The following is a 56,519-nucleotide window of genomic DNA, read 5'->3' on the forward strand; positions in this document are numbered from 1 at the left end:
CGGCATCAGCGCGAGGCGGGCCCGGGAGCGGGCCCGCCGACGTCACTCGCCGGTGGCGCCGATCACGCCCCGCGTGCGGTGGATCAGCTCGATCTGCCCGCCGTCGACCTCCGGGATCACCGCCGAGTGCATCGCGACCCACTCCAGGGTGATCGCCCGCTCGGCCTCGCCCTGCATCAGCGCCGCGACGAGCGGGTCCACGACCGGGGTCTCGCCCTCGGCCATCGTCTGCTTCTCGTGGTGCAGCGAGGTGAACATCATCAGCGCGCCGCCGTCCGCGGTGCGCATCGCGACCGGCGCGTACTCCTCGCTCTCCGCGGCCTGGTCCTGGTACTCCGTGACGAAGGCCGGATTGCTGTTGGCCTCCTCGCGCTTCGCCAGCTCGTCCGAGGTGTACGGGCCACCGGCGAACGGGGCCTCGCCGCCCTGGAGGTAGTCCACGAACGAGGTGCCGAGCGCGCCCGGCTCCATCACCAGGCCGGAGCCCGGGTCATCGGGGCCCTGGTCGGCGGGGTCGACGACCGGCAGGTCGTCGAGGTAGCCGTCCTCGTCCTCGGCCAGTTCCGGGCCGCCCTCGGGAGGCAGCACGCTGAGGTACGAGACGTTCCACTCCTCGTCGATGCTGTTGCGCATGAACACCAGCAGCCAGCGGTTGTCCGGCGTCTGGCTCGGCTGGACGTCGGCGACGAAGAACTTGGGCCAGCCCGCCTGCTGCGGAATGTGGAACTGCGGGTCGGACAGCTCCAGCGGCGTGAACGCCTCCGGGCCGCCCGGGGTGACCGACCGCTGCGCGGCCAGCTGCGCGTGCCGGATCGCGCCGAGCGGACCGGTCTCCACCGTGTCGTTCAGCTCGGGGTCGAGGCCGCCCATTGCCTCGTTGCTGGTCTCGATGTACCGGTCGAGGGCGCTCTGCGCCTCTTCCTCCGAGGCCGCAGGCACCACGGCGGTCTCGCCGTGCACCGTCATGCAGCCCGACAGGGACGTGACCATCGCCAGGGCCGCGGCCAGCCCCGCCGTGGCCGTCGACAGTCGTGCTCGCACCCGCATCGTGGGCCCTCCCCGTTGTCCTGCTCGCTTCGGCCCCCGCATCGTATCCATGCCCCGGCGCGCTCCGCGCATGGGATGATGCCTCGCATGGCCGGGACCGGGGGGACCATGACGTACGGCGCGGCGCTGCGGCGGCTGCGGGGCGCGCAGAAGACCGCCAAGGGCGTGTCACTGTACTCCCGTTACGTCAACCGCCCGGTCGGCCGCCTGCTGGCCGCCGCCGCGTACCGGGCCGGGCTCGGCCCCAACCAGGTCACCGCGCTCAGCGCCCTGACCAGCGGCGCCGCCATCGCGGCCGTGGCGCTGGCCGCCCCCTCGGCGTGGCTGGCGCTCGCCGTCTGGGCCGGTCTCTTCCTCGGCTTCGCGCTGGATTCCGCGGACGGCCAACTCGCCCGGCTGCGTGGGGAGTCCAATCCGGCGGGGGAGTGGCTCGACCACGCCGTGGACTGCGCCAAGATCACCGCGCTGCACGCCGCGGTGCTGATCTCGTTCCACCGCTTCTTCGCGCTGCCGGGGGAGGGCTGGCTGCTGGTGCCGCTGGTCTTCCAGCTCGCCGCCGTGCTGATCTTCTTCGGCGGGCTGCTCACCGACAAGCTCAAACACGCCCACCCGGCGCCCGCCGCCCCCGCCGCGGCGCCCGTGTCACCGCCCTCCCGGCGGCGGGCGCTCGCGCTGCTGCCCGCCGACTACGGCGTGCTGTGCGCGCTGTTCCTGCTGCTGGGCGACGAACGGGCCTTCCGCACCGGCTACGCGGTGCTGTGCGCGGTCTACGTGCTGTTCTGCGCGGCGTTCTCCGTTAAGTGGTTCCGCGAGCTGTCGGCGCTCAAGGTGTCCAGCACGCCCCTCAGTTGAGTGCTGGATGTGTGCACCGTGTACGGGAAGTACACGATGTCCACGCCGACCGCGGCGAAGTCGCGCTCCAGCCGGTCGCCCTTGGCGGTGCCGCGCCAGTCGTCGCCCTTGAACAGCACGTCGAACCGCACCTGCTGCCAGGTCTCCACCTTGTCGGGCACCGTCTCCACGAACGCCGCGTCCACGTACCGGATGCTGCGCACGATCTCCAGCCGCTCCACCAGCGGTATCACCGGGGCCCTGCCCTTGGCGAGGAGCGCCATCTCGTCCGACACCACCCCCGCCACCAGATAGTCGCAGCGGCTCCGCGCGTGCCGGAGAATATTGAGGTGCCCCACATGGAAGAGGTCGTAGACCCCCGGTGCATAGCCCACTCGCTGCGGCATTCGCCCGAACCCCCCACCGGTTCCCATGACTTCACGTACTCTTCACGTTGGCCGTCCCCAAGACCATAGCGTCACACCGCGCGCATTTCTGCGACTACGCTGGATACTTACCCTCGTCATGGGGAGGCACTGCCGGGGGGAGAGGGGTCTGACAGTGGGCGAACGGCTGCTGCTCGTGTCCACCAACTACGCGCCCGAGCAGGCCGGTATCGGCCCGTACGCCACGCAGCTCGCCGAGCACCTCAGCTCCGGGCGCGGCGCGGAAGTCCACGTGCTCGCCGGTGTGCCGCACTACCCCGCCTGGCGCGTCGACCCGGCGTACCGGCGGACGTGGCGGAGCACGGAGCGGCTCTCCGGCGTGCGCGTCCACCGCCGCAGGCACACCGTTCCGCCGCGGCAGACCGCCGCGCGGCGCGCGCTGTACGAGGCGTCGATCCTCCTCCACGGCCTGCTCGCGCCGCCGCGCACCGGGCCCCTCGACGCCGTGCTCGCGCAGGTGCCCAGCCTCGCCGGCGGGCTGCTCGCCGCCCGTATCGCGCGCCGGCACCGCGCCCCCTACGTGCCCATCGTGCAGGACCTGATGGGCGCGGCCGCGGCGCAGAGCGGCATCGCGGGCGGCGGCCGGGCCGCCGGGGCCGCAGCGGCGGCCGAGCGGCGCATGCTGGCGGACGCCACCCTCGTCGGCGTCATCCACGACAGCTTCCGCGCCCGCTTACGGGCCCTCGGCGTGCCGGATGACCGCATCCGCCTCGTGCCCAACTGGTCGCATGTTCCGGAGCCTTCGGCCCCGCGCGGGCGAACGCGGCGGCGGCTCGGCTGGCCGCAGGACACGACCGTTCTGCTGCACTCCGGGAACATGGGCCTCAAACAGGGCCTCGACGTGCTGATCGACGCGGCCAGGCAGGCGCCCGACCTGCGCGTGGTACTCATGGGCGAGGGCAGTCAGCGCCCGCGGCTGGCCGAGCTGGCGGCCCACGTGCCGAACGTGGAACTGCTGCCGCCCGCAGCCGCCGAAGACTTCCCCGACGTGCTCGCCGCCGCCGACGTGCTCGCCGTCACGCAGCGGGCCGCGGTCCTCGACATGAGCGTGCCCTCCAAGCTGACCTCCTACTTCCGCGCCGGGCGCCCCGTCGTCGCCTCCGTCGCCGAGGGCGGCGGCACCGCCGCCGAGATCCGCAGATCCGGCGCGGGGCTGCTGGTCCCGCCCGAGGACCCGGCCGCCCTGGCCGCGGCCGTCCGGCGCCTGGCCGCCGACCCGGCCGCCGCCGACGCGGCCGGCGCCCGCGGCGCCGCGTACGCCGCGGAGCACCTGTCGCGCGCCGCGGGGCTGCGGCGCATCACCGCAACTCTGGACGAGGCGCTGGCCCTCGGCCGGCGGCCGAGGGCCGCGCGGTCCGCCGGGCCGGCCGGCGAGGGGGAGAGGCCCGCATGAGCGCACTGCGCGAGGACGCCCGCGGCGGCACCACGGCCCCGGGCGGCGCCCACCCCTACGACGAACCCGACCTGCTGCGCGACCAGTTCAGGCAGCTGCTGCGCTACCGGCTGCTGATCATCTGCGGCATCGTGCTCGGCCTCGCGGGCGGCGGCTGGCTCGGCCTGACGGCCAACGAGACGTACATCGCCACCAGCGAGGTCACCGTCAGGATGCCGACCGCCGACCCGTTCACCACCGGCTCCGTGGACCGGGTCGCGATGGGTTCGGAACGCCGCACCGCCGTCAGTGACCTCATTGCCCGGCGCGCCGCCGGGGAGCTGGGCATGGCGCCCGGGGCGGCGCCGAGCCTCGGGCGCGGCCTGTCCGTGACCAACCCGCCCAATACCGAGGTGCTGCGCTTCGCCTACTCGGCCGGCGACCCGGAGGTGGCCGCCGAGCGGGCCAACGCGTTCGTCACCGCCTACCTCGGCAACCGGCAGGCCGACGCGGAGGAGACCATCGCGTACAACGTGGCCTCCCTCGAAGCCCAGCGCGAGCCGCTGCTCGAACGGCGGGAGGAGCTGGAGGGCGAACTGGACGCCCTGGCCGAGGGCAGCGGCACCTACGACAGCGCGGTCGCCGACCTGACGTCCATCAGCGGGCAGATCTCCGAGATCAACGCACAGGTCTCCAGCCTGCGCGCCCTCGACACCAGCGGCGGCCGGGTCATCACCGAGGCCGGTGTCCCCGGCAGCCCCTCGGGCCCCGGGCTGCCGCTGCTGCTCGGCCTCGGCTACATCGTCGGCATCGGCCTCGGGCTGCTGGCCGCCTGGGTGCGGCTGGTGTTCGACCCCACCGTGCGCTCGTCAGGCGACGTCACCCGCGCGCTGCGCGCCCCGGTGCTCGGCGTCCTGCCCCGCACCGGCCGCGACCACCCCGACCAGCTGCTGGCCGAGGGGCGGCTCGGCGAGGAGTACCGGTCGGTGGCGTTCCGGCTCGCCTACGACGAGTCGTTCGCGCAGCGCCGCAGACTGCTGGTCGTCGCGCCGCGCGGCAGCATAGAGGCGCCGCTGGCCACCTCGGTCAACCTGAGCGCCGCCTTCGCCGAGATGGGCATGGACCCGCTGCTGGTCGAGGCCGACCTGCGCACCCCGACCCTCACCGACCAGCTGCGGCACGCCGACGGGGTGCGCCCCGGCTGGGCCGGGGCGGCCGGCGGCGCGGACGGCGGCTGGCCCGCGGGCGTGCGCGTCCCCATAGACGCCGGGGAGTCCGGCATCTTCGACCTGGTGCCAGGACGCCGGGTGCGCAACGTGCCGCGCGCGCTGACCTCGCAGGCCGCGACCCGGCTCCTCGGCCACGCCGACGCCAAGGGCGCCGTCGTCGTGGTGCTCGCCCCCGCGGTCCTCTCCTACGCCGACGCCATCGCGCTCGTCGACCGCGTGGACGGCGTCCTGGTCGTCTGCGACCCCAGCCAGGTGCGCCGCGACGACCTCGCCCGCGTCAGGGAACTGGTCGTCGGCGCGGGCGGGTTGCTGCTCGGCGCGGTGCTGCACTCGTGGGGCAGCGGCCAGGAGCCCGCCCGTGGCGACGTGCCGCCCGCGGGCGGCACCGTGCCGCACGACGGGCCCGCCGGGGCCGCGGGCGACCTGCACCGGGCCCGCACCACGAGTGACCGGGTGCGCGAGCGGGAACGGGACCGGCGGGCGCGGGCCCTGCCACCCGAGCAGCGCGACGTGGGCTCGGAAACCCTCGGCCTGCGCGTTCTCGATCCCAGCGACATGGAAGACGGTTCCTCCCGGCAGTGAGCAGACCCACCTCGGCCGCCGCGGCCTCCATAGCCGACCAGGGCGTGGCGGCGCTGACCAACATCGCCGTCGTGGTGTGCGCCGCGCGGCAGTCCACCGCGGAGGACTTCGCGGCCTTCGCCATCGTCTACACCGTCTTCACCCTGCTGCTCGGCCTCGGCAGCGCCTACGTCGGCCAGGCGCTCACCCTGCGCCGCGGCACCGACGCCGAACTGCACGCGCACTGCCGGGACTCCGCCGCCTTCACCCTGGCCGCCTCGGCCGCGCTCGGCGCCGCGCTGGCCGCCGCCACGTTCGCCCTGCCGGGCGGCACCGCCGCCGGGCTCGCGGCGCTGGGCGCGGTGCTGCCGGTGGTCCTCACCCAGGACGCCCTGCGCTACGCCTTCGCGGTGCTCGGCCGCCCGCACCTGGCCCTGGCGTCCGACCTGCTGCGCTGCGCCGTCGTCGTGCCGCTGCTCGCCGCGCAGCCGCACGGCACGGGCCCCGGCCGCATGGTGCTGGTGTGGGGGGCCGCCGCGCTGCCCGCGCTCGCGCTCGCAGCGCTGTCGCTGGCCCGGCTGACCCGCGGCAGCCGCGGGCCGCGGCCGTTCGCCCTGCTGGAACGGCGCCACCTCGGGCGGCGCTTCGCCGTGGAGTTCGGCGTCGGCAACGCGGCCTCGCAGACCGCCGTCGTCGGCCTCGGCCTGTTCGCCAACGCCCTGGCCGTCGGCGCACTCCGCGGCGCCACCACCCTGTTCGGCCCGATGAACGTCCTCTACAACGCGGCCACCGGCTTCGGCCCGCCGCTGCTGCGCCGCTACCCCGGCGCGCATGCCCAGGCCCGCGCCGCGGCGAGCGCCGGCGGCGCGCTCGCGGCCCTCGCGGCCGTCCTCGCCCTCGCCCTGACCCTGCTGCCGGACGGCGCCGGGCGGGCGCTGCTCGGCGACACCTGGCGGGCCGCGGCCGATCTGCTCCCGGCCACCGGCAGCCAGTACGCGGCGATGGCGCTCGGCACCTGCGGGCTGCTGATGCTGCGGGTGCTCAGCCCGCGCGCGACGCTGCCCATTCAGATCGTATTCTCCGCGCTGTCCGTATGCTGCCTGCTCGCCGGGTACGCGCTCGGCGGCATCACCGGCGCGGCCTGGGGCCTGGCCCTGGGCTCCGCGGCCAAGGCGGCCGCGGTCTGGCTGCGCATCGCGCTCGAACTGCGCACGGTGGTACGGCAGCAGCCGGGCCACGGCCAGGGCACCGGCCCCACACCCCCAGGGAGGAACGGATGACCGTGGGACCCGCGAGCGGCGAGACCGTGTACGAGCCGGTGCCCTACTGGGCGAAGATCCCGCACGGCCTGTGGCTGAAGGAGGCCACCTCCGTCGCCGTGGACTCCGCGGACCGCGTCTACGTCTTCAACCGCGGCAACATGCCCGTCCTGGTGTTCGACCGGGACGGCAACGTCGTCGACATGTGGGGCAACGAGACCCCGTTCGCCGGGACCGAGGAGTTCGAGGACCCCTACGGCAACATGATGCCGCGCTGGCGCGGCTGCCGGTTCCGGCGCGCCCACGCCATCACCGCCGACCACGAGGACCACCTGTGGCTGGTGGACGACATCGGCAACACCGTCACCAAGACCGACCGGCACGGCACCACGCTGCTGACGCTGGGCACCGGCCGGCCGAGCGCGTTCCAGAGCGGCGAGCCGTTCAACCGGCCCACCGACGTGGCGATTTCGCCGAAGACCGGCGACATCTTCATCACCGACGGCTACCGCAACTCGCGGGTCCACCGCTACGACGCGCAGGGCAACCACCTGGTCTCGTGGGGCAGTCCTGGCAGCGGGCCGGGACAGTTCAGCCTGCCGCACAACGTGGCGATGCTCGGCGACGAGGCGGTGATCGTCTGCGACCGCGAGAACCACCGCGTCCAGGTCTTCTCCGTGGACGGCGAGTTCCTCACCACCTGGCACTCCCACAAGGCCGTCGCCGTATGCGCGGGCCGCGGCGCGGACACCCACCTGTACGTAGCCGAGCAGGGCCCGCCGCCCGTCCAGCACGGTGTGCCCGGCCTCGGGCACAAGATACGGGTCTTCGACCGCGGCGGCCGGGAGGTCACCGCGATCGGCGCGGACCTGCCGGGCGAGGAGCCGGACCGCTTCAACTGGCTGCACAGCGTGGCCGTGGACTCCGAGGGCAGCGTGTACGCCGCGGAGGTCTCCTACGTGGAGGTCGGGAGCAAACTGACCCCGCCCCGCGAACTGGTCAGCCTCCGCAAATGGCGCCGCACACACGGCTGATGCGGCGGCGCCCGGCGCGTCAGCGCAGTTGGGCGCGTGGATTGCTGCGGAGTGTGGTGACCAGCAGGAGGCACAGCACCGCGATGCCGATGCGGCCGGATGCCTGGAGCAGTGAGCCGCGCAGCAGGATGAAGCTGTAGCCGGCCAGCACCGGCACCACCACCGCCAGTACGTTCCCCGGCGAGGGGTCGTCCAGCGTGCGCACCACGTACCTGCGGTCCGTGCGCGCCGCGAGATAGCCGATGCCGATGAACCCGGCCGTCATGCCGAGCGGCCCGAAGTCCAGCCACAGCTCGGCCCACAGCGGGGAGGACAGGTTGGCGCTGTTCGTACCCATCCAGCCGCCCACCAGGAAACCCGTGTCCTGCGGCTTGCCCTCCCACATGCTGCGCGGCACGAAGAACAGCGCGGCGCCCGCCACTTGCTGCCCGTAGGTGTGGCCGTTGCCGTCGGCGGCGAACGTGAGGGTGTTCGCAAACATGTTGACCTGGTCGTAGTCCTTGACGACCAGCGGTTCGAGCAGCGCGTCGGTCTCCACCGGCCGGTGCCCGTTCTCGTCGTAGCGGAACCGGTCGGTGAACGGGAAGATCAGCAGCGCGATCACCACGCCGAGCGCCAGCGCCGCCCGGTACATCACAGGACTGCGCGGGAAAACGGTGAACAGCAGCGCGAACAGCACCGTCAGGAACCAGTAACGCGGATTGGAAATCGGGTTGTTGACGATGGTGTTGATCACCACGAGACCGGCCCACGGCACCAGCACACCCGGGCGTCGGCGAGCCGAGCGCGACGTCACCAGCCAGCGGGTGAGGAACAGCAGCGCCAGCATCGCCGGTACCGTCCCGAAGCCGCGCAGCAGCGCGTTGCCCGCCTCACCCCCGGCGTCGCCCGCCTGCGCGCCCGTCGCCTCGTTCAGCGTGGTGCTGATCTCCTGGCGGCTGGTGAAGAACACGGCCGGGCCGCCGAGCCGCACGATGAGCAGCGCGCTCGCCACGTACGCCAGCGCCACCAGCAGGTAGAGCCGCTGCCGGTGCACCGTCGCCGCCGGGCGGCGCCTGCGGACCACGGGCGGCCGGTGCCGCGCCAGCAGCGCGCCCACGTCGAACGCGGCCAGGCCGCACAGCACGAGCACCGTTGCGGTCTCCGTGTCACCGCGCGCCCCCAGCACGGGCGTCGGGTCGCGGCCGAGCACGCTCTGAGCGAGCGGCGCGATGCCCATCGCCAGATAGCTGAACAGCCAGAAGGCACCCTGGATCAGCCGCCGCCGCCCGGACAGCACCATCGCGCACAGCCGGACGCCTGCATAGCAGGCCACGACGAGCTGGAGCCAGAAGGTCGTGTCCCGCAGCCCCTCCCCGGGCTGCGCGGCCACCGCGAGCGGCAGCATGCCCACGATGCCGCCGATCAGCGGCACGGACAACGGCCGGGACAGCACGGCCCTCCCGGGCACCTCAACCGTCACCCGCCCAGTCTAGAGCCCGTTCCGGCCGCCGCCCGGTCCCCTTCGCCGTCGAGCTGGTCGGCACCGCCGGGGAAGGGCGGCCTCAGATCGAGGAGGGGGCGTCCCTGGCGTCGTGGGTGGGGGACAGGGCGTGGTGCAGGGCTGCTGGGTGGCCGGTGCCGATCACGTAGCGTTTGCCGTTCTTCAGCTCGATCTCCACCGCGTCCCGGCCGCGCATCACCAGGCCGAGCGCGCCGTCGGTGGTGGGGCGCAGGCCGAGGCCGTGCAGGTCGCGGGCGCCGATCTGCCGGGGGCGGGAGCCGGCGATGTCCGAGCGGCGGATCGTCTTGCGCCACACGGGGAAGAGGGACAGCCGGACGGACCTGGCGTCGACGGTGACCCGGCTGTGGAAAGCCAGTATCAGGGCGGGCACCACGCCGAGGCAGACCGCGATCATCACCCGCGCCACCACGTCGTCCGTGCGCGGCCACAGGAACGGGACGCCGGCCACGCAGGCGGCGAGGAAGAGGGACTGGAGCACGTCGAGCGCCCGCGGGAGGCGTCTGCGTTCGTCGAACAGGGACGTCATCCGGGAAACCTCCTGTCGTGCGCGGGCCCGTGCGCCGTATCGTCCAGGGTACGAAAAGAGGAGGGGACGGCGGCGATGGACGCGACGGCGGGCCGGGGCAGGGGAGTGCTGGTGACCGGCGCCTCACGGGGCATCGGGCGGGCCGTCGCGGGCGCCTTCGCGCAAGCGGGTGACCGGGTCGCCGTGCACTGGGCGACGCGGCGCGCCGACGCGGCGGAGACGCTGGCCGGCCTGCCGGGCGGCGGGCACGTGCTGGTCCGCGGCGACCTCGCCGACCCCGACCGGGTCGAGGCCCTCGTCGAGGAGGCCGCCGACGGGCTCGGCGGGATCGACGTGCTGGTCAACAATGCCGCGGTGATGACGCCGCATCCGTTGCCGACGACCGGGTACGCCGCATGGCAGGCGGCCTGGCGCGAGACCGCCGCGGTGAACCTGTTCGGCGCGGCGAACGTCAGCTACTGCGCGGCCCGCCACATGATCGGGCGCGGTGCCGCCGGGCGCATCGTCAACGTCGGCTCGCGGGGCGCGTTCCGCGGCGAGCCGGACCATCCCGCGTACGGCGCGACCAAGGCGGCGCTGCACGCGCTCGGCCAGTCGCTCGCGGTCTCGCTGGCGCCGCACGGGATCGCCGTCACGTCCGTGGCGCCCGGGTTCGTCGCCACCGAACGCGTCGCGGACCGGCTGTCCGGGCCGGGCGGGGCGGACATCCACGCGCAGAGCCCGTTCGGCCGGGTCGCTTCCGCCGAGGAGATCGCCGCCGCCGTCCTGTACCTCGCCTCCCCGGCGGCCGGCTGGTCATCCGGCGCCGTCCTCGACGTCAACGGCGCCTCATACCTCAGGACTTGACGGCATCCCCTACGGACTGCCGACACGGAACGGCCGGTGATCATGACTCAGGTGGCGGATGCCGCGACAGCCGGGCACGCCGCGGGCGCGGCTCGCGTCACGGCGCTGTGGACCTATCCCGTCAAGGGCTGCGCGGGCATGCCGCTGACGGGGGCCCGCGTGGGCCCGGCCGGGCTCCCGCACGACCGGGTCTTCATGGTGACCGACGCCGAAGGAACGTTCCGCAGCCAGCGCGCCGATCCGCTGCTCGCCGCCATACGCCCCGTCGTGGACGCCGCGGGCGAGGTGCTGACGCTGCACGGCGGCGAGGGGCCGGTCGAGGTGCCGGTGGACCTGGACGGCGAGCCGCGGCCGGTCCGCCTGTTCGGCCGCCCGTTCCGCGGCATCGACCAGGGCACGGCGGCCGCGGCGTGGCTGACCGCCGTGCTGGGCTCGCCGAGCCGCCTCGTCCACGTGCCGCGCGACCACGGCCGGGTCACCGACGGCGAGACGCCGGGCACCTCCGGGTACGCGGACAGCAGCGCCGTCCACCTGACGACCGAGTCGTCCCTGGCCGACCTGAACGCGCGCATCGCCGCCGCGGGCCGCGCCCCGGTGCCCATGGCGCGCTTCCGGCCCAACATCGTGGTCGACGACCTCGGCGGGCCGTACGGGGAAGACACGGTCCGCCGCGTCACGGCCGGCGCGGCCCGGCTGGCCTACGCCAAGCCCGCGGTCCGCTGCGCCGTCACGCTGGTCGACCAGCGTGACGGCGCGCGCGCCGGCCCGGAGCCGCTGCGTACCCTGGCCGGCTACCGCCGCACCGGGGAGGGAGGGGTGACGTTCGGCGTGAAGTTCTCCGTGCCGGACGGCGGCGCGCTGGCCGTCGGCGACGCGCTGCTCGTCACGGCCAGGGCCGAGCCGTGACCGTGGGAGAATCGCGGCCTCACCGGGGCCGAGGGGGGTTGCCGTGAAGGTGCTGCACGTGGTGACGCTGCACACGCCGACGCACGCGTTCGGGGGGCCGACGCGGGTCGCGCTCAGCCAGGTCCGCGGGCTGCGGCGGCGTGGGCAGCGGGCCGTTCTGCTGGCGCTCGGGGACGAGTTCGGCCCCGGGCCGCTGCCGCGGGAGGTGGAGGGCGTGCCGGTCCGGCTGTTCCGGGCCCGGCACGTGCTACCGCGCTTCGAGGTCAGCGGTATCACCTCGCCGCGGATGCTGGCGCGGGCCTGGGGCCTCGTCAGGTCGGCCGACCTCGTTCACGTGCACCTGATGCGGGATCTCGTCACGCTGCCGTTCGCGCTGCTGGCCGCGCAGGCGGGCACGCCGCTGGTGCTCCAGACGCACGGCATGGTGGACCCGACGGACAAGCCGGTGGCCCGGCTGGTCGACGCGCTCGGCGTGCGGCGGGTGCTGCGGCGGGCCGACGCGGTGCTGTACCTGACGGAGCGCGAGCGGCGCGAGACGGCGGAGGTGGTCGCGCCGGAGCCGATCGGCCCGCAGTACCGGCTGGTGAACGGGGTGGCGCCACAGGCGGAACGGCGGCGCACCTCGGGCCCGCCGACCGTGCTGTACCTGGCGCGGGTGCAGGCGGGCAAGCGTCCGGAGGACTTCGTGGCCGCCATGCCTGCCGTGCTGGCGCGCCATCCCGATGCGCGGTTCGTGCTGGCCGGGCCCGACACGGGGGCGCTCGCGGCGACGCTGGCGCACGCCGAGCGGCTGGGCGTGCGGCACGCGCTTGACTCCGTCGGCCCGGTGGACGGGCGCGCGCAGGTGATGGCGCGGCTGCGCGCGGCGGACGTGTTCGTGCTGCCGTCGGTGCAGGACGCGTTCTCGGTGTCCGTGCTGGAGGCGATGTCCGTGGGCACGCCCGTCGTCGTCACGGCGACCACCGGGCTGGCCGCCGATGTCGAACGGGCGGGCGCCGGGCGGGTCGTGCCGGACGGGGCGGCCATCGGGCCCGCGGTGCTCGACCTGTTGGGACCCGCGGCGAACGAAGCGGCGTCGATCGCGGCGTTCGCCCTGGTGAGGGAGAGCTTCACGATCGACCGCGTGCTGGATGCCCTCCAGGACGTGTACGCGCGGGTCGCACCGCGCTGACCGCCGCCGCGCGGCCCGGCCGCTGCGCGCGGAACCGGCGCATACTGCTGTGATGACCGACGAGTCCGCCGACCGCCTGCGTGCCGCCGGGCGCGCGCTGGGGCTGCGGCGTTTCATGGGAACGATGCCGTTCGACGTGGAGGCCTGGCTGCGCCAGGACCTGCCGTCCGACCTGCCGGAGCCCGAACGGGAGGACGGCGGTTGCGTCTACCACTTCGCGGTGCGCGACCACTACGGCGGGGGAACGTACTTCGAGCTGCGGTGCGGCGCCCGGGGGAGCCCGTACCTGTCCGTCGGCGGCGGCGGAACCCACCCCGCGGACCCGGCCGGGTGGCGCGCGGCGGTCGGCGAACTCAACCGGATCGCGGGCGGTTCCGTGCTGCCGCCGAGGAAGCACATCTGGCTGTACGGCTCCGAGGACCCGGCCGACGAGGGCGATGACGAGTACGAGGAGGCGGTGGAGCGGGTCGCGCGGCTGACCGGCATGGTCAGGTCCCCGGCCCGCCGCCGGTGGTGGCCGCGCAGCGGGGACTGAGATGCGCCCGGCCGCCCGGTGCACGTCACCCGCTGCCGCGGCCCGGCGGCCCCTCAGCCGGGCGGCGGGCCGCCCCCGGCCTCCCGCGCCTTCAGGGCGATCTGCCAGCGGTAGAAGCTCATCGCCAGCGCGTAGTCGAGACCGGCCCGCCCGTCGAGGAAGCCGCGCCGGTACACATACGCGTAGGCGAACGACAGCAGCGGCTTGAACGGGGCCCGGTGGAAGACCTGCCCCTGCCGCGTCTTCGCGGTCCGGATCTCCTCGCGCACGTCCGGGTGCGCCTCCAGCCACGCCTCCCAGTCCGAGTAGCGGTTGTGCCGCTCGAACCAGGTCCGCACCGGATCGAGGTCCATGTGTTCGATCGGCGTGCGCAGCCGGTGCACCGGCTCGGCCAGTGGCTGGTAGTGGCCCTCCTGCTCGCCCATGCCCGGCGCGGCCAGGTCGCCGGGCTCGGGGAACCTGGCGCGGGTGCGGTCGAGCAGTGCCCGTTTCACGATGGTGTGCCCGTGCCGCAGCCGCCGCCCGGCAAACCAGTAGCCCAGCGGGATGTCGAACGCGGCCGGGCGCACCGGGCGGCCGTCGAGGAAGATGCGGCGCAGCTCCGTCAGCAGTTCGGGGCTCGGCGTCTCGTCGCCGTCGAGGAACAGCAGCCACGGGATGTCGGTGCGCACGTGGTCGAGGCACCACTGTTTCTTCTTCGGGTAGCGGCCGTTCCACGTGTACGGCACGACCTGCGCGCCCTCGGCCTCGGCGAGGGCGCGCGTGTCGTCGGTGCTGTCCGAGTCGACCACGACCACCGCGCGGAAGTGGCCGACGACCGACCGCACGGTGCCCGCGATGTTGGCGGCCTCGTTCTTCGTGGGGATGGCCACCACGATGGGCAGTACGGTCACTCTTCTCCTCCGGCTGCCCCGCCGGCCGCCTCGGCCAGCAGGTCCGCGTACTCGGGGCACAGGTGCTCGATGGCGGCCTCCGCGTCGGGCAGTTCCCCGCTGCGCAGGGCTTCGGCGGCGGCCTCGGGGTCGTGGCGGTCCAGGTAGCCGATGCGGTCGCAGGTCTCGGTGCCCAGCTCCAGGATGGCCGCCGGGTCCACGCCCCGCGGCACCCGTTCGGTCAGGTACTCCTGCTGTTCCTCGGTGAACTCGCCGCCGGACGGGGCCAGTTCCTCCGGCGGCACCATCTCGTCCGGCAGCCCGTCGCCGGGCGGCGCCGGGTCGGCATCCTCCGGCAGCCCTCCGGAGCCCACCGCGGTCCTCGACGGCTCCGCCGAAGTGCCGCCGTCCTCCTCCTCGCCGCCCCCGCCGCCCCCGCCGCCCCCGCAGGCCGCGAGCGCGAGGGCGAGCGCGAGGAGGGCCGCCGCCGCGGCCGGCGCGCGGCCCCTCACGGCGCCCCGAACGTCAGCAGCAGCTGCGGCCGGTAGGCGCTTTGCGTGGCCTCGCCCGCCCACAGCCACAGGCTGTCCGTGCCCTCGCCGGTCAGGGCCACGTCGAACGTGCCGCCCAGCGCCTCGCCGACCGCCCCGGTGCCGAGCGGCACGGTGTGGACGCCGCCGAGGGCGTCGGGGGAGCTGAGCGTGCCGAGCACCGTGGCGCGGTCCACCGCGGGGCGGGTGGCGTAGGTGGTGTCCGTCTCCGACCAGCTGCCGGTGACGGGCACCACCGCGAAGTCGTCGGCGGAGCCGGCCGCGGCGTCGCCGCTGACCCGCACCCGCAGCGCGGCGGCCTTCAGCACCTGCCCGGGCGGCGCCTGCGGGACCTCGAACGCCAGGTAGCTCTCGTAGGCCGCGCTGCCGCGTACCGCGAGCTGCTGGTGCGTGCCGTAACTGGCGTTCGGCGCGGCCGCGTTGACGTAGGTGTCGGCGGCCGGCGCCACCTGCGTGACGGTGTCGACGGGCACGGAGGCCGCCTCGTGGTGCGCCTCGACGCGCCCGGCGGACAGCTGCGCCGGGTAGACGGCCGTCTCGTCGAGCTGCCCGGCGAACCAGTCGCTCGACGGGCGGCCCGGCCAGCCCTGGAGACTGTCGCCCCCGGTGCGCCAGTACCCGGTGACGCTGCGCGCCGAGGTGGTCAGCGGGCTGCTCGCGACCTGCTCGCCGTCGACGTACAGCCGCATCCCGTTCGCCCCGACCGAGGCGGCGACGTGGTGCCACTCGCCGTCGTTCCAGGCGTCCCTGCTGGTGATCGTGCGGTGGGTGTTGGTGTAGACGCCGAACGTCAGCCGGCCGTCGTCGCGCATGTACAGGTTGTGGTCGCGGGACGAGCTGGGCTGGAGGATGCGGTTGCCCATCCCGATCAGCTTCCCGCCGCGGGTGGTCGTCGTCCTGAACCAGGTCTCCAGCGTGTACCGGGTCAGCCCCGCGTAGGTGCGGTCGCTGTAGGTGTAGCTGTCCGTGCCGTCGTACCCGATGCCGGCGGCGTCGGTGCCCGGCACGGCGGGCGGCGTCACCCCGCGCTCGGGGCCGCCGCGGTGCACCCCGTTGCCGTTGTTGCCGGAGGCGTCGGAGGCGAAATTGTGGGCCGGCTCGTCGTACGGCCAGTACAGCAGCGGGTCGTCGGCCAGCACCTCGTCGGTGTACGCCCGGCCGTCGCCGGCCGCGGTGACGGTGACGGGGGCGGACAGCGGACTGGTGTTGCCCGCGCCGTCGGTGGCGGTGACGCGGTAGCTGTGCGTCTCGCCCGCCGCCGCGTCCGGGTCGGTCCAGCTCAGCTGCGGGCGGCGCCACGGCACGGACTCGCCCGTCGTGGTGTGCACCGGCGTGCTGCCGCCGTCGCGGTAGACGCGGTAGGTCAGCAGGTGGTCGTCCAGGTCCAGGCTGGAGCGCCACGTCACCTCGATCCGCCCGCCGCCGTGGCTCGCGGCGTGCGTCTCCGGGGTGGACGGGTCGCCGGTGTCCGGCGCGGTGGCGAACCGGGTCAGGCCCCACTGCGCCACCCCGTTGACGGTCGTGAAGCCGCCGCCGACCCACATGAAGTCCCGGTCGTCCGACGGGTGTCCGGTGGCCGCGGCCATCACCCGCGGGCCGAGCTGCTCGCCGAGGCCGTCGTTGGTGTTGGGGAACCAGCCCAGCAGTTTCGGGTCGTGCACCGACTGGGCGAACAGGTGGTAGCGCTCCTGGTTGGGGAACTCACCCATGCTGGAGCAGTCGTGCGCGTGGTGCCCGCTGTACAGCACCTCCTGGTGCACGGCCACGGCCTGCGTGGCGCCCAGGCAGGTGTCGCGCCACCGCTGGTCGAAGGTGCCGAAGTCGAGCGCGATACGGCCGTCGAAGCCGCCGGTGCCCTCGTTCGCCGTGTAGAAGCCGGTAGCGTCGGTGGCCAGCGCCTGCACGGTGGAGCTGTCCTCGATGAAGCCCCGCCCGTAGGTGCGGGTGTTGGCGCCGGTTCCGGCGTCGACGACGGCCAGGGCGTGGGAGCTGTCGCCGTTCACCTCGAAGAAGTTGCCGCCGAGGATCACGTTCTCGCCGTCGGGCGTCAGCGCGATGGCCTTGCCGATCTCGTCCGCGTCCGCCCGCCAGCCCTGCACCGCGCCCGCCGTGTCGACCGCGCCGAAGCGCCCCCGCGGCTGGCCGCTGAGCTGGGTGAAGTCGCCACCCAGGTACACGCGGTCGTCGGTGGCCGCGATGGCCCGCACGATGCCGTTGGCCGCGGTGGGGAACGGCTTGCGGGCGCACGTCGGCAGGTCGAACGCGGCCAGGCTGCTGGCGCCGGAACCGTTCACCGAGCCGAAGGTGCCGCCCGCGTACAGAGTTTGCCCGTCGGGCGAGACGGCCAGCGCCCGGATCGTCGCGGTGCCCGAGCCCACGGTGAACGACAGGTCGCAGTCCACCGGCTCGCCGGTGGCGGCGTCCAGCGCCACGAAGTTGGCCGCGGGCCGCTCCTGCGTGCCGGGCGCGGCGCCCGGCGGACGCACCGTGGAGAAGGTGCCGCCGGCGAACACCACGCCGTTCGCCTCGGCGAGGGCGTGCACGATGCCGTTGGTCTGCCAGGTCGGCAGCTCCTCCGCGGTCATGGTCACCGGCGGTGTCAGTGCCTGCGCGGGCGGCGCGAGGGTGCCGCCCGTCCCGGCCAGCAGGCCGGCGGTCAGGGCGAGGACCGCTCCGACTCCCGTGGCGCGTACGCGCGTTGATCTTCTCGTCGTGGTGCTCATCGCCTCACCGTTCCCCATTCCTCGGCGCACTTATGGACTGCCGGGACCGGCGTCTGGTTGTGCGCCTGCGGCGCACGGGACGTCCGGTCACCGGTCGATGCGCACCCGTGCGCCGCTCAACTCCTCTTCCAGCGCGGCGATGTCGGCCTCCACCATGAGCCCGGCCAGCTCCCGCCACCGCACCGCCGGCTGCCAGCCCAGCAGGTCACGGGCCTTGCTCGCGTCGCCGACCAGCGCGTCGACCTCGCTGGGCCGCTCGTACTTGGGGTCGAACAGGACGTGCCGCGCCCAGTCGAGCCCGCAGGACGCGAACGCGGCGTGCAGGAAGTCCCGTACGGTCGCGGGCACGCCCGTGGCCACGACGTAGTCGTCCGGCTCGTCCCGTTGCAGCATGCGCCACATCGCCTCGACGTACTCCGGTGCGTAGCCCCAGTCGCGCACCGCGTCCAGATTGCCCAGGTAGAGGCGCTCCTGGAGGCCCGCCCTGATCCGCGCGACGGCGCGGGTGATCTTCCGCGTGACGAACGTTTCGCCGCGCCGCGGCGACTCGTGGTTGAACAGGATGCCGTTCACGGCGAACATCCCGTACGCCTCGCGGTAGTTGACGGTCGACCAGTAGCTGTAGACCTTCGCGCACCCGTACGGGCTGCGCGGGTGGAACGGCGTCCGCTCGTTCTGCGGGGGCGGGGCCGCGCCGAACATCTCCGAGGACGACGCCTGGTAGATGCGCGTGTCGATGCCGCTGGCCCGGATCGCCTCGAGCAGCCGCAGCGTGCCGAGCCCGGTGACGTCCCCGGTGTACATCGGGGAGTCGAACGAAACCCGGACGTGGGACTGCGCGCCGAGGTTGTACACCTCGTCAGGGCGCACCTCGCGGAGCAGGTTGACCAGGGCGACCCCGTCCGAGAGGTCGGCGTGGTGCAGGATCATGGTGCGTCCCGGCTGCTGCGGGTCCTGGTAAATGTGGTCGATCCGCTCGGTGTTGAACGAGGAGGAGCGGCGCACGAGACCGTGCACCGTGTACTCCTTGGCGATCAGCAGCTCGGCCAGGTACGAGCCGTCCTGCCCCGTGACGCCGGTGATCAGCGCGGTCTTGCCCATGAGCGGGTCCCCCTCGAATCGGTTGGCGCGGCGGGCGGGCCCGGTGCCCCGGGCCCGCGGTAACGGTGGAACGCTGGTGAAGCGCTGGTGAAGTGCTGGCAGAATTCCGGAACATGACGAAGCTGCTCAAGCCGGGTGCCCGCGTCTTCGTCGCCGGGCACCGCGGGCTCGCCGGGTCCGCGATCGCCCGGGCGCTGGCGGATGCGGGCCACGAGGTGCTGACGAGGACCAGGGCCGGTCTCGACCTGCGCGACGCGGAGGGCACGGCGGCGTTCCTGCGCGCGGCCCGCCCGGACGCCGTGGTGCTGGCCGCCGCCACGGTGGGCGGCATCATGGCGAACCAGCGGTTCCCCGTGACGTTCCTGGAGGACAACCTCCGCATCCAGCTCTCGGTGATCGCCGGTGCGCACGCCGCGGACGTCGACCGGCTGCTGTTCCTCGGCTCCTCGTGCATCTACCCCAAGCACGCGCCGCAGCCGATCCAGGAGGAGGCGCTGCTGACCGGCCCGCTGGAGCCGACGAACGAGGCGTACGCGCTCGCGAAGATCGCCGGGATCGGCCAGGTGCAGGCGTACCGGCGGCAGTTCGGGCGCCGGTACATCGCGGCCATGCCGACGAACCTGTACGGTCCCGGCGACAATTTCGACCCCGAGACCTCGCACGTGCTGCCCGCGCTGATCCGCCGCTTCCACGACGCCAAGGCGGCGGGCCGCGACGAGGTGGTGCTGTGGGGCAGCGGCACGCCGCGCCGCGAGTTCCTGCACAGCGCCGATCTGGCCGCCGCCTGCGTGCTGCTGCTGCGCGGCTACGACGAGGATCTGCCGGTCAACGTCGGCTGCGGCGAGGACCTGACGATCGCCGCGCTCGCGGAGACCGTCGCCGGTGCGGTCGGCTTCACCGGCCGCACCGCCTGGGACCGGACGAAGCCGGACGGCACCCCGCGCAAGCTGCTCGACATCGCGCGGCTGCGCGCACTGGGCTTCGCCCCACGGACGCCGCTGGCACGCGGCATCCGCGAGACCTACGAGTGGTGGCTGCACGCGGGCCCCACGGCCTAGTAGGCGCCGCGGCCGTCGACGACGGCCCGCAGGGTGCGGGCCAGCACGTCGAGGTCACCGGTGACCGACCAGTTGTCCGTGTAGAACAGGTCGAGGGCCAGGCCCTCGTCCCAGGAGAGGTCGGAGCGTCCGCTGACCTGCCACGGACCGGTCAGCCCGGGTTTCACGCCGAGCCTGCGCAGCTCGACCGCACCGTACCTGGCGACTTCCTCGGGCAGCGGCGGCCGGGGGCCGACGAGCGACATCTGGCCGCGGACGACGTTGAACAACTGCGGCAGCTCGTCCAGCGAGGTGCGCCGCAGCAGGCGGCCCAGGCGGGTGACGCGCGGATCGCGGCGCATTTTGAACAGCGGGCCCGCGACGTGCTCGTTGGCGGACTCCAGGTCGGGTCTGCGCAGCTCGGCGTCGGCCACCATCGTGCGGAACTTCCACAGCGTGAACGGCACGCCGCGGTGGCCGATCCTCGTCTGCCGGTAGAGCACGGGGCCCGGCGAGTCCAGGCGCACCGCGAGGGCGAGCAGCACGAGCAGCGGCGCGGAGACGGTCAGGGCCAGGCCCGCGACGGCCCGGTCGAGCACGGACTTCACGGCCGGCTGCGCGCCGCGGCGCAGCGGCGGGGCGATGTGCAGCAGGTTGAGCCCGGCGGCGGTGGAGACGGACAGGCGGCGCAGCGCGACCTCGGTGAGTCCCGAGGCGAGGGCGAAGGAGAGTCCGGCGTCCTGGACGGCCCAGGTCAGGCGCCGCAGCCGTTCTCCGGTGAGCAGGGAGCCGGGCACGACGAGCACCAGGTCGGCGTCCTTGCCGCGGGCGGCGGCCAGCACCGTGGGCCCGTCCAGGCCCTCGGGTATCAGATCGGGAACGGCGGGCGGGTACGCGGGCCCGGCCGCGTCCAGGCGGCCGAGCTGCGGAATGCCGCAGGCCGGTTCCCCCGGGCCGGCCAGCACGGTGCCGACGACGACGTAGGCGTGGTCGGTGCGCGCGGCGAGCTGGGCGGCCACCACGTCGACGGGCCCGGCCTCGCCGACGACCAGGACTCGGCGCAGGGCCTGGGCCTGGTGCCGGCGGCCGGTCAGGTGCCGGTGGATCACGACACAGGTGGTGCCGGTGACCGCCAGGGCCGGCAGCAGGCCGATGAGGGCGGAGGAAATGGCCGAGCGTTCGCCGGTCAGCGCGCGCAGACCGGCCAGCAGGCCGAGGAGGATCAGCCAGTCGTGAAGCGTGGCGATCAGTCCGCGGCTTTCCCCGAGGGTGCGGGCGAGGTAGCGCCGGTGGCCGGTTCTGATGGCCAGCCAGCACAGGGTGGCGACGGTGGCGGAGGCGAGGGGCTCGGCCTCGGAGCGGGCGGAGTAGACGGCGAGCACGGGCCCGAAAACGCCGAGCGCGTCCGCGCAGAGGGCGAAGGGCGGATACCAGGAGGCGGTGTCGCGGCGGGGAACGGACCGGCGCCCGACGGCGGTTGGTCTTCGAACGGTGCCGTGACGCGAACCTGGTGAATGACGCATGAACCCCCCAAGGCGGATGCGGCAGCACTGCGTAGATGATGTGAAGGTGCAACGCGACAAAGAAGGCGCGCCTTCATCTCCCCGTGAGTGCGCGCCCTGCCGCTGCAAAAGATTAGGGCATCCAACAACCGTTTGACTCGCGTTTGTTGTAACTTTCCGAAACGGCCCGTTTCACTGGCTTGATTTTCCCGGTCGGCGGGGGAACACAAGCGGAACGCCGGTCTCCGGGTGCGGCAGCACCTCGACCGGGTGGTCGTAGACCCGGCCGAGGAGGGCGGGGACGAAGACCTGGCCGGGGGGCCCGGCGGCGGCGATCCGGCCGCGGTGCAGGACCGCGGTGCGGTCGGCGTGCGCGGCGGCGAGTCCGAGGTCGTGCAGCACCACGACGACGGCCCGCCCGGCGGCGGCGCGGGCCCGGCAGACGCGCAGCACCAGCTCCTGGTGCCGCAGGTCGAGGGCGGCGGTCGGCTCGTCGAGCAGCAGCAGCCCGGTGCGCTGCGCCAGGACCCGCGCCAGCGCGACGCGCGCCCGTTCACCACCGGAGAGCGCGGCGAACGGGCGGTCCGCGAAGGCGGCGACCTCCGTGGCCGCCATCGCCTCGGCCACCGCCGCCTCGTCCTCGTCCTCGTGCGCCGTCCCGTGCCACGGCGCGCGGCCCATCCGCACCACGTCGGCCACGCGGAACGGGAAGGACAGCGCCGCGGCCTGCGGCAGCACCGCCCGGCGCAGGGCCAGCTCCGGCGCGCTCCAGGCGTGCGCCGGCCGGCCCGCGACGGTCACCTCGCCCGCGTCCGGAGCGATGTCGCCCGCGAGCGCGGCCAGCAGCGTGGACTTGCCCGCGCCGTTCGGGCCGACCAGCGCCAGCACCTCGCCCGCGGCCACCGTCAGGTCGACCCCGTCCAGCACGGCTCGGGCGCCGAGCCGGACGGTGAGAGCGCGGGCCTCGGCCGCCGTGCCGCCCGGCGCCTGCGGCGCGGACGCCGCCGCCGCCGCGCGGCCGCCGAACAGCCGCGCGAGCGCGCCGTTCGCGCCGTTCGCGTCCCGCGCGCTCCGGACTCGTCCCGCGCGCCTCATGCCCAGCCTCCCTGCCTGCGCCGCGTCCTGCGCAGCAGCCAGAAGAAGAACGGGCTGCCGATGAGTGCCGTCAGCACGCCGAGCGGCAGTTCGGCGGGCTCGGCGGCGGTGCGGGCGGCCAGGTCGGCGGCCAGCAGCACCAGCGCGCCGCCGAGCGCGGACGCGGGCACCAGGAACCGGTGCCCGGGCCCCGCGGCCATGCGCAGCAGGTGCGGAACGAGCAGCCCGACGAACGTGATGACGCCCGCCACGGCGACCGCGGCGGCCGTCAGCAGCGCGACGACGAGGACGAGTACGATGCGCAGCCGTTCGACGTCGACGCCCAGGTGGCGGGCGGGCCGTTCGCCCAGCGCGAGCAGGTCGAGTTGGCGCGCGTAGGCGGGCGCGATCAGCAGCCCGGCCGCCGCGCACGGCAGCACGGCGAGCACCTTGCTCCAGGTGGCTTGCGAGAGCGAGCCGAGCTGCCAGAAGGTGATCTGGGTGACCTGCGCGTTGTCGGCGAAGAAGATGAACAGGCCGATCAGGGCACCCGCGAAGGCGTTGACCGCGATGCCGGTGAGAATGAGCGTCACCACCTCGGTCCGCCCGCCCGAGCGCGACAGCGCGTACACCAGCAGCACGGTCAGCAGCCCGGAGACGAAGGCGAAGACGGTCACCGTCCAGGTGCCGAGGAACTCCAGGCCGAACGCGATGGCGCCGACCGCGCCGACGGCCGCCCCCGAGGAGATGCCGATGACCCCCGGCTCGGCAAGCGGGTTGCCGAACACGCCCTGCATCAGCGCGCCCGCGCAGCCGAGCGAGGCGCCGACGAGCAGCGCGAGCACCACCCGGGGCAGCCGCACGTTCCACAGCACGCTCTCCGCGACCCGGTCGAGCTCCCGCCCGCCGAGGTGCAGCCGGTGCTGCACGGAGCCGAGCACGTCGCCCAGCGGTATGCGGAACGCGCCGGTGGCGGCGGAGACCAGCGCGAGCACCACCAGCGCGGCGCCGAGCGCCGCGGTCAGCCACACCACCCGGCCGCGGCGCGGCGCCGCGGGCGCGGCGGGCCCGGCGGGGGCGGGCGCCGCGGCCTGCCGCTTCCCGCGCTCCGCGCGCAGCGCGGGGTGGCTCACGACGCGCCGTCCGCGTGGATCTGCGCGGCCAGCGAGGCAAGGACCTCGTCGGTGCGCGGCCCGTAGTTCAGCAGCACACCGTCGTCGATGTGGGCTACCCGCCGGTCCATCCCGGCCGGGGTCTGCGCGATGCCGGGGATCTCCAGCAGGCCGTCGATGCCGCCCACGGATTCGAGTCCCTTGGTCATCACGAGGATCACGTCGGGTGCCGCGGCGGCCAGCGCCTCGCTGGTGATCGGCGTGAAGTCCCGTTCCAGGCCGGATTCCGCGCCTGCGTCCACGCCGCCGGCCGCGTCGATCAGGGAACCGGCGCCGGACTCGGCGCCGCCCAGCAGGTACACCGAAGCGGAGCCGCGCAGGTACAGGAACGCGACGCGCGGCCGGTCGCCCGCGCGGGGCACGTCGGCGCGCGCGGCCTCGATGCGGTCGGCCGTGCGCGCAATCAGCTCCTCGCCCGCCGACGGCACCCCGAGCGCCGCGGCGACCGCCCCGATGCGCGGCGCGATGTCGTCCAGACCGAGCGCGGCGTCGAACACCACGATCGGCACGCCCGCGGCCCGGATCTGGGCCACGGCCTCGTCAGGACCCGTGGTGGATTCGGCAAGCACGATGTCGGGACGCAGCGACAGGACACCCTCGGCGGACACGTCGTGGCCACGCGTCACCACCGGGAGACCGGCGGCCTGTTCGAACGTGGCGGTCACGTCGCGGGCCACGACGCGGTCGCCGAGGCCCAGCGTCCAGACCAGCTCGGCGAGGGAGCCCGACAGCGGAACGATCCGGTCCGCGGACTCCACGGTGACCTCGGTGCCGTCCGCGGAGGGCGCGGTCACCGGCAACGCGGGCGTCGGCGCCGGTCCTTCCAGCGGCTCGACCCGGTCGGCGGCGGGCGCGGCCGACCGCTGCTCCGCGCCGCCCGCGCCGCCCGCACCGGCGGAGCCGCCGCAGCCGGCGAGCACGAGGGCAAGGACCGGCAGGAGGGCGAGAGTTCGGAGAAGACGCGTGCGTCCCGGGCCGTGATCCACTGATTCGTCCGCCTTTCGGGGGTTACGGACTTGCCGACTATAGATTAGGTTAGCCTAACCTTAGTTGCTTGCTCCGGGCCGGCCGAAAGGGGCCTTCGATGCTGCCCAGCACCCCACGGCGCCATGTGCGCGCCCTGCGCGCCCTGTTCGCGCTGCTGTCGCTCGCACTGCCGCTCGTGCTGCTGCCCGGCCACACCGCGCAGGCGGCCGAACGCACCGTGGCCGGCGGCCGCCTGGACTGGGGCATCAAGACGTCCTTCCAGACGTACGTCACAGGACCCATCGCGAACGGCGCCTACGAACTGACCGGCGGCGCGGCCACCGTCGGCGAGAACCAGTTCCGCTTCCACTCCGCCAGCGGCGGCTACGACCCGGACACCGGCGCGTTCGAGGCCGGATACGGCGGCGGCGTTCACTTCACCGGACACCGGAAGGACGACGGCAGCCACGAACTGGACCTCACCATCAGCAATCCCACCGTCCGGATCGCCGGCGACTCCGGCACGCTCCACGCCGACATGCGCAGCAAGGAACGCGGCACCGGCGTCGTCACCGAGACCGCCCAGGTGCCGCTGGCCGACCTCGACCTGACCGGCGTCGACCTGCGCGGCGGCACCTCCATCGCGGTCACCGGCATCCCGGCCACCCTCACCGCCGAGGGGGCGGCCGCGTTCGCCGGGTACTACCGGGCGGGCGACGCGCTGGACCCGGTGACCCTGACCGCCGACACCGAAGCCCCCGCCGAGCCGGAACCGGAGCCGGAGCCCTCGGACGACGGGGACGGGGACGGGGAAGCCGACGCGGCGGACGGCGCGATCGCGGCCGGTGCCGTCGACTGGGGCGTGCGCCGCACCTTCCGCGAGTACGTCACCGGCCCCATCGCCGAGGGCTCGTGGCAGGTGGCCGACGGGGCGCAGGACGGCGGCGCGCTCTTCCGCTTCCCCGCCGCCTCCGGTACCGCCGACCCCGAACGCGGCACCGTGGAAGCCGAGTTCACCGGCGCGGTGCGGTTCACCGGCAGCGGCCTCGACCTGACGCTCGGCGGCTTCACCGTCACCGTGGCCGACGGCGAGGGAACGCTCGCCGCCGACGTGACCACGGACGGCGGCGAGCCCGCCGCGGACCGGCCGCTGATCACCTTCGAGGCCGCAGGACCCGCGCCGCGCGACGGGCTGATCCTGCTGAACGAGGCGCCCGCGGAGCTGACGGAGGAGGGCGCCGCCGCGTTCGGCGGCCTGTACCCGCCCGGCACCGCCATGGACCCCGTCACCCTCGCCTTCGCCCTCGACGGCGACGCCGAACTCCCGCCGCTGCCCGACCTGGGCAGCGAGCCCGCCGCCGCGGAGAGCCCCAGGGCCGCGGACCCCGGCACGGACCCCGGCGAGGCGCCCGCCGCGGCGGAGCCCGCCGACGACGGCGGCACCCCGACCACCCTCATCGCGACCGGCACCGGCGTGTCGCTCGCCCTCGCCGCCGCCGCGTACGTCCTCCTGCGCCGCACCCGCCGCGCTCGGCACAACGGAATCCCCAAGGAGACAGACCCGTCATGACCCTCACCAGACCCCGCCCCGTCCGCCGCGGCGGGCTGCTGCTCGCCGCGGCCACCGCGACCGTGCTCGGCGTGACCTCGTTCGGCGGCCAGGCGCTGGCCGACGACACCGCACCCGCCGCGCCGATCGGCCTGACCGACGGCACGCTCGACTGGGGCGTGAAGGAGTCCTTCCGCCGCTACCTCACCGGACCGATCGCGGGCGGGAGCGCGACGACCACCGACGGTGCGCGGACCAACGAGGACGGCAGCTACCGCTTCACCGGTGGCACCGGCACCTACGACCCGGCGGTCCACGCGGTGGACACCGCGTTCGACGGGAGCGTCCACTTCGAGGGTCACCACGGCGAACTCGACCTGAAACTCTCCGAGTTCCGTGTGGTCACCGAGGGGGAGAGCGGCGCGATCTTGGCGGACGTCACGGTCGCGGGCACCACCACGGAGGACGTCGAGTTCGCCACGCTCGACCTCTCCGCGGTGGCGCCGGGTCAGGGGGAGGGCGGGGCGCTGGTCTTCGCGGACATCCCCGCCACCCTGACCTCCGGCGGCGCCGAGGCGTTCGAGTACAACGGCGCCCCGATGTACCAGGAGGGCACCGAACTGGACCCGGCCACCCTGACCGTCACCCCTGAGGAGCCTGAGGAGCCTGAGGAGCCGGGAACCCCGGAGGAGCCCGGGGCACCCGAGGAGCCCGGCACGCCCGCCCCGGCCGCCGGCGGCATCCACGACGGCCGGCTCGACTGGGGTGTGAAGGAGTCGTTCCGCGGCTATGTGACCGGCCCCATCGCGAACGGCAGCGTCGAACTCACCGGCGGCGCCGCCGAGATCGCGGACGGCTACCGCTTCCCCCACGCGCAGGGCACCGCCGACGGCGACGCCGGCACCCTGGACGCCGCGTTCGACGGCGCGGTCCGCTTCACCGGCCACGACGGCGCGCTCGACCTGTCGTTCTCCGAACTGGCCCTCGACGTGGACGGCGGCGAGGCCACGCTGGTCGCCGACGTCACCTCGAAGGACCGCGAGACCGGCGAGGTCGACGCATACGACGCCATCCCCGTCGCGGACCTCGACCTCGCCGCCGACGCCCTGTCCCCGGCGAGCCCGGTGAACGACGTCATCACCCTCGACGCCGTTCCCGCCACCCTCACCGCCGAGGGCGCCGAGGCGTTCGCCGGCTTCTACGGGCCGGGCGAGGCCCTCGACCCGGTCACCGCCACCCTCGCCCTCACCGAGGACGCCGACCTCGGCGGGTCAGGGGACGGCGGCACCGAAGGCGGCACCGGCGGACCAGGCGGCATCTCGCCCCAGTCGGGTGCCACGGGCGGAGCCCTGGCCGCGACCGGCGGCGACACCTCCGCCCCGCTGCTCGCCGGTGCGGCGGCGGCCCTGGCGGCAACCGGCGCGGCCGTCGTCCTGACCACGCGCCGCCGCGCCCGCCTCCAGGGCTGACGCCCTGAGCCCTCCGGCCGGCCGCACGGCCGGCCGGAGGGCCCGGGCTCAGCAGCCCTGCGGCTCGGTGGCCGCCGTGGTCAGCGCCGTGGTGAACGCCTGCACCGGCAGGGCCGCGGGCGGCCTGCCGTACACGGCGAGCGAGACGCGCCTGCGCTCCCCGGGCAGCCGGTCGGCGCGCACGCCCGGGTGGCGGTGGGCACGCAGCGCCAGCCCCGGCAGCACGCCGACCCCGAGGCCCGCGGCGACGAGCGCCTGCACGGCGACGTAGTCGTCGGTCTCGAACGTGATGCGCGGCGCGAACCCGGCCCGCGCGCAGATCGACGCCAGGTGCGTGCGGCACCGTTCGCACCCGGCGATCCAGTTCTCCCCGGCGTAGGTCGACAGCTCCGCGCGCGGGCCCGGCCACGTGGCGTCCGCGGGCGTCACCACGTACATCGCCTCCTGGAGCAAGGGCGTCGTCGTCGTGTTCCGCCGGTCGCCCGGCAGCGGATCGTCGTGGTCGAATATCAGCGCCGCGTCGACGTTCCCGTTGCGCAGCGCCGTCAGCGCCTCCGGCGGCTCCGCCTCGCTCAGCGCCAGCTCGACGCCCGGGTGCTCGGCCGCCAGGCGCGCCGCCGCGGTCGGCACCAGCGTCGCCAGCGCCGAGGGGAACGCCGCGAGCCGCACCCGCCCGGTGCCGAGGCCCGCGTGCGCCGCCAGCTCGGCCTGCGCCGCCTCCACCTGGCCGAGGATCTCCTCCGCCCGCGCCACCAGCAGCCGCCCCGCGTCGGTCAGGAGCACCCCGCGGCCCACGCGCCGCACCAGGACGACGCCCACCTCCGCCTCCAGCTTCGCCAGGTGGTGGCTCACCGAGGGCTGCGCGTAGTGCAACGACTCGGCGGCCGCGGTGACCGAGCCCTCGCGGGCCACCGCGACCAGGACCCGGAGCCGGGTGAGGTCCAGCATGCCCGGAAGCATAGATGAGGTCGATGGAACCAGAGAAAACCGGCATTGGATCTATACGGCCAGGTATGGGACGGTGCTGGCATGTCTGGCACGCCGCGAACGCCGACCATCACCGACGCCCTGCGCGCCCGCCGCCTCCTGGCCGGCCACCTGCCGCCCACACCCATGTGGTCCTATCCCGCGCTCAACGCCACGACCGGCGCGACCGTGCTGCTCAAGCACGAGAACGCCCAGCCCACCGGCGCGTTCAAGGTGCGCGGTGGCCTGACGCTGATGGCCGGGCTCGACGCCGCCGGGCGCGCCCGCGGCGTGGTGGGCTACTCCACCGGCAACCACGCCCAGTCCCTCGCCTACGCCGCCGCCCGCTTCGACGCGCCCTGCGTCATCGTCATGCCCACCGGCCCCAACCCGGCCAAGGCGCACGCCGTCCGGGCGCTGGGCGCCGAACTGATCGAGGCGGGCGCCGACCTCGGCGAGGCCGCCGTGCACGCCGGGCGCATCGCCGCCGAACGCGGCATGCGGCTGGTCAGCGCGGCCGACGAGCCGGAGCTGATCGCCGGGGTGGCGACCGCCTATCTGGAGGTCTTCGACCGCGAGCCCGCGCTCGACGCGGTGATCGTCCCGGTCGGCGGCGGCAGCGGCGCCGCCGCGGCCTGCCTGGCCGCCGCGGCGCTCGCGCCCGGCTGCCGCGTCGTCGCCGTCCAGTCGGCGGCCTCGCCCGCCGCCCACGACTCCTGGCGGTCCGGCGGGGCGCAGCTGCGCCGCCCCAACCGCACCCGGGTCGAAGGGCTGGCCACCGGCAGCGGGTTCGAGCTGACCCAGCGCATCCTGCGTGACCACCTTGCGGACTTCCTCCTGGTGGACGACGACGCCATCGCCGGGGCCCAGTGGACGCTGATGCGCGACGCCCACACCCTCGCCGAGGGCGCGGGCGCGGCGGCCCTGGCGGCGCTGCTCGCGTATCCCGAACGGTTCGCGGGGCAGCGGGTCGCGGTGATGTGCACCGGCGGCAACGCCAGCGAGACGGAGATCCGCGCCTGTAGCGCGGTGGCCGCCTGACCCGGGGCGGCGCGGTCCTGCCTCAGCAGTCGCAGCAGCAGCACCCGTCGCCGCCACCGCCGCCCCCGCTTCCGCCGCCCCCGCCGGCGTCGCCCCCACCGCCCCCGCTTCCGCCGCCCCCACCGGCGTCGCCCCCACCACCCCGGCTTCCGCCGCCACCCCCGCTTCCGCCGCCCCCGCCGGCGTCGCCGCCCCCGTCACCCGTGTCACTGCCGCGCTCGCCGCGGTTCGCGTCATCGCCGCCGCAGTTGCAGCACTGGCAGCCTTCGGAGCACGTGTCACAGCAGTCGCCCCGGCGGCACCAGCCGGTGCGTTCCCTGCCGGTCCACGGATCGCGGTACGGGTCGGAGCAGCAGACCTGACCGGTGCAGAACAGCCCGGTCCACACGGCGCAGCCGGCGACCGGGCCGCGCCGCCGCGTCGGCGGCGGGGCGCCGCCGGGCGGCAGGTGCGCGCAGCTCGTGTCGAAGGTGCGGTCCACGGCCCGGCGCAGCTCGTGGTCGAGCAGGAGGTGCAGCAGCCGGTCGTCGTCGAAGCGGGCCTCGGCGAGGGCGAGGCGGATGCCGAGGGCCGCGTCGTCGCACAGGCGGCGGACCTCGGGCAGCGGCGTGCCGGTGGCGGTGACCGGGTTCCACGCCCCGTTCCCTTCGTCCGCCGCCAAGTCCTCGACGGCGTCGAGGAGATGGGCGATGCGGCCGAAGAGGCGGCCCGCCTCCGCCAGCGGCCGGGCGTTGTCCGGCCGGCCCGCCAGGTGTGCGGTGTGTGCGAATGCGGCGGCCGTCGCGGTCTCCGTGGGCTCGGTCACCGCGAGGACCGGGGTGCCCGGCCCGGCCGCGGCCTCGACCTCCTGCTGACGGCCGACCGCGTCGGTGAGCACCGCGGTGTCGAAGCCGATCCGCGCGCCGCCGCGGCTGCCCGCCGCGTCCCAGCCGGTCGCGAAGCGCCGCGCGGCGGCGGCGACGCCGCGGCGGGCCAGCAGGCCGTCGCGGTCGGCGATGTGGTCGCGGATCTTCGCGGACGCAAGCACCAGCGACACGGCGGCGGCCAGGGCCGCGCCCTCGCCGCGCGCGACGCTGGCGGTGCGCATCCCGCGCAGCGGGCAGGGGCCGGCGGTGCGCCTGGCCGCCGGGGCCTTCGGGGCCTGCGCCTCGTGCAGCACGGAGATGAGCAGGCCGTCGTAGTTGGTGGCCACCCGGGCGGCCTGCCCGTGGGTGCCGCGCAGCGCCAGGCAGAGGCCGCACAGGTGCGCCACCCAGTCATCCGCGAGGCCCCCCGGCAGCCGATGACGGCACGGCCTGATTATTCCGAACACGTGAGCCCCCCCGTGAGCTGATCGCGCGAAGGTCAACATCATGACAGAGGCGGGGGAATGGCCCCGACCTGGTGTCCGGTGGCCCGGCGAGGCCGGGTCCTGTCAGATCTGTTGACGCAAAAGCCCAGCTCATACGTTGCTGGTACGAAACAGCGAGGGGTTAACGGGCCGTTCGGGCGCGCGTCAGGTGAAAAGCGCCGGGTCGCCCGCGCCCTCGCGCACCACCTCCGGCTCGTCCCCGGAGAAGTCCACGACCGTGGTGGGGACGACGCCGCAGTCCCCGGCGTCGAGTACGGCGTCCACCACGTGGTCGAGCCGTTCCTTGATCTCCCAGCCCTGGGTCAGCGCGTCCTCCTCGCCTGGAAGGAGCAGGGTGCTCGACATCAGCGGCTCGCCCAGCTCCGCCAGCAGGGCCCGCACGACGGTGTTGTCGGGGATGCGCACGCCGATGGTCCGGCGCTTGGGGTGCATCAGCCGGCGCGGCGCCTCCTTGGTGGCGGGCAGGATGAAGGTGTACTTGCCGGGCGTGGCCGCCCGGACGGCGCGGAAGACGGTGTTGTCCACCCGGGCGAACTGCCCCAGCTGCACGAAGTCCGCGCAGACCAGGGTGAAGTGATGGCGGTCGCCCAGCTTCCGGATGGCCCGGATACGGTCCAGACCCTCGCCGTTGCCCAGCCGGCAGCCGAGCGCGAAGCAGGAGTCCGTCGGGTAGACGACGAGCCCCCCGGCCCGGATGATCTCCGCCACCTGGCCGATGACGCGGGGCTGTGGGTTCTTGGGGTGCACGTCGAAATATCTCGCCATACCACGAGCCTAGGCCCTGCCCTTCCGATGCCGCCGGGCCGGTGGGCCGGCGGCATCGTGGGGTCGGTGAGGTCAGTAGGCGAAGATGCCGAAGCCGAAGCCCGGCACGGTGACCTCCTGGCCGCTGAGCGTGGCGCCGTTCGTCTCCACCGGCCTGGCCTCGCCGGGGCCAGGGGCGGCCAGGGTGTAGGAGGCGGGCTCGCGGCGCGGGTTGACAGCGATGAGGTAGCAGTCCCCACGTGTGTACACCAGGGGGTAGCCGGTGTGCAGGACGTTGACGGGGGAGCGGCTGCCCAGCTCGGGAACGGACTTGCGCAGCGCGATCAGGCGGCGCACCAGATGCAGCAGGGAGTCCGGGTCCGCGCGCTGCCCGGCGACCGTCGGGCGGCCCGGGTCGGGGTCGACGGGCAGGTAGAGCCGGTCGGCGGGCGCGGTGGAGAAGCCGGCGCCCGGGGAGTCGTCCCACTGCATCGGGGTCCTCGACCCGGCCCTGTTGTAGCGGGGGCCGAGCACGCTGCCCTCGTGGTCCGGCAGGCCGGGGAGGTAGCGCATGCCGATCTCGTCGCCGTAGTAGATGGCGGGCAGCGTCGGCCAGGTCAGCTGGAAGGCGAACGCCGCGGGCAGCTGCTCGGCGGTGCGCGGGCCGCAGCACAGGCGGGAGAAGTCGTGGTTGGCGGATGGCAGGGTGATGAACCCCTGGTCGCCGATGACGGCGTTGACCGACTCCCAGGCGGTGACGAACGTACCGGCGGTGCCGCCGCCGTCCGCGTCGAAGTAGCAGTGCCGCTGCGTCCAGTGCTCGGCGACGGTGCCGTGGTTGTTGTTCCACAGCGAGCGCAGCGGCAGGCCGTCGGAGGGGCCGCCGAACTGGAGGAAGAAGTCGGAGTGGAAGCCGGCGGGCACCGAGACGGCCGGGTCGCCCCACTCGGCCAGCAGCGCCGCGTGCGGGTGGGCGCTGTCCAGCCACGTGCGCAGCTCGGTCCACAGCCGGCCGGTCTCGATCAGTCCGGGGTCGTCCTTGACCAGGGAGTGCGCCATGTCCACGCGGAACCCGGCCAGGCCGAGGCGCAGCCAGTGGTCCATGATCTCGCGCAGCGCCGCCCGGTTGGCACGCGGCCCCTCCGAGCCGACGGGCAGCCGCCAGGGCTCGGCCGGGTCCTTGCGGGCGTAGCCGAAGTTGAGGGCGGGCTGGGACTCGAAGAAGTTCGGCAGGTAGCCGCCCGGTCTGCTGCCGGGGGAGGCCACGAAGTTGTCCGGCAGTCCGTCGGTGGACTCCGTCCAGATGTACCGCTGGTCCGCCGGGTCGTCGATCGCGGCGCGGAACCAGGGGTGCTGGTCGGAGGTGTGTCCGGCCACCAGGTCGAGCAGCACACGGATGCCGCGCCGCCCCGCGGTGTCGACGAGCTGGGCCAGGTCGTCCGCGGTCCCGTAGCGGGGCGCGACCGACAGGTAGTCGGAGATGTCGTAGCCCGCGTCGTTGAACGGGGAGGCGAAGCAGGGGTTCAGCCAGATCGTGTTCACGCCGAGCCACGCCAGGTGGTCGATCCGCTCGGTGACCCCCGCGAAGTCACCGATCCCGTCGCCGTTCGCGTCGGCGAAGCTCTGCGGGTAGATCTGATAGAGGACGGCGTCGGGGAGCCAGGCGGGAGCGGGGCGGAAGGACGGCATGGGGGCGGCGCACCTTTCGGGTCACACGGGGCACTGGAGAAGGGCGGTTCAGCCCTTGACCGCGCCGGCGGTCAGGCCGGATACCACGGCGCGGCGGAAGACCAGGACGAGCAGCGCGATGGGCAGCACCGAGACCGTCGCGGCGGCGAAGATCGTGCCGTAAGGGACGGTGAACTGGCTGCCGAAGAGCGCCAGGCCGACCGGCATCGTCCGGAACCGGTCGGCCGTGTTCAGGGTGAGCGCGATCAGGAACTCGGTCCAGCAGGCGGTGAACGTGAAGATCGCCGCGGTGAACATGCCGGGTCTGGCCTGCGGCAGGATCACCGACAGGACGGTGCGTACCGGGGAGGCACCGTCCACCCACGCGACTTCCTCCATCTCCTTCGGAATCCCGAGGAAGAAGTTCCGCAGAATCCAGACCGCGAACGGCACGTTCAGCGCCGTATATACGAGGATCAGGCCTTGGTAGCTGTTGAGCCACCCGATATCGCGCATCAGCAGGAAGAGGGGGGCGGCGAGCGCGATGGTGGGGAAGAGGGAGATCATCAGCAGCGCCACCATGATCGGTGCCTTGCCGCGCAGCGGCAGCCGCGCCAGGGCGTACCCGGCGAACGCGCTCAGGGACAGCACCAGCGTCGTGGCCACGACGGACACCAGCACGGAGTTCACCAGGTAGGTGCCGAAGTTGTTGTCGACGAACGCCTGCCGGTAGTTCTCGAAGGTGGCGTTCGGGGGCCACAGGTCGGGCGGGTTGGCGCCGATCTCCTCCGGGCCCTTGAGCGAGGACGCGGCCATCCAGTACAGCGGCGCGGCCACGAAGGCGGCGATGAGCAGCGCCGCGAGATGCGTCCAGGTCAGTCGGACTCTGCCGATTCTCATGTCCCGGCCTCCTCTTCGCCGACCTGGGACCGGAACGCGCGCAGGAACAGCAGGCAGCCGACCAGCACCAGGGCGGCGGTGCTCGCCGCCACGGCCGCGCCCGGGCCGAAGTCGAGGTTGGTGAACATCACATGCCAGCCCAGCAGGGCGAGTGACTCCGTGGCGTCGCCGGGGCCGCCGCCGGTCAGCACGAACGGCAGGTCGAAGATCCCGAAGGCCTGGAGGATGCGGAAGAGGACGGCGATGGTCAGCGCGGGCCGCAGCAGCGGCAGCCGCACCCGCCAGAAGGCGGTCCACGCGCCGGCGCCGTCCACGCGGGCGGCCTCGGTGACGTCGGTGGGCAGCATCATCAGCCCGGCCAGCACGATGATCGCGACGAACGGGGTGGTCTTCCACACGTCGGCCACCGCCATCGAGATGATCGCCGGGAAGCGGGTGCCGAGGAACTGCACGGGCTCGCCCGTCACGCTCTCCGACGCGGCCGTCAGGATGCCGTAGACGCCGTTGTACATGTACGCCCACAGCTGGGCCGAGACGACGGTGATCATCGCCCAGGGCAGCAGGAGCAGCGCCATCATCCAGCTCCGCCCGACGCCGCCGAGCCGTTCGAGCACCAGCGCGATCAGCGTGCCGAGGATCAGTTCGGCCACCACCGTGCCGATGGTGTACAGCACGGTGAACACCAGGGCGTGCCGCCAGCGTTCCGAGCCGAGCAGCAGCCCGTAGTGGCCGGTGGTGAAGCCGGAGAGGCTGAATCCGCCGGCGGACACGTCGACGTCGCTCAGGCTCATCGCGACCGAGAAGACGATGGGGAACAGCGTGACGGCCAGCACCACGAACAGCCCGGGCAGGGCGAACGCCCAGCCCAGCCGGGCGAACCGGCGTTCGAGCACGGAGCGCTGCGGCGGGCGCAGCCGGGAGCGCCCGCCGGGGCCGCCGGGCGGCTGCCCGGCGGCCTCCGCGGGCTGCCCGACCTCGGCCGGTCCACCGCGGGGCGGCGGATGGTGCCTGGAACGTCCGTACGCCAGCGTGTGGCCGTCGTCCTCACCTGGCGGCCCGGCCGCCGCCGAAGGGGTGCCCTCCGGGGGAGTGTCGCTCACGGCAACCTCGGGTTCGCTTCTCCGCCCGCGCGGCTGCGTGCGGCGGTGGGGGTGGTCGCGCGGGGCCCGGCCGCCGCGCGGGGGATGCCTGCCGGTCCGTCGCCTGCTGGCCGGAGGCCGGGGGAGTAGCTCACAGGGCGTTGCCCTCCAAAGCCCGCTCGATGTCGTCGCACGCCGCGCGCAGCGCCGCGCCCGGCGGCGTGGTGCCGGCCAGCGACCCGTTGATGTTGGTGAACATGCCGTAGCTGACCTGCGCGTACCGGGGGAAGAGGGCGGGTCTGGCGACCATCGGCACCTCGGCCGCGGCGGCGAGCACCGGATCGTCGCGCTGCAACTCCTTGTCGTTCAGCACGTCGGAGACGGTGGGCAGTACGGCGTTCTCCGCGAGCATGCGCTGCGCCTCGTCGCCGGTCATCCACTTGATGAACGTCAGCACGGCGCCGACCGACTCGCTGTGCGGGTTGACCATGAGGTTCCAGCCGCCCATGGCGGAGGGGCCCGGGTGGTCCTCGCCTTCGAAGGTGGGCAGCGGCGCGATGCCGACCTTGCCCGCCACCGCGGAGATCTCCGGGTTGTTGGACTCGCCGAAGCCGTGCGCCCAGTTGCGGTGGAAGACGGCGTCGCCCTCCACGAAGGTCTGGAGCGACTGCGGCTCCTGGAAGCTGGTGATCGCCGAGGGCGCCACCTCGTCGTCCAGCATGCCGCGCATGAAGTCCAGGACGCGCCGGTTCTCCTGGGTCTCCATCGTGCAGCTCTCGTGGTCATCGGAGACGCTCCGGCCGCCGGCCGCCGCCGTCATCTCGGTCCAGTTGACGCTCAGACCCTCGTAGTTGGCCCACTGGCCGACGTAGCCGTACTTCGCGTCTCCCGCGTCCTGGATGGTGCGGGCGGTCTTCGCCAACTCCTCCCAGGTGCGGGGGACCGGCAGGTCGTGCTTCTCCAGCAGGTCCTTGCGGTAGTAGAGGAAGCCGGCGTCGGCGTACAGCGGCGCCGCCACGTGGTCGCCGCGGTACTCGGTGAGCTCGGACCGCTGCTCGGGGTAGCGGTCCCAGAAGTCGTCCGGCAGGTGCTCGTCCAGCGGCATGGCCAGCTCTGACCTGCCGAACTGGGCGGGCCAGATGAGGTCGCCGTTGAAGACGTCGATGCTGCCGGAGCCGCCGGAGATCTCGGTGGTCAGCGTGGCGCGCATCGTGTCGGTGTTGTTCGGCGCCGCCTGGTAGGTGACGGAGATCTCGGGGTGCTTTTTCTCGAAGGCGTCGATGAGCTTCTGTGGCAGGCCCTCGGGGCCGAAGTTGATTGCGTACCAGGTAATGGCGCCGGACGCCGGCCCCACGTCCCGCGGATCGACCGTTGCGGAACCGACGCCGGAGCCGCATGCGGCAGCGGCCAGCAGAACGGGGACGGCGCAGAGCGCGGCTGCTCTGCGGATGGACATGGGCCTCAGCGTTCCGTGCCCGTCCCCCTACACAAAGCCGAAAACGCTCTTATCGGAAATATTCACCGGAAAGGGCCCCTGCTTCAGGCCGCTGCGTTCTCCAGGTCCATGAACACCGCCGTGTTCAGCGCGAACGCCCGCTTGCACTCGTCCACGATCCGCAGCCGCTCCGGCTCCGGTGCGGGCAGCGCGTCCAGCAGCGACCGGTACTCACGCTTGAACGCGGCCGGGTTGGCGATGCCCTCGAAGACGTAGAACCGCACCCCGTCGCCCTTGCGCGCGAAGCCGTAACGCCGCTCCGCGGTGGAACGGATGATCTGACCGCCGGAGAGGTCACCGAGGTAGCGGGTGTAGTGGTGCGCGACATAGCCGCCCGGCCAGTCCCGCGCGACCTCCATCACGCGCGCCGCGTACGCCTCGGTCGCGGGCAGCGGGCGCAGCGCGGCGCGCCAGTCCCCGCCGTCGTGCAGGTGGTCCAGGTCCCGTTCGAGCGCGGTGGTGCGGAAGAGCTCGGGGCGGATGAACGGGCCCGCGACCGGGTCGTCCGCCAGCCGGTCCGCGACACCCTCCAGCGCCCGGTAGACGAACCACAGCTGCTCGGTGTAGCTGCGGAACGCGCCGACGCCGAGCCGTCCGCCGAGCAGGTCGCCCATGAACGCCGAGTTCTCGGCTTCGGTGTGCTGCTGGTGCGAGGCGTCGCGGATCAGCGTCGAGAAGGGGGTGGCTTCGAGCACGGTCACGGCGGACCTCCAGGGCCGAACGAGGCGGCGGGGCGCGGCAGGCCGCCGCGCCCCGCCATCCTCGCTACTTAGGCTTACCTAAGTCAAGCACTTGCCGACGCCGTGTCGGTAACCTCGGGTCAGGGCAGCGTCAGGATCTCCGCCCCGTCGTCCGTCACCAGCAGCGTGTGCTCGAACTGCGCCGTGCGCCTGCGGTCCTTGGTGACCACCGTCCAGTTGTCCGCCCACATGTCCCACTCGTGCGTACCGAGCGTCAGCATCGGCTCGATCGTGAACGTCATCCCCGCTTCGAGCACCGTCGTCGCGTTCGGGTCGTCGTAGTGCGGGATGATCAGGCCCGAGTGGAACGAGCTGTTGATGCCGTGACCGGTGAAGTCCCGCACCACGCCATAGCCGAAGCGCTTCGCGTAGGACTCGATGACGCGTCCGATCACGTTGATCCGGCGACCGGGCCTGACCGCCCGCACCGCCCGGGTCAGCGCCTGGCCGGTCCGCTCGACCAGCAGGCGCGACTCCTCGTCCACCGCCTCCTCGCCGCCCACCAGGTACGTCGCGTTGGTGTCGCCGTGCACGCCGCCGGTGAACGCGGTCACGTCGAGGTTCACGATGTCGCCCGCGTGCAGCACCGTCGAGTCCGGGATGCCGTGGCAGATCACCTCGTTCACCGAGGTGCACAGCGATTTGGGGAAGCCCCGGTAGCCGAGCGTGGACGGGTAGGCGCCGTGGTCGCACAGGAACGTGTGCGCCACCTCGTCCAGCCGGTCGGTCGTCACCCCCGGCTCGATGTGCGCCGCCGCCTCCGCCAGCGCCTGCGCGGCGATCCGCCCGGCGATCCGCATGCGCTCGATGGTCTCCGCGTCCTGCACGTCGGGGCCGCGGTAGGGCGTGGGCGCCTTGCGGCCCACGTACTCGGGGCGGGGGATCGCGGAGGGAACGGTGCGGGCCGGCGAGAGCCGGCCGGGAACAAGGAGCGACTGGCCAGACATGCGAATGAGTTTACGGGTGGGCAGGATGAGGACATGGCTGCTCTCTTCCGACGCAAGACCGCCGGCCGGTCCGGCGAGTGGTACTACTGCCTGAAGCACCGCGCGGTCGAGGAGGGCCCCGACTGCCCCGCGCAGGACCGCTTCGGCCCGTACCCGACCCGCACCGAGGCCGAGCACGCGATGGACACCGCCCGCGACCGCAACGAGGCGTGGCGCAACGACCCGCGCTGGAACGACGAGGACCCCGGCGAGGACGGGACCGGGGACCGGGACGGGAACGGCGGCGGGAGCCGGGCGACCTGACGCAGCAGGACCGCGGCCCGGGGGGAGCCGACTGGCCGCGGCGGGGGAGTGGCAGGATGCGGACATGACCTCAACAGAAGCCGGCGGCACCAAGCCCGCCGCCAAGGACCCCTGGGCCCTGCCTGACGTCTCCGGCCTCGTCATCGGCGTCCTCGGCGGAACCGGCGACCAGGGCCGCGGTCTCGCCTACCGCCTCGCCCGCGCCGGCCACCGGGTGATCATCGGCTCGCGCGCCGCCGACCGCGCCCGCGCCGCCGCGGACGAACTCGGCCACGGCACCGAGGGCATGGACAACGCGGGCTGCGCCCGGGAGAGCGACGTGGTGATCGTCGCCGTCCCGTGGGAGGGTCACGCCGCCACCCTCACCGCGCTGCGCGAGGAGCTGGCGGGCAAGCTCGTCGTCGACTGCGTCAACCCGCTCGGCTTCGACAAGAAGGGCGCGTACGCCCTCGTTCCCGAGGAGGGCAGCGCCGCCGAGCAGGCCGCCGCGCTCCTGCCCGACGCGCGCGTCACCGCCGCGTTCCACCACCTGTCGGCCGTGCTGCTCCAGGACCCCGCGATCGAGAAGATCGACACCGACGTCATGGTGCTCGGCGAGAGCCGCGCCGACTGCGCGATCGTGCAGGCGCTGGCCGGCCGCATCCCCGGCATGCGCGGCGTCTTCGCCGGCCGGCTGCGGAACGCCCACCAGGTGGAGGCGCTGGTCGCCAACCTCATCTCGGTCAACCGCCGCTACTCCGCCCACGCGGGCGTCCGCCTCACCGACATCTGACCCCAGCAGATCCCGCCAGACCCACGGAGCCCTCCAGATGCCCCCCGCCGCCCAGGCCGCCCACCCCAGCCGGCTCGCCGTCTACGCCCTGATCGTGTGCGTGCTCACCGTCGTCGCGGCGGTCGTGTCGTTCACCCGGGGCAACTGGCTCGGCATCATCTGGGTCCTCCTGGCCGGCCTCTCGTCGAACCTGGCCTGGTACTACTTCAAGAAGTCCAGGGCCCGGCCGACCGCCTGAGGCGGCCGGCCGGGGCGGCGCGCCCGGAGATCAGTGGAAGCTGTGCTCCTCGTCCGGGTAGGCCCCGCCCACGACGTCCTCGGCGAACGCCCGCGCCGCGTCGCCCAGCGCCTCCCGCAGCCGCCCGTACTGCTTGACGAACCGCGGCGTGCGGCCGCCGGGCCACTCCGTCATCCCGGCCATGTCGGTCCACACCAGCACCTGCGCGTCGCACTCCGCGCCCGAGCCGATGCCGATCGTCGGAATGTGCAGGCTGCGCGTCACCTCCGCGGCCAGTTCGGCCGTCACCAGTTCGAGCACCACCGCGAACGCGCCCGCGTCCTGCACCGCCTTCGCATCCCGCAGGAGCTGCTGCGCCGCCTCCTCACCGCGCCCCTGCACCGGGTGCCCGCCGTAGGCGTGCACCGACTGCGGGGTCAGGCCGACGTGGGCCATCACCGGAATCCCCGACTCCACCAGCAGCCGGATCTGGTCGGCGGAACGCTCGCCGCCCTCCAGCTTCACCGCGCCGACCCCGGCCTCCTTGACCAGGTGGGTGGCGCTGCGCAGCGCCTGCACCGCGCTCTCCTGGTAGGACCCGAACGGCAGGTCCCCCACGATCAGCGCGCGGCTCGTGCCGCGCACCACGGCCCCGGCCAGCATGGTCATCTGGTCGAGGGTGACCGGGACGGTGCTGTCGTACCCCAGGTGGGCATTGCCCATGGAGTCGCCCACCAGCATCACCGGAATACCTGCCTCGTCGAAGACCGAGGCGGTCATTGCGTCGTACGCGGTCAGCATCGGCCACTTCTCGCCCCGCCGCTTGGCCGCCGCTATGTCCCTGACCGTGAGTCTGCGGCTGCTCCGGCCGCCGTAGAGCCCGGTCCCGGCAGGCTTGTGCCCTGTCATCGCGCTGGTCATCGCGCTGCTCCTGTTCGTCGTCTCGAAGCGCCGTCACGGCGTCCCCGGATCGCCTTCCATGGTCGCACCGAGGCGGCGCACGCGAAAAGGGGTGCTGATATAACGGAACCCCGCGCCCCGCCGTGGCCGTCTTGAGAGCGGACGAATCCGTCACACGATCCGGGAGTGGCCTCCTGGCCGGTGCCACGGGGCGAGTGGGGCCTATGGTTGCCGGGGCGGAGCGCGACGGTCAGCGAGGGCAGCGGATGGCACGTGTGGACACCCCGGCAACCCGTTCGGACGAGGGCGACGAGGACGGCGCCCACGCCGCCGGGGAGGGCGGTGGCGACAAGCCGCGCTGGCGGGACCGCGTCGGGCGGTGGCGCCGCGGCTGGGTCGTCGCGGGCCTGGCCCTGGCACTCGCCCTGATCATGATGCTGCACTCCAGGATTCCCAACCAGATCGGGAACCTGGGCAGTCTCCTCCAGACCTTCCTGCCCTGGCTCGGCTTCACGATCCCGGTGCTGGCCGGCTGCGCGGCGCTGCGCCGTTCGGCGACGGCCGTGATCGCCGTGCTGGTGCCGTCCCTGGTCTGGCTCAACCTCTTCGGCGGGCTGCTCGTCGACAAGACCGGCGGCGGCGGGGCGCTCATGGTCGTCAGCCACAACGTGGACGCGGACAACACCGACCCGGCCGCCACGGCCGCCGAGCTGGCCGCCTCGGGCGCCGACCTCCTCGCCCTCCAGGAGCTGCCGCAGAACGAGCGGGAGACCTACGAGGAGGGGCTGGCCGAGACCTACCCGCACCACAGCGTGCAGGGCACGGTCGGCCTGTGGAGCCGCTACCCGCTCAGCGACACCGCCCCCGTGGACATCGGCATGGGCTGGACGCGCGCGATGCGCACCACCGTCGCCAGCCCGCAGGGCGAGATCGCCGCCTACGTGGCGCACCTGCCGTCGGTCCGCGTGCAGTTCCGGGCCGGGTTCACCGCCGGGCAGCGGGACGACGCCGCCGATCTCCTCGGCCGGGCCATCGCCGACGAGCCGGTGGACCGCGCGATCCTCCTGGGCGACCTGAACGGGACGATGAACGACGGCGCGCTCGCCCCCCTGACCTCGCAGCTGCGTTCCACGCAGGGCGCGGCGGGCGCGGGCTTCGGCTTCAGCTGGCCCGCCGGGTTCCCCATGGCCAGGATCGACCAGATCCTGGTCCGCGACCTGGAGCCGGTCTCCTCCTGGACCCTTCCGGCCACCGGCAGTGACCACCTGCCCGTCGCCGCCCGCGTCGACCTCTGACCGCCCCGTTCTCCCTTTTGCCCGGGCCTGCTCTACTTTTGAAGGAAGGAGGAGGAAAGGTTCCGCGAGGAAGGCAGGCATGGCACGCACCCGCTACGCACCCGACCGAGGGCTAACCCGCCGCATGGTGCTCACCATGTTTCTCATCGGGCTGCTCTACGTGATCTTCGTGGGCGTGCTGGTCGCCGCACTGGGCAAGGCATGGCCGCTCGTCGTGGTCCTGGTCGGCGGACTGTTCGCCGCCCAGTTCTGGTTCAGTGACCGGATCGCCGCCTTCAGCATGGGCGCCCGCGAGGTCACCCCCGAGCAGGCCCCCGAGCTGCACGGCGCCGTGGACCGGCTGTGCGCGCTGGCCGACATGCCCAAGCCCAAGGTCGCCATCGCCGACACCGACGTGCCGAACGCGTTCGCCACCGGCCGCAGCCAGAAGAAGTCCCTGGTCTGCGCCACCACGGGCCTGCTGCGCCGCCTGGAGCCCGACGAGCTGGAGGGCGTCCTCGCCCACGAACTGTCGCACGTCGCCCACCGCGACGTCGCCGTGATGACCGTGGCCGCGTTCCTCGGCGTGCTGGCCGGGCTGATCACCCGCATGGCCCTGTGGACGGGCCTCTTCGGCCGCGGCGGCCGCAACAACCAGAACGTGCTCCTCCTGCTGATCCCGCTGATCAGCGCCGTGGTCTACGTGATCAGCTTCCTGCTCACCCGGCTGCTCTCCCGCTACCGCGAGCTGTCCGCGGACCGCACCGGCGCGCTGCTCACCGGCCGCCCCTCCGCCCTGGCCTCGGCCCTCACCAAGGTCTCGGGACAGATGTCCCGCATCCCCACCCGCGACCTGCGCCAGGCCGAGCCGTTCAACGCGTTCTTCTTCGCCCCCGCGCTGTCCCCCGGCGCGAGCCTGAGCCGGCTGTTCTCCTCCCACCCGACCCTGGAACAGCGCCTCGACCGGCTGGCGAAGCTGTCCACCGAGCTCGGCGGGTGACGCGGCCATGGGCTTCCTCGACATCATCCTCGGCCGCCGCAAGCCCGCCAGGCCCGACCTCGACCAGCTCTTCGCCATCCCCTCCGCCGCCGTCACCCTCCAGGCCGCCGCCGGGCTCACCCCCACCGGGCGCGGCTCCGTCTGCTTCGCCAGCGTCGAGGGCGGCGCGTTCACCCGCGTCAGGCAGGAGGTGCGGGAGCTGCTCGACGCCGATACCGCCACCGGCGGCATCCCCGTCGAGTTCAGCCAGGACTCCTACGGCTACACCTGGCTGCTGGCCCGCCACCCGCCGGAGGACATCGGCGGCCTGGTCAACGACCTGCACGCCGTCAACACCAGCCTGAAGGACGCCGGTTTCGGCCCCCAGCTGCTGTGCTCGATCACCGGCTTCACCACCGCACCCGACGACCGCGGCCAGCAGCGCCCGCTCGCCCTGGTCTACCTGTACAAGCGCGGCACCTTCTACCCGTTCTCGCCCGTGCCCGGCCAGTCCGAGCGCCGCGACAACGGCCTGGAACTCCAGATCCGCGCTCTGCTGGAGAACGATCTGCGAGTGGAGAAGGACCTCACCCGCTGGTTCCCCGTGTGGGGCGCGCCCGGCCTGTGAACGAGCCCGGCCGCCCCGCTACTCCCGCCAGCCGCTGGTGATCGGCAGCCTGCGGTCCTTCCCGAAGACCTTCTGCGAGATCTTCGTGCCCGGCGGGTACTGCCGCCGCTTGTACTCGGCGGCGTCCACCAGCCGCAGCACGCGCGTGACCAGCTCCTCGGGGAAGCCGGCCGCGATGATCTCCGCACGCCCCAGGTCCCGGTCCACGTAACTTTCGAGCACCCGGTCCAGCTGGTCGTAGTCCGGCAGGGAGTCCGTGTCGACCTGGCCGGGCCGCAGCTCCGCGCTCGGCGGCTTGGCGATCGAGTTCTCCGGGATGGGCGGCGTCTCGCCGCGCCGCGCGGCGGCCTCGTTCCGCCACCGCGCCAGCTGGTAGACGCCCGTCTTGTAGACGTCCTTGATCGGCGCGTACGCGCCCACCGAATCCCCGTACAGCGTGGAGTAGCCCACCGCCAGCTCGCTCTTGTTGCCGGGGGCAAGCACGATGTGCCCCTCCTGGTTGGACACGGCCATCAGCAGGGTGCCGCGCAGCCGCGACTGGAGGTTCTCCTCGGCGAGCCCCGTCAGCTCCACCGCCGACATGTAGGCGTCGAACATCGCCCCCACCGGAACGGTCCGCAGGTCGAGGCCGGTGCGGCGGGCCAGCTCCACCGCGTCGTCCCGCGAGTGCTCCGAGGAGTACCGCGACGGCATCGACAGGCCGTACACGTGCCCGGGCCCCAGCGCGTCGCAGGCGATGGCCGCGCAGAGCGCCGAGTCGATGCCGCCGGACAGGCCGATCAGCACCGAACGGAAGCCGTTCTTCCGCGTATAGGCCCGCACCCCGGTGACCAGTGCCTGGTACATCTCCTCCGTGTCGCCGAGGCGCTCCGCCTCGCCCCCCGGGTACCGCACCGGTCCGGGCGCCAGGGGCTCGGACGACAGCGTCAGGTGGTCGATGCGCAGCCCGTCGGCGACCGGCCCGGACGGCGGCTCCGCCGCCGCGGCCGGCAGGTCGAGGTCGAGCAGGAGGCACTCCTCGGCGAACTGCGGCCCGCGGGCCAGCACCGAGCCGTCCCGGTCCACGACGATCGAGTCGCCGTCGAAGACCAGCTCGTCCTGCCCGCCGACCATCGCCAGGTACGCCAGCGCGCACCCGGCCTCCTGCGCCCGCCTGCGCACCAGGCCGAGGCGCGTGTCGTCCTTGTGCACCTCGTAGGGGGAGGCGTTGATCGTGAGCAGCAGCCCGGCCCCCGCGGCGCGCGCGGCCGGCACCCGGCCGCCGTCCTGCCACAGGTCCTCGCAGATGGCCAGCGCCACGTCGACGCCGTGCACCCGGAGCACGGGCAGGGTCGCGCCGGGCACGAAGTACCGGAACTCGTCGAACACCCCGTAGTTCGGCAGGTGGTGCTTGGCGAACGTCAGCACCACCTCGCCGCGGTGCAGCACGGCCGCCGCGTTCTGCGGGGCGCCGGCCGGCAGCCCCGCGTTGACCCTGACCTCCTCGGCGGAGCGGTCCAGGTAGCCGAGTACGACCGGCACCTCACCCAGACCGGACTCGGCCAGCCGCACGGCGAGCCCGTCGAGCGCCTCCCGGCTCGCGGAGACGAACGAGGCGCGCAGCGCCAGGTCCTCCACCGGATAGCCGGTCAGCATCATCTCGGGGAACGCCACCAGGTGCGCGCCGCGCTCCACGGCGCGCCCGGTCCAGCGCAGCACGGCGTCCGCGTTCGCGGCCAGGGCCCCGACGGAGGAATCGATCTGGTTGAGGGCGATACGTAGCTGAGGCACGCCACCGAGTCTAATCGTCCGACTGACGCTATGGGGTGGGGGCCCGGGTGCGTTCCGGCACGATCCGGTCGAAGTCCGTGCGACCGGCGCGCGCTGAGCGGCGCGGGGCCGAAAGCCGACCTGGCATATTCGGCCAGGGTGTGCCGCCGCGGGGTTGCCCGCGGCCGGTGCGGGGCACAGCTATCCCACGTCGCAGTGCCGTCCACGCCGGAGGGGTGGCATGCCGCAGGACGTCAGCTTCCTCCTGCCCTTCCGCACCCGGACCAACCCCGAGGCCGACCGGGCCCGCGCCCGCCATCTGGGCCGGGCAGCCGACCTCGGCCTGGTGCGCGGCGAACGGGCCATGCGCCGCTACCGCGACTGGCTGCTGCCCGAACTGGCCGCCGCCGCCTACCCGGACGCCAGGGGCGCCGACCTCGACCTCGTCACCGACGCCGTCTGCCTCGGCTTCCCGCTGGACGACCAGTTCGACCGGCCCTCCCGGGCCCAGCCGGAGCTGGCCGCCCGGCTCAGCACCGAACTGGCCGCCATCCCCTACCGCGCCCCCGGCGCCCGCCTGTTGCTCGACCTGCCCGTGACCCGCGCCTGCGCGGACGTGTGGCGCCGCGCCGCCGAGGGCATGTCGCCGTCCTGGCGGGAGCGGGCCGCGGGCAACCTGACGCGCTTTTTCCGCGCCCGCCTGCACCAGGCGCACAACCGCTGCCTCGGCGTCCGCCTCGACGAGAAGTCCTACCTCGCGCTGCGCCGCCGGGCGGCGGGCACCGCACCCTGCTTCGACCTGATCGAACGCGCCGGGCACTTCGAGGTGCCGCCCGCCGCGTACTGGAGCCCCGAGGTGCGGACCATGACGCGGTGCGCGGGCGACGTGGTCCTCCTCTGCAACGACGTGCACGCCATGGAACGCGAGGCGGCCAGGGGCAACCCGCACAACCTGCCGCTCATCCGGCAGCGCGCCCTCGGCTGCTCGCGGGCTGAGGCGGTGGCACAGGTCGGTGCCATGGTCGCGGGCCGCGCCGAGCTGTTCGAGACCGTGGCCGACGGCATCCCGCGGCTGCACGGCGGCTGGCGGCTCGCCCCCTCTGGCGCCGCGGCCGTGGCACGTTACCTCGACGGGCTGCGTTCCTGGATGGCCGCCAACCAGCGGTGGGGGGCGGCCTCTTCGCGGTACGCGTCCGGCGGCGCGGACCTGCCGGGCGACGAGGCGGCGCACCGCCCCGGCGGGCCAGGACGGCTCACCGGCCCCGTAGCCGGGCCAGCACCGCCCGCACCCCACGGACGGCCGGCGCCCGTCGTCTGACCCGGCCGCCCGCGGCGACGGGGCCGGCGGCGGAACCGGCATCCGGGGCGGCGGGCCCGGCCGCCTGCCCCCACGCGGGCTGGCGCACCGGCCGTGGCGGCGGGCCGCCCGCCCGCTCCGGCTCCGCCGGGACCGGGCGGCGGGGGGTGAACGCGACGGGCAGCGCGTCCAGGTGGCGCGACCAGGTCGACGCCGACCAGGTCAGCTCCTCGGGGCCGGCGGCGGGCCGGAGGTCGGGCAGCCGGGCGAGCAGCACCTCGACGGCCGTCACGCAGATGGCCCGGCCGATCTCCTGCCCCGGGCATTCGTGGGGGCCGCTGGTGAACGCCAGGTGCGAGCGGTTGCCGTGCATCGGGGCGCCGGGCGCGGGCCGGATCTCCGGGTCCGCGTTGGCCGCGGCCAGACCGAGGAGCAAGAGGTCGCCCCGGCGGATGTGCCGGCCGCCCAGTTCCACGTCCTGAAGGGCGAAGCCGCCGGGGCACACCGCGATCGGCGGCTCGTCCCACAGCACCTGTTCCACCGCGGCGTGCGGCGTCATCCGCCCGCCGAGCAGCGGGCCGCGGAAGGCGGGGTGGACGAAGACCCGCAGGGTGTTCACGATGAGGTTGGTGGTCGCCTCGTTCGCCGCGACGAGCACCAGTCGCAGGTGGTGGCCGACCTCCTCGTCCGACAGGCCGGCCGGGTGCGCGATCAGCCAGGACGCCAGGTCGTGGCCGGGCGCCGCGTGCTTGCGCTCGACGAGCCTGAACAGCGCACGCTTGAGGTAACGGTCGCTGGTGACGGCCCGCTCGGTGCCCAGCAGCAGCTGGCGGCTCGCCTCGGCGAGCCGCGGCCCCTCCGGCTCCGGCAGGCCCAGGATCTGCGTCAGCGTCAGGACCGGCAGCTGCCGCGCGTACTGGGCGACCAGGTCCGCCCGCCCGTCCGCGGCGAACCGGTCGATCAGCCCGTGCGCGTTGTGCTGCGCAAGGCGCCGCAGCCCGCGGCGGTCGAAGCGCTGAAGGCTTTCGTGGACCGCGCCGCGCAGCCGCTGGTGGGCGGCGCCGTCCTGGTGCGCGCAGTCCGGGCCCCACAGCAGGACCGGCGCGATGGGGGCGTCCGGGCCGATGCGCCCCTCGATCCACCGGGACCAGTTGCGCCCGTCCCGGCTGAAGCGGCGCGGGCTGCGGGTCACGTGCAGGATCTCGTCGTAGCCGAGCACGAGCCAGGCCGGCACGTCGCCTTCGAGCAGCACGGGGGCCACGGCCCCGTGGCGGGAGCGCAGCCCTTCGTACAGGGCCGCGGGATCGGCGGCGGCCACCCGGCCGTACAGCCGCTGCGCCCCGCCCGGTCCTTCGCGGTGGGCGGGGCACCCGGGGGGCGGCGCGCCGTGCGGCCCGGTGCGGGAGGGGTCGGGCGAGGTCGCGGTCACATGGCCCTCCTCGGGGGCGTGTTGCGCCGGGGCGCGGTGGTGTGCAGGTGGCGCAGCAGCGTCAGGAGCACGCCGCGGGACGAGCCGGGCCGGCGGGCGTCGCAGGTGACGACCGGTACGGAACCCGGCAGGTCGAGCGTGGCGCGCAGGTCGCCGGCGGGGCACAGCGGGGCGTCGGGGAAGAGATTGGCGGCGACGACGAAGGGCACGCCGCCCCGTTCGAGCCGGTCCACGGCCGGGAAGCTGTCGTGGAGGCGGCGGGTGTCGACCAGCACCACCGCGCCGATCGCGCCGTCGAGCACGCCGTCCAGCAGGAACCACAGATGCTGCTGGCCCGGCGGGCCGAACAGGTAGAGCACCAGGCGCCCGCCGCACGTGACGCGGCCCACGTCCACGGCCACCCGCGGGCCGGTCCCCGCCGCGGCGCGGAGCGGGCGGATCTCGCTGGCGGAGCCGACCAGCGTCGTCTTGCCGACCCCGAAACCGCCGACGACCAGCACCTTCACCGACCGCTCGGCCGAGTCGGGCAGCGGGTCCCGCGGCGAGGGACGCGGGGACGGTGAGGACAGTGAGGGCAGTTCATAAACGCTGTAATCCATCGATCAGTGCCTTCAGGATCGTGGGGTCGGGGTGCGAGGCGGCGCGGCACTGCTCCTCGCGGGTCCCCCTCAGCTCGACATGCCCGCGGGCGTGCAGCTCCCCGAGCAGGGCGACGACGGTGCGCAGCGGCAGACCGAGGTGGGCCGACAGCTCCGCGACGGACAGCGGGCGGGCGCAGGCGCGCAGCAGCGCCGCCTGCTCGGGCGGCAGGTCCGCGGGGGCTGCGGACGTCGCGAAGACGAGCGTCGCCAGGTCGAACGCGGTGCGGGCGGCGACGAGGCGCAGCGGTGCGGGCGGCCCCTGGCCGCCGCGGGGGTCCGCGTCGCCCGCGGTGGCGGCGCGGGCCGTTCGTTCTTCCCGCCCGGGGCGGGCGGATCGTGGTGGCGCGTCGGGGTGCTGCATGGGCATCCTCGTCGGACTCGCGGGCGGCGGGGCGGGAACGGCGGGCGGGCACGTGGGGTAGCGGAGTCGACTCGCCCGGTGACTGGGAGAGTAGGGGGCGGCCGGGGCGGGCCGCAGCAGCTTGGGGAAACGTCCCCCGGACGGGCGGCCGGCCGGGTCCCCCGGCGGATGAATCCGGCGGCTGCACCCCCGCTGACCTGCGGTTGGGCGGGTGCGGTCGGGCGCAATTCGCTGGGTACATGTATGGCCAAAGGTTGGTTCGGCCGTGCCCTCTTCCGTGCCCCACAATGGACGCGGGCCGTCCCGGTCGCGCATGCGCAACGCCGCCGAAATCCTGTGATGGGATGCTCGGGAGCCCCGCAGGACCCCGCGGCCGGGGACAGAGCCGTCTGACCAGCGAGGATGGGTGGAAATGGAGAAGCAGCAGGAGTTCGTACTCCGCACGCTGGAGGAGCGGGACATCCGTTTTGTGCGCCTGTGGTTCACCGACGTGCTGGGCTTTCTCAAGTCCGTCGCCGTCGCCCCCGCCGAGCTTGAGCAGGCGTTCGAAGAGGGCATCGGCTTCGACGGCTCCGCCATCGAGGGATTCGCGCGCGTGCACGAGTCCGACATGATCGCGAAGCCCGCGCCCAGCACGTTCCAGATCCTGCCCTGGCGGGCCGAGTCCCCGGGCACCGCCCGGATGTTCTGCGACATCCTCATGCCCGACGGCTCCCCCTCGTACGCGGACCCGCGCTACGTCCTCAAGCGCGCCCTCGCCAAGAGCTCCGACCTCGGCTTCACCTTCTACATCCACCCGGAGATCGAGTTCTTCCTGCTGAACGACAAGCCGGTCGACGGCTCGCGCCCCACCCCGGCCGACACCTCCGGCTACTTCGACCACACCCCGCAGAACATCGGCATGGACTTCCGCAGGCAGGCCATCACCATGCTCGAATCCATGGGCATCTCGGTCGAGTTCTCGCACCACGAGGGCGCTCCCGGCCAGCAGGAGATCGATTTGCGGTACGCGGACGCCCTGTCGACCGCCGACAACATCATGACGTTCCGCCTGGTGATGAAGCAGGTCGCGCTGGAGCAGGGCGTGCAGGCCACGTTCATGCCCAAGCCGTTCTCCGAATACCCCGGCTCCGGCATGCACACCCACCTCTCGCTGTTCGAGGGCGACCGCAACGCCTTTCACGAGACCGGCGCCGAATACCAGCTGTCGAAGATCGGCCGCTCCTTCATCGCCGGCCTGCTCCGGCACGCCGGGGAGATCTCCGCCGTCACCAACCAGTGGGTCAACTCCTACAAGCGCATCTGGGGCGGCACCCAGCGCACCGCGGGCGCGGGCGGTGAGGCGCCCTCCTACATCTGCTGGGGCCACAACAACCGCTCCGCGCTGATCCGCGTGCCCATGTACAAGCCCGGCAAGACCGGCTCCACCCGCGTCGAGGTCCGCTCGCTCGACTCCGGCGCCAACCCCTACCTCTCCTACGCCGTGCTGCTCGCCGCGGGGCTGAAGGGCGTCGAGGGAGGGTACGAGCTGCCGCCGGGCGCCGAGGACGACGTGTGGGCCCTGTCCGACGGCGAACGCCGCGCCCTGGGCATCGAGCCGCTGCCGCAGAACCTGGGCGAGGCGATCCAGCTGATGCAGCGCAGCGAACTGGTCGCGGAGACGCTCGGCGAGCACGTCTTCGACTTCTTTCTGCGCAACAAGCGCCAGGAGTGGGAGGAATACCGCTCCGAGGTGACCGCGTTCGAGCTGCGCAAAAACCTGCCGGTGCTGTAGGGCTTGCCGCCCAGGAGGCCGCCTGCCGCGGCGCCGCGCCGCGCCGCGCCGCGCCGCCGGATCGTTCTCCCGCCGGGCTTCGTCCCGGCCCCGGGCCGTCACGTCCGGCCGGGGCCGGTCCGCCCCGGCCGGGGGCCCGCGCCGGACCGCGTCCGCGGGCCCGGCGGCCTCGCGGTCGCGGGAACGTGCCCGTGCCGTGCCGCCGGTGGCTACGCTCTACGCGGGGGCCGGCGCCGACCGGCCCCGCTGACCAGCGGAACTCCGCCACAGAGGGGACGAACGACGTGCCGGTGGGTGGGCGAAAGGACAGCCGTTTCGGGCAACTTCTGCGCCGGGGGTTCACCGACCCCACGGCCGCCGGGCGGCTGCTCGACGACCCCGTGCTGCGCGCGGCCGCGGCCGACGGCGTGCTGCTTGACGCCCTCGGCGCCACCGCGGACCCCGACCTCGCGCTGCGCGGCCTGGCCCGGCTCGCCGAGGCGCAGAGCCGGGGTCCTGCCCTGCTGCTGGACACCCTCGCCGCCGCCAAGCCCCTGCGCGACCGGCTGCTCGCCGTGCTCGGCGCCTCGGAAGGGCTCGCCGACCACCTCGCCCGCCACCCGGACGACTGGCAGTCTCTCGTCGCCTTCGAAACGGCCGACCTGCACCCGGGCACCCAGGAGTTCGAGGCGGCGCTCGCCCCGGCCGCCGACGCCGACGCGCTGCGCGTCCACTACCGCCGGGCCCTGCTCACCATCGCCGCCCGCGACATCACGGGCACCACCGGCTTCGCCGAAACCGCCGCCGAGCTGGCCGACCTCGCCACCGCCACCCTGCGCACCGCGCTGCGCATCGCGGCCGACGCGGCCCCCGAGGACGCCGCGCGCTGCCGGCTCGCCGTCATCGGCATGGGCAAGTGCGGGGGCCGGGAGCTGAACTACGTCTCCGACGTCGACGTCATCTTCGTCGCCGAGCCCGCCGAAGGCACCGAGGGCGCCGATGAGGGGCCCGCCCTCCAGGCCGCCACCCGGCTCGCCGCGCACATGATGCGCCTGTGCTCCGAGACCACCGCCGAGGGCACCATCTGGCCGGTCGACGCGAACCTCCGCCCCGAGGGGCGCAACGGCCCGCTGGTGCGCACCCTCAGCAGTCATCTCGCCTACTACCGCCGCTGGGCGAAGACGTGGGAGTTCCAGGCCCTGCTCAAGGCCCGCCCGGTCGCGGGCGACGCCGCCCTGGGCGACGACTACTGCGCGGCCGTGGCCCCCCTGGTCTGGCAGGCCGTCGAGCGCGAGAACTTCGTGCCCGACGTGCAGCAGATGCGCCGCCGCGTCGAGGAGTCCATCCCGGCGGGCCAGGCCGAGCGCGAGCTGAAGCTCGGCCCCGGCGGGCTGCGCGACGTCGAGTTCGCCGTGCAGCTGCTCCAGCTCGTCCACGGCCGTACCGACACCTCGCTGCGCGCCGCCACCACCCTGGACGCGCTGGGCGCGCTCGCCGCCGGCGGCTACGTCGGCCGCCAGGACGCCGGCTCCCTCGACGCCTCCTACCGCTTCCTGCGCACCGCCGAGCACCGCATCCAGCTGTACCGCCTGCGCCGCACCCACCTGATGCCCACGGACGACGCGGACCTGCGCCGCCTCGGCCGTTCCCTCGGCTTCACCGGCGAGCCGGTCCACGAGCTGACCGCGGCCTGGCGCCGCCACACCGCGGTGGTCCGCCGCCTGCACGAGAAGCTGTTCTACCGGCCGCTGCTCGACGCCGTCGCGCGGCTGGACGCGGGGCAGGTCGGCCTCGGCCAGGACGCCGCCCGCGAGCGCCTGGTGGCCCTCGGCTACGCCGACCCCGTCGCCGCCCTGCGCCACCTGGGCGCGCTCGCCTCGGGCGTCTCCCGCAAGGCCGCCATCCAACGCACCCTGCTGCCCGTGCTCCTCGACCGCTTCGCGGATTCCGCCGACCCCGACGCGGGTCTCCTCGGCTTCCGCAAGGTCTCGGACGCGCTCGGCACCAGCCCCTGGTACCTGCGGCTGCTGCGGGACGAGGGCGCCGCCGCGGAGAACCTGGCCCGGGTGCTCTCCGCCGGGCGCCTCGCCCCCGACCTGCTGCTGCGCGCCCCCGAGGCCGTGGCCCTGCTCGGCGACCCGGCCGGTCTCGCCCCGCGCCCGCTGCCCGCCCTCGGCCAGGAGATCCAGGCGGCCGTGCGCCGGGCGGACACCCCCGAGGGCGCGGTCGCCGCCGCGCGCGGGGTGCGCCGCCGCGAGCTGTTCCGCACCGCGGCGGCCGACATCGTCGGCGCCTACGCCACGGGCGCCTCGTCCGCGGACGAGGCGCCCGGGCCCGTGCTCGACCGCGTCGGCGACGCCCTCACCGACATCAACGCGGCCACCGTGGCCGGGGCGCTCACCGCGGCCTTCGCCGCCCGCGCGGAGGCCGAGCCCCTGACGCGCATCGCCGTCATCGCCATGGGCCGCTTCGGCGGCCACGAGCTGAGCTACGGTTCGGACGCCGACGTGCTCTTCGTGCACGATCCGCTGCCCGGCGTTCCCGAACAGCGGGCCGCCGAGGCCGCGTTCGCCATCGTGAACGAGATGATCCGGCTGCTGCAACTGCCGAGCGTCGACCCGCCGCTGCTCGTCGACGCCGATCTGCGTCCTGAGGGCAGGAGCGGCCCGCTGGTCCGCTCGCTCGCCAGCTTCGCCGCCTACTACCGCCGCTGGTCCCTGACCTGGGAGAGCCAGGCGCTGCTGCGCGCCCAGCCCGTCGCGGGCGACGCGGATCTGGGGGAGCGGTTCATCGGGCTGATCGACCCGCTGCGCCACCCGCCGGGCGGGCCCGCCGAGGACGCGGTCCGCGAGATCAGGCGGCTGAAGGCACGGATGGAGGCGGAACGGATGCCGCGCGGCGCCGACCCGACGACCCACACCAAGCTGGGCAGGGGCGGGCTCTCCGACATCGAGTGGACCGTTCAGCTGCTCCAGCTGCGGCATGCCCACGAGCTGCCCGCGCTGCGCACCACGCGCACCCGCCGCGCGCTGGCCGCGGCCGCGGCGGCCGGGCTGCTCGACGCGGCGGACGCGGAGGTGCTGGACGAGGCGTGGCTGCTGGCCTCCCGGGTGCGGAACGCGGTGATGCTGGTCCGCGGCAGGCCGCAGGACACCTTCCCCGCCGACACCCGCGAATCGGCGGCCGTGGCCCGTTATCTGGGGTACGAGCCGGGCGAGGTCGGCCGGATGCTGGACGACTACCGGCGCACCACCCGCCGCGCGCGGGCCGTGGTGGAGCGGCTGTTCTACGAGGGCTGAACGCGCGGTCCTTCCTGGCCCGGGGCGCCGACGCGCCGCGGCAGCCGGTAGCAGGACGCGCCGTACCACAAGCGGGCGACGGCGTAGCCGAAGGCGAGGCAGATCAGGCCGCCGACCGCGTCCAGCCAGAAGTGGTTCGCGGTTGCGACGATCACCAGCAGTGTGACGGCCGGGTAGAGCAGGCCGAGGACCTTCACCCACAGCGGCCGGGCGAGCACGAAGATCGTGACGCCGCACCACAGGGACCAGCCGATGTGCATGGACGGCATCGCCGCGTACTGATTGGACACCGATGCCATGGCGCTGCCCTCGGCCGAGAGCGAGCCCCACGTGTGGTGGACGCTGGCGGTGTCGATGAAGTCCATGCCCTCCATCAGCCGCGGCGGGGCCAGCGGGTAGAAGTAGTAGCCGAGCAGCGCGACGCCCGTGGTGGCGAACAGCACCAGGCGCGTGGCGCCGTACCGGCCGGGGTGGCTGCGGAACAGCCAGACGAGCACGGCGATCGTCACGACGAAGTGCAGGGTGGCGTAGTAGTAGTTCATCGCCACGATGAGCCAGGTCACGCCCTCTATCGCATGGTTGACCGACCGCTCGAAGGCGAGGCCGAGGGCGTCCTGCACGTCCCAGATCCAGCGGGCGTGGTCCTGCGCCTGCTCCACGCGCGTGGGCGCGGCATTACGGATCACCGAGTAGATGCCGTAACTGAGCGCGATCAGCAGCAGCTCGAACCAGAGCCGGGGGCGTTTGGGGGTCCGCAGCGCGCTCAGGCGCCCGGGGGCGGGGGCGGCGGCCGTGTCCTCACTTCCCTCGGTCGCGGGTCCGGGTCCTGCCGGGTCCACTCGCTCAACTTTCGAACTGACACTGGTTGCCCCCATGGGCCAACAGTCTGCCAGAGGTCGGCGCTCGCCCGATCATCCTCCGGTCTGGTCTTAGACCTGCCCCCTCATCCGGGCGGTGGAGGAATCCCCGCCGGGTCCCGCGCCGGCGCGTCCGCGGCCTCCGCGGCAGCTCAGCCGCCGGTCAGCCGCCGGTCAGGCGCGCTGTATGACCGGCGCGGTGGCGGTGGAGCCGCGGACGACCAGCTCCGGCATGAACACGAATTCGCTGTGCGGGGCCGGCGTCCCGCCGACCTCTTCGAGCAGCGCGCGGACCGCGGCCTGCCCCATCGCGGGCACCGGCTGGCGGATCGTGGTGAGCGGCGGATCGGTGAACGCGATCAGCGGCGAGTCGTCGAAGCCGATGACCGAGCAGTGCTCCGGCACGGAAAGACCTTGCTGCCGCGCGGCACGGATCGCGCCGAGGGCCATCATGTCGCTGGCGCAGATCACCGCCGTGCACTCCCGGGACAGCAGCGCGAGGGTGGCGGCCTGGCCGCCCTCCAGCGTGTACAGGGAGTGCTCGATCAGCCGTCTGGCCTCGGCCGCGGGCACCTGCAACTCCTCCTCCATCCCGCGCACGAAGCCCTCGATCTTGCGCTGCACCGGCACGAACCTGGCCGGGCCGAGCGCGAGGCCGATCCTGCGGTGGCCGAGCGAGCCGAGGTGGGTGACGGCGAGCCGCATCGCGGCCCGGTCGTCCGGGGAGACGAACGGCGCCCGCACCTTCGGCGAGAACCCGTTGATCAGCACGAACGGCACGCCGTGCCCGCGCAGCCGCTCGTAGCGCTCCATGTCGGCGCTGGTGTCCGCGTGCAGGCCGGAGATGAAGATGATCCCGGCGACGCCGCGCTCCACCAGCATGCCGGTCAGCTCGTCCTCGGTGGAGCCGCCCGGCGTCTGGGTGGCCAGCACCGGCGTGTAGCCCTGACGGGTGAGCGCCTGGCAGATGACTTGCGCAAAGGCGGGAAAGATCGGGTTCTCCAGCTCCGGGGTGATCAGTCCGACGAGCCCGGCGCTCCGCTTCTGCAGTCGCGCGGGCCGCTCGTATCCCAGCAGGTCGAGCGCCGTCAGGACGGATTCGCGGGTGGCGGAGGCGACTCCCGGTTTGCCGTTGAGCACACGGCTGACGGTCGCTTCGCTGACCCCCGCCTGGGCTGCGATGTCAGCTAGCCGTGCGGTCACAGTTCGGGACTGTACCTGTCGTGGATCGCCGTGCCCACCGGGGGAGGGGAAACTGTACCGGAATGTATGAATTTAGGCGCTTGCCCGGCGTTCGAGCGCCCTCGAAACGAGTCTTGCAGCAAATTGCCGCAAGGTCTTTCCAAAAAGGGCGGCCGCTGTTACTTTCCTGACCGGCCCGGCGCGGCAGTGGCGCGGCGCATAAGGTGGACACATCCCCTTGAAACGGGCGTAACGTTTGAAGGAGTTCACATGCGGCGCAGCATAGGGACGACGGCCGTCGTTGCGGCACTGGCTCTTGCGGCAACAGCTTGCGGAAGCGACGGCGACGAGGGGGGCGGGGGCGCCGACGGTGAGCTTTCCGGCACCGTCACCTACTGGGACACCTCCAACGAGACGGAGGCCGAGGTCTTCCAGGCCGTGGCCGAGGACTTCGAGGAGCAGCACCCCGGGGTCACCGTCGACTACGTGAACATAGGCTTCGACGACGCGCAGAACCGCTTCAAGAACGCCGCGGGCGCCAACGAGGCGCCCGACGTCATGCGCACCGAGGTCGCCTGGGTGGCCGACTTCGCCAGCCTCGGCTACCTCTACCCGCTGGACGACACCGCCGCGCTCGACGACCAGGACGACTTCCTGGACGAAG

The 56,519-nt window shown here is 73.8% G+C and carries 50 protein-coding genes and 1 pseudogene (1 of these 51 only partly in view); 23 read left to right on the forward strand and 28 right to left on the reverse strand.

Features of this window, described 5'->3' with window-relative positions; all coding sequences use genetic code 11:
• Positions 1-42: 42 nt before the first annotated feature.
• Positions 43-1,047 (reverse strand): hypothetical protein, encoded by a 1,005-nt coding sequence (locus STBA_RS27645; RefSeq protein WP_079252206.1) that lies wholly within the window; start codon positions 1,045-1,047, stop codon positions 43-45.
• An 87-nt stretch (positions 1,048-1,134) separates the two neighbouring features.
• Here STBA_RS27645 and STBA_RS27650 point away from each other — a divergent pair, with 87 nt between their 5' ends.
• On the forward strand, positions 1,135-1,899 hold the full coding sequence (locus STBA_RS27650) for a CDP-alcohol phosphatidyltransferase family protein (RefSeq protein WP_253195047.1): 765 nt from the start codon (positions 1,135-1,137) through the stop codon (positions 1,897-1,899).
• On the opposite strand, the gene STBA_RS27655 is transcribed toward STBA_RS27650, so the two are convergent.
• Positions 1,815-2,285 (reverse strand): adenylyltransferase/cytidyltransferase family protein, encoded by a 471-nt coding sequence (locus STBA_RS27655; protein ID WP_077061802.1) that lies wholly within the window; start codon positions 2,283-2,285, stop codon positions 1,815-1,817. The genes STBA_RS27650 and STBA_RS27655 overlap by 85 nt on opposite strands.
• Before the next feature lie 154 nt (positions 2,286-2,439).
• Here STBA_RS27655 and STBA_RS27660 point away from each other — a divergent pair, with 154 nt between their 5' ends.
• The 4 genes from STBA_RS27660 to STBA_RS27675 are packed head-to-tail and all read left to right on the forward strand — an operon-like array spanning position 2,440 to position 7,779.
• A complete protein-coding gene (locus STBA_RS27660) occupies positions 2,440-3,717 on the forward strand; it encodes a glycosyltransferase family 4 protein (protein ID WP_253195049.1) in 1,278 nt (425 codons plus the stop codon).
• Positions 3,714-5,507 carry a lipopolysaccharide biosynthesis protein gene (locus STBA_RS27665; protein WP_077061804.1) on the forward strand — a complete coding sequence of 598 codons (1,794 nt, stop codon included), beginning with the start codon at positions 3,714-3,716 and terminating at the stop codon, positions 5,505-5,507. The genes STBA_RS27660 and STBA_RS27665 overlap by 4 nt, the downstream gene beginning before the upstream one ends.
• On the forward strand, positions 5,504-6,766 hold the full coding sequence (locus tag STBA_RS27670; protein WP_077061805.1) for a hypothetical protein: 1,263 nt from the start codon (positions 5,504-5,506) through the stop codon (positions 6,764-6,766). Before STBA_RS27665 ends, STBA_RS27670 begins: the two co-directional genes overlap by 4 nt.
• Entirely contained in the window at positions 6,763-7,779 is a 1,017-nt protein-coding gene (locus STBA_RS27675) for a peptidylglycine alpha-amidating monooxygenase (protein WP_077061806.1), read from the forward strand. The genes STBA_RS27670 and STBA_RS27675 overlap by 4 nt, the downstream gene beginning before the upstream one ends.
• Before the next feature lie 19 nt (positions 7,780-7,798).
• Here STBA_RS27675 and STBA_RS27680 read toward each other — a convergent pair whose 3' ends face one another.
• The gene (locus STBA_RS27680; RefSeq protein ID WP_077061807.1) at positions 7,799-9,241 is read right to left on the reverse strand and encodes an oligosaccharide repeat unit polymerase; all 1,443 of its coding nucleotides are present in this window, start codon (positions 9,239-9,241) and stop codon (positions 7,799-7,801) included.
• An 82-nt stretch (positions 9,242-9,323) separates the two neighbouring features.
• The gene (locus STBA_RS27685) at positions 9,324-9,809 is read right to left on the reverse strand and encodes a hypothetical protein (protein WP_079252208.1); all 486 of its coding nucleotides are present in this window, start codon (positions 9,807-9,809) and stop codon (positions 9,324-9,326) included.
• Between the two features lie 75 nt (positions 9,810-9,884).
• Between STBA_RS27685 and STBA_RS27690 the strand changes: the two genes are divergently transcribed.
• From STBA_RS27690 to STBA_RS27705, 4 genes are read left to right on the forward strand one after another with little or no spacing between them, the layout of a single operon-like run.
• On the forward strand, positions 9,885-10,655 hold the full coding sequence (locus STBA_RS27690) for an SDR family oxidoreductase (protein ID WP_077061808.1): 771 nt from the start codon (positions 9,885-9,887) through the stop codon (positions 10,653-10,655).
• Positions 10,656-10,697: 42 nt separating this feature from the next.
• Complete coding sequence (locus STBA_RS27695) at positions 10,698-11,561, forward strand: MOSC N-terminal beta barrel domain-containing protein (RefSeq protein ID WP_077063655.1); 864 nt, start codon at positions 10,698-10,700, stop codon at positions 11,559-11,561.
• A gap of 43 nt (positions 11,562-11,604) precedes the next feature.
• The gene (locus STBA_RS27700; protein WP_077061809.1) at positions 11,605-12,732 is read left to right on the forward strand and encodes a glycosyltransferase; all 1,128 of its coding nucleotides are present in this window, start codon (positions 11,605-11,607) and stop codon (positions 12,730-12,732) included.
• 52 nt (positions 12,733-12,784) lie between these two features.
• Entirely contained in the window at positions 12,785-13,267 is a 483-nt protein-coding gene (locus STBA_RS27705) for a hypothetical protein (protein WP_077061810.1), read from the forward strand.
• Between the two features lie 53 nt (positions 13,268-13,320).
• Here the strand turns inward: STBA_RS27705 and STBA_RS27710 are convergent, their stop codons facing one another.
• From STBA_RS27710 to gmd, 4 genes are all read right to left on the reverse strand, one after another.
• Positions 13,321-14,160 carry a glycosyltransferase family 2 protein gene (locus STBA_RS27710; protein WP_077061811.1) on the reverse strand — a complete coding sequence of 280 codons (840 nt, stop codon included), beginning with the start codon at positions 14,158-14,160 and terminating at the stop codon, positions 13,321-13,323.
• The gene (locus tag STBA_RS27715) at positions 14,157-14,651 is read right to left on the reverse strand and encodes a hypothetical protein (RefSeq protein WP_077061812.1); all 495 of its coding nucleotides are present in this window, start codon (positions 14,649-14,651) and stop codon (positions 14,157-14,159) included. Before STBA_RS27715 ends, STBA_RS27710 begins: the two co-directional genes overlap by 4 nt.
• A complete protein-coding gene (locus tag STBA_RS27720; protein ID WP_107485126.1) occupies positions 14,648-17,413 on the reverse strand; it encodes a LamG-like jellyroll fold domain-containing protein in 2,766 nt (921 codons plus the stop codon). Before STBA_RS27720 ends, STBA_RS27715 begins: the two co-directional genes overlap by 4 nt.
• 87 nt (positions 17,414-17,500) lie before the next feature.
• Positions 17,501-18,514 carry a GDP-mannose 4,6-dehydratase gene (gmd, locus tag STBA_RS27725; RefSeq protein WP_077061813.1) on the reverse strand — a complete coding sequence of 338 codons (1,014 nt, stop codon included), beginning with the start codon at positions 18,512-18,514 and terminating at the stop codon, positions 17,501-17,503.
• A gap of 113 nt (positions 18,515-18,627) precedes the next feature.
• On the opposite strand from gmd, the gene STBA_RS27730 reads away from it, so the two are divergent.
• Complete coding sequence (locus STBA_RS27730; protein ID WP_077063657.1) at positions 18,628-19,572, forward strand: GDP-L-fucose synthase; 945 nt, start codon at positions 18,628-18,630, stop codon at positions 19,570-19,572.
• On the opposite strand, the gene STBA_RS27735 is transcribed toward STBA_RS27730, so the two are convergent.
• From STBA_RS27735 to STBA_RS27750, 4 genes are all read right to left on the reverse strand, one after another.
• A complete protein-coding gene (locus STBA_RS27735) occupies positions 19,569-21,074 on the reverse strand; it encodes a sugar transferase (protein ID WP_077061814.1) in 1,506 nt (501 codons plus the stop codon). The genes STBA_RS27730 and STBA_RS27735 overlap by 4 nt on opposite strands.
• A 171-nt stretch (positions 21,075-21,245) precedes the next feature.
• Positions 21,246-22,148 (reverse strand): heme ABC transporter ATP-binding protein, encoded by a 903-nt coding sequence (locus STBA_RS27740; protein WP_079252210.1) that lies wholly within the window; start codon positions 22,146-22,148, stop codon positions 21,246-21,248.
• Positions 22,145-23,245 (reverse strand): iron ABC transporter permease, encoded by a 1,101-nt coding sequence (locus STBA_RS27745; RefSeq protein WP_077063659.1) that lies wholly within the window; start codon positions 23,243-23,245, stop codon positions 22,145-22,147. The genes STBA_RS27740 and STBA_RS27745 overlap by 4 nt, the downstream gene beginning before the upstream one ends.
• An 11-nt stretch (positions 23,246-23,256) precedes the next feature.
• Positions 23,257-24,285 carry an ABC transporter substrate-binding protein gene (locus STBA_RS27750; protein ID WP_077061815.1) on the reverse strand — a complete coding sequence of 343 codons (1,029 nt, stop codon included), beginning with the start codon at positions 24,283-24,285 and terminating at the stop codon, positions 23,257-23,259.
• Between the two features lie 98 nt (positions 24,286-24,383).
• Between STBA_RS27750 and STBA_RS27755 the strand changes: the two genes are divergently transcribed.
• Both STBA_RS27755 and STBA_RS27760 read left to right on the forward strand, forming a co-directional pair.
• Positions 24,384-25,835 carry an HtaA domain-containing protein gene (locus STBA_RS27755; RefSeq protein WP_107485127.1) on the forward strand — a complete coding sequence of 484 codons (1,452 nt, stop codon included), beginning with the start codon at positions 24,384-24,386 and terminating at the stop codon, positions 25,833-25,835.
• On the forward strand, positions 25,832-27,283 hold the full coding sequence (locus STBA_RS27760) for an HtaA domain-containing protein (RefSeq protein ID WP_077061816.1): 1,452 nt from the start codon (positions 25,832-25,834) through the stop codon (positions 27,281-27,283). Before STBA_RS27755 ends, STBA_RS27760 begins: the two co-directional genes overlap by 4 nt.
• Positions 27,284-27,331: 48 nt before the next feature.
• Here STBA_RS27760 and STBA_RS27765 read toward each other — a convergent pair whose 3' ends face one another.
• A complete protein-coding gene (locus STBA_RS27765) occupies positions 27,332-28,231 on the reverse strand; it encodes a LysR family transcriptional regulator (RefSeq protein WP_077063661.1) in 900 nt (299 codons plus the stop codon).
• An 81-nt stretch (positions 28,232-28,312) separates the two neighbouring features.
• On the opposite strand from STBA_RS27765, the gene STBA_RS27770 reads away from it, so the two are divergent.
• Positions 28,313-29,290 carry a pyridoxal-phosphate dependent enzyme gene (locus STBA_RS27770; protein ID WP_077061817.1) on the forward strand — a complete coding sequence of 326 codons (978 nt, stop codon included), beginning with the start codon at positions 28,313-28,315 and terminating at the stop codon, positions 29,288-29,290.
• A 244-nt stretch (positions 29,291-29,534) separates the two neighbouring features.
• Here the strand turns inward: STBA_RS27770 and STBA_RS27775 are convergent.
• The 8 genes and pseudogenes from STBA_RS27775 to map all read right to left on the reverse strand — a co-directional run.
• Positions 29,535-30,602: pseudogene (locus tag STBA_RS27775) on the reverse strand (DUF5685 family protein); the annotation flags it as partial.
• Between the two features lie 183 nt (positions 30,603-30,785).
• Entirely contained in the window at positions 30,786-31,406 is a 621-nt protein-coding gene (locus tag STBA_RS27780) for an L-threonylcarbamoyladenylate synthase (RefSeq protein WP_077061819.1), read from the reverse strand.
• Positions 31,407-31,478: 72 nt separating this feature from the next.
• Positions 31,479-33,074: an alpha-amylase family glycosyl hydrolase gene (locus STBA_RS27785; RefSeq protein WP_077061820.1), complete on the reverse strand. Its 1,596-nt coding sequence runs from the start codon at positions 33,072-33,074 to the stop codon at positions 31,479-31,481.
• 48 nt (positions 33,075-33,122) lie between these two features.
• Positions 33,123-33,953 (reverse strand): carbohydrate ABC transporter permease, encoded by an 831-nt coding sequence (locus STBA_RS27790; RefSeq protein ID WP_077061821.1) that lies wholly within the window; start codon positions 33,951-33,953, stop codon positions 33,123-33,125.
• Positions 33,950-35,053: a sugar ABC transporter permease gene (locus STBA_RS27795; RefSeq protein WP_253195051.1), complete on the reverse strand. Its 1,104-nt coding sequence runs from the start codon at positions 35,051-35,053 to the stop codon at positions 33,950-33,952. The genes STBA_RS27790 and STBA_RS27795 overlap by 4 nt, the downstream gene beginning before the upstream one ends.
• A 130-nt stretch (positions 35,054-35,183) precedes the next feature.
• On the reverse strand, positions 35,184-36,488 hold the full coding sequence (locus STBA_RS27800) for an ABC transporter substrate-binding protein (protein WP_077061822.1): 1,305 nt from the start codon (positions 36,486-36,488) through the stop codon (positions 35,184-35,186).
• A gap of 83 nt (positions 36,489-36,571) precedes the next feature.
• Entirely contained in the window at positions 36,572-37,228 is a 657-nt protein-coding gene (locus tag STBA_RS27805) for a biliverdin-producing heme oxygenase (protein WP_077061823.1), read from the reverse strand.
• A 119-nt stretch (positions 37,229-37,347) separates the two neighbouring features.
• Positions 37,348-38,214, reverse strand: coding sequence for a type I methionyl aminopeptidase (gene map, locus STBA_RS27810; RefSeq protein ID WP_077061824.1), 867 nt, complete (start codon positions 38,212-38,214; stop codon positions 37,348-37,350).
• Between the two features lie 33 nt (positions 38,215-38,247).
• Here map and STBA_RS27815 point away from each other — a divergent pair, with 33 nt between their 5' ends.
• From STBA_RS27815 to STBA_RS27825, 3 genes are all read left to right on the forward strand, one after another.
• Entirely contained in the window at positions 38,248-38,517 is a 270-nt protein-coding gene (locus STBA_RS27815; RefSeq protein WP_077061825.1) for a hypothetical protein, read from the forward strand.
• A 64-nt stretch (positions 38,518-38,581) separates the two neighbouring features.
• On the forward strand, positions 38,582-39,289 hold the full coding sequence (npdG, locus tag STBA_RS27820) for an NADPH-dependent F420 reductase (RefSeq protein WP_077061826.1): 708 nt from the start codon (positions 38,582-38,584) through the stop codon (positions 39,287-39,289).
• A 37-nt stretch (positions 39,290-39,326) separates the two neighbouring features.
• Entirely contained in the window at positions 39,327-39,527 is a 201-nt protein-coding gene (locus STBA_RS27825) for a hypothetical protein (RefSeq protein WP_077061827.1), read from the forward strand.
• Positions 39,528-39,557: 30 nt separating this feature from the next.
• Here the strand turns inward: STBA_RS27825 and panB are convergent, their stop codons facing one another.
• A complete protein-coding gene (gene panB, locus STBA_RS27830; protein ID WP_077061828.1) occupies positions 39,558-40,427 on the reverse strand; it encodes a 3-methyl-2-oxobutanoate hydroxymethyltransferase in 870 nt (289 codons plus the stop codon).
• A 245-nt stretch (positions 40,428-40,672) separates the two neighbouring features.
• On the opposite strand from panB, the gene STBA_RS27835 reads away from it, so the two are divergent.
• The 3 genes from STBA_RS27835 to STBA_RS27845 all read left to right on the forward strand — a co-directional run bounded on the left by STBA_RS27835 (position 40,673) and on the right by STBA_RS27845 (position 43,287).
• Positions 40,673-41,701: an endonuclease/exonuclease/phosphatase family protein gene (locus tag STBA_RS27835; protein WP_077061829.1), complete on the forward strand. Its 1,029-nt coding sequence runs from the start codon at positions 40,673-40,675 to the stop codon at positions 41,699-41,701.
• A 79-nt stretch (positions 41,702-41,780) separates the two neighbouring features.
• On the forward strand, positions 41,781-42,680 hold the full coding sequence (gene htpX / locus STBA_RS27840) for a zinc metalloprotease HtpX (protein WP_077061830.1): 900 nt from the start codon (positions 41,781-41,783) through the stop codon (positions 42,678-42,680).
• A gap of 7 nt (positions 42,681-42,687) precedes the next feature.
• Complete coding sequence (locus tag STBA_RS27845; RefSeq protein ID WP_077061831.1) at positions 42,688-43,287, forward strand: hypothetical protein; 600 nt, start codon at positions 42,688-42,690, stop codon at positions 43,285-43,287.
• 18 nt (positions 43,288-43,305) lie between these two features.
• Here the strand turns inward: STBA_RS27845 and STBA_RS27850 are convergent, their stop codons facing one another.
• Positions 43,306-45,057 carry an NAD+ synthase gene (locus STBA_RS27850; protein WP_077061832.1) on the reverse strand — a complete coding sequence of 584 codons (1,752 nt, stop codon included), beginning with the start codon at positions 45,055-45,057 and terminating at the stop codon, positions 43,306-43,308.
• A gap of 220 nt (positions 45,058-45,277) precedes the next feature.
• Between STBA_RS27850 and STBA_RS27855 the strand changes: the two genes are divergently transcribed.
• Positions 45,278-46,354 carry a hypothetical protein gene (locus tag STBA_RS27855; RefSeq protein ID WP_077061833.1) on the forward strand — a complete coding sequence of 359 codons (1,077 nt, stop codon included), beginning with the start codon at positions 45,278-45,280 and terminating at the stop codon, positions 46,352-46,354.
• Here STBA_RS27855 and STBA_RS27860 read toward each other — a convergent pair.
• From STBA_RS27860 to STBA_RS39060, 3 genes are read right to left on the reverse strand one after another with little or no spacing between them, the layout of a single operon-like run.
• Positions 46,290-47,762, reverse strand: coding sequence for a cytochrome P450 (locus STBA_RS27860; RefSeq protein WP_077061834.1), 1,473 nt, complete (start codon positions 47,760-47,762; stop codon positions 46,290-46,292). The genes STBA_RS27855 and STBA_RS27860 overlap by 65 nt on opposite strands.
• Positions 47,759-48,361 carry an ATP/GTP-binding protein gene (locus STBA_RS27865; protein WP_079252212.1) on the reverse strand — a complete coding sequence of 201 codons (603 nt, stop codon included), beginning with the start codon at positions 48,359-48,361 and terminating at the stop codon, positions 47,759-47,761. Before STBA_RS27865 ends, STBA_RS27860 begins: the two co-directional genes overlap by 4 nt.
• Positions 48,342-48,764: a DUF742 domain-containing protein gene (locus STBA_RS39060; RefSeq protein WP_079252213.1), complete on the reverse strand. Its 423-nt coding sequence runs from the start codon at positions 48,762-48,764 to the stop codon at positions 48,342-48,344. The genes STBA_RS27865 and STBA_RS39060 overlap by 20 nt, the downstream gene beginning before the upstream one ends.
• A 412-nt stretch (positions 48,765-49,176) precedes the next feature.
• On the opposite strand from STBA_RS39060, the gene glnA reads away from it, so the two are divergent.
• Both glnA and STBA_RS27880 read left to right on the forward strand, forming a co-directional pair.
• Positions 49,177-50,538 (forward strand): type I glutamate--ammonia ligase, encoded by a 1,362-nt coding sequence (gene glnA / locus STBA_RS27875; RefSeq protein WP_077061835.1) that lies wholly within the window; start codon positions 49,177-49,179, stop codon positions 50,536-50,538.
• 284 nt (positions 50,539-50,822) lie between these two features.
• Entirely contained in the window at positions 50,823-53,816 is a 2,994-nt protein-coding gene (locus STBA_RS27880; protein WP_077061836.1) for a bifunctional [glutamine synthetase] adenylyltransferase/[glutamine synthetase]-adenylyl-L-tyrosine phosphorylase, read from the forward strand.
• Here the strand turns inward: STBA_RS27880 and STBA_RS27885 are convergent.
• Together STBA_RS27885 and STBA_RS27890 are read right to left on the reverse strand one after the other, a co-directional pair.
• Positions 53,804-54,691: a phosphatase PAP2 family protein gene (locus STBA_RS27885; protein WP_077061837.1), complete on the reverse strand. Its 888-nt coding sequence runs from the start codon at positions 54,689-54,691 to the stop codon at positions 53,804-53,806. The genes STBA_RS27880 and STBA_RS27885 overlap by 13 nt on opposite strands.
• Before the next feature lie 156 nt (positions 54,692-54,847).
• Positions 54,848-55,876 carry a LacI family DNA-binding transcriptional regulator gene (locus tag STBA_RS27890; protein ID WP_077061838.1) on the reverse strand — a complete coding sequence of 343 codons (1,029 nt, stop codon included), beginning with the start codon at positions 55,874-55,876 and terminating at the stop codon, positions 54,848-54,850.
• 249 nt (positions 55,877-56,125) lie between these two features.
• Between STBA_RS27890 and STBA_RS27895 the strand changes: the two genes are divergently transcribed.
• Positions 56,126-56,519: the start of an extracellular solute-binding protein gene (locus STBA_RS27895; protein WP_077061839.1), read on the forward strand. The gene runs 857 nt beyond the window's last position; 394 of the gene's 1,251 nt are visible here — the first part of the coding sequence; its start codon is at positions 56,126-56,128; its stop codon lies off the right edge, out of view.

Origin of the sequence: Streptomyces sp. MP131-18 (genome assembly GCF_001984575.1) — a bacterium.
Lineage (GTDB): Bacteria > Actinomycetota > Actinomycetes > Streptomycetales > Streptomycetaceae > Streptomyces > Streptomyces johnsoniae.

Bases quoted from the DNA above. Each gene is read 5' to 3' on its own strand.
- STBA_RS27645 (WP_079252206.1), bottom strand. From the start codon at position 1,047: ATGCGGGTGCGAGCACGACTGTCGACGGCCACGGCGGGGCTGGCCGCG.
- STBA_RS27650 (WP_253195047.1), top strand. From the start codon at position 1,135: ATGGCCGGGACCGGGGGGACCATGACGTACGGCGCGGCGCTGCGGCGG.
- STBA_RS27655 (WP_077061802.1), bottom strand. From the start codon at position 2,285: ATGCCGCAGCGAGTGGGCTATGCACCGGGGGTCTACGACCTCTTCCAT.
- STBA_RS27665 (WP_077061804.1), top strand. From the start codon at position 3,714: ATGAGCGCACTGCGCGAGGACGCCCGCGGCGGCACCACGGCCCCGGGC.
- STBA_RS27675 (WP_077061806.1), top strand. From the start codon at position 6,763: ATGACCGTGGGACCCGCGAGCGGCGAGACCGTGTACGAGCCGGTGCCC.
- STBA_RS27685 (WP_079252208.1), bottom strand. From the start codon at position 9,809: ATGACGTCCCTGTTCGACGAACGCAGACGCCTCCCGCGGGCGCTCGAC.
- STBA_RS27690 (WP_077061808.1), top strand. From the start codon at position 9,885: ATGGACGCGACGGCGGGCCGGGGCAGGGGAGTGCTGGTGACCGGCGCC.
- STBA_RS27695 (WP_077063655.1), top strand. From the start codon at position 10,698: ATGACTCAGGTGGCGGATGCCGCGACAGCCGGGCACGCCGCGGGCGCG.
- STBA_RS27705 (WP_077061810.1), top strand. From the start codon at position 12,785: ATGACCGACGAGTCCGCCGACCGCCTGCGTGCCGCCGGGCGCGCGCTG.
- STBA_RS27720 (WP_107485126.1), bottom strand. From the start codon at position 17,413: ATGAGCACCACGACGAGAAGATCAACGCGCGTACGCGCCACGGGAGTC.
- gmd (WP_077061813.1), bottom strand. From the start codon at position 18,514: ATGGGCAAGACCGCGCTGATCACCGGCGTCACGGGGCAGGACGGCTCG.
- STBA_RS27730 (WP_077063657.1), top strand. From the start codon at position 18,628: ATGACGAAGCTGCTCAAGCCGGGTGCCCGCGTCTTCGTCGCCGGGCAC.
- STBA_RS27735 (WP_077061814.1), bottom strand. From the start codon at position 21,074: ATGCGTCATTCACCAGGTTCGCGTCACGGCACCGTTCGAAGACCAACC.
- STBA_RS27740 (WP_079252210.1), bottom strand. From the start codon at position 22,148: ATGAGGCGCGCGGGACGAGTCCGGAGCGCGCGGGACGCGAACGGCGCG.
- STBA_RS27755 (WP_107485127.1), top strand. From the start codon at position 24,384: ATGCTGCCCAGCACCCCACGGCGCCATGTGCGCGCCCTGCGCGCCCTG.
- STBA_RS27760 (WP_077061816.1), top strand. From the start codon at position 25,832: ATGACCCTCACCAGACCCCGCCCCGTCCGCCGCGGCGGGCTGCTGCTC.
- STBA_RS27765 (WP_077063661.1), bottom strand. From the start codon at position 28,231: ATGCTGGACCTCACCCGGCTCCGGGTCCTGGTCGCGGTGGCCCGCGAG.
- STBA_RS27770 (WP_077061817.1), top strand. From the start codon at position 28,313: ATGTCTGGCACGCCGCGAACGCCGACCATCACCGACGCCCTGCGCGCC.
- STBA_RS27780 (WP_077061819.1), bottom strand. From the start codon at position 31,406: ATGGCGAGATATTTCGACGTGCACCCCAAGAACCCACAGCCCCGCGTC.
- STBA_RS27785 (WP_077061820.1), bottom strand. From the start codon at position 33,074: ATGCCGTCCTTCCGCCCCGCTCCCGCCTGGCTCCCCGACGCCGTCCTC.
- STBA_RS27790 (WP_077061821.1), bottom strand. From the start codon at position 33,953: ATGAGAATCGGCAGAGTCCGACTGACCTGGACGCATCTCGCGGCGCTG.
- STBA_RS27800 (WP_077061822.1), bottom strand. From the start codon at position 36,488: ATGTCCATCCGCAGAGCAGCCGCGCTCTGCGCCGTCCCCGTTCTGCTG.
- map (WP_077061824.1), bottom strand. From the start codon at position 38,214: ATGTCTGGCCAGTCGCTCCTTGTTCCCGGCCGGCTCTCGCCGGCCCGC.
- STBA_RS27815 (WP_077061825.1), top strand. From the start codon at position 38,248: ATGGCTGCTCTCTTCCGACGCAAGACCGCCGGCCGGTCCGGCGAGTGG.
- npdG (WP_077061826.1), top strand. From the start codon at position 38,582: ATGACCTCAACAGAAGCCGGCGGCACCAAGCCCGCCGCCAAGGACCCC.
- STBA_RS27825 (WP_077061827.1), top strand. From the start codon at position 39,327: ATGCCCCCCGCCGCCCAGGCCGCCCACCCCAGCCGGCTCGCCGTCTAC.
- panB (WP_077061828.1), bottom strand. From the start codon at position 40,427: ATGACCAGCGCGATGACAGGGCACAAGCCTGCCGGGACCGGGCTCTAC.
- STBA_RS27835 (WP_077061829.1), top strand. From the start codon at position 40,673: ATGGCACGTGTGGACACCCCGGCAACCCGTTCGGACGAGGGCGACGAG.
- htpX (WP_077061830.1), top strand. From the start codon at position 41,781: ATGGCACGCACCCGCTACGCACCCGACCGAGGGCTAACCCGCCGCATG.
- STBA_RS27845 (WP_077061831.1), top strand. From the start codon at position 42,688: ATGGGCTTCCTCGACATCATCCTCGGCCGCCGCAAGCCCGCCAGGCCC.
- STBA_RS27855 (WP_077061833.1), top strand. From the start codon at position 45,278: ATGCCGCAGGACGTCAGCTTCCTCCTGCCCTTCCGCACCCGGACCAAC.
- STBA_RS27865 (WP_079252212.1), bottom strand. From the start codon at position 48,361: ATGGATTACAGCGTTTATGAACTGCCCTCACTGTCCTCACCGTCCCCG.
- STBA_RS39060 (WP_079252213.1), bottom strand. From the start codon at position 48,764: ATGCAGCACCCCGACGCGCCACCACGATCCGCCCGCCCCGGGCGGGAA.
- glnA (WP_077061835.1), top strand. From the start codon at position 49,177: ATGGAGAAGCAGCAGGAGTTCGTACTCCGCACGCTGGAGGAGCGGGAC.
- STBA_RS27885 (WP_077061837.1), bottom strand. From the start codon at position 54,691: ATGGGGGCAACCAGTGTCAGTTCGAAAGTTGAGCGAGTGGACCCGGCA.